General features: G+C 71.3%; 58 protein-coding genes (1 of these 58 only partly in view). 17 read left to right on the top strand and 41 right to left on the bottom strand.

Going from position 1 to position 55,347, the window contains the following annotated elements:
• Positions 1-110: 110 nt before the first annotated feature.
• The 6 genes from ACFWJ8_RS11185 to infC all read right to left on the bottom strand — a co-directional run bounded on the left by ACFWJ8_RS11185 (position 111) and on the right by infC (position 4,182).
• Entirely contained in the window at positions 111-1,028 is a 918-nt protein-coding gene (locus ACFWJ8_RS11185; protein ID WP_378811371.1) for a glutamate ABC transporter substrate-binding protein, read from the bottom strand.
• A 61-nt stretch (positions 1,029-1,089) separates the two neighbouring features.
• On the bottom strand, positions 1,090-1,893 hold the full coding sequence (locus ACFWJ8_RS11190; RefSeq protein ID WP_378811373.1) for an amino acid ABC transporter ATP-binding protein: 804 nt from the start codon (positions 1,891-1,893) through the stop codon (positions 1,090-1,092).
• Positions 1,894-1,977: 84 nt separating this feature from the next.
• A complete protein-coding gene (locus ACFWJ8_RS11195; protein WP_378811374.1) occupies positions 1,978-2,778 on the bottom strand; it encodes a TrmH family RNA methyltransferase in 801 nt (266 codons plus the stop codon).
• A 72-nt stretch (positions 2,779-2,850) separates the two neighbouring features.
• Positions 2,851-3,234, bottom strand: a complete 384-nt coding sequence (gene rplT, locus ACFWJ8_RS11200; protein ID WP_018172233.1) for a 50S ribosomal protein L20 — start codon at positions 3,232-3,234, stop codon at positions 2,851-2,853.
• A 32-nt stretch (positions 3,235-3,266) separates the two neighbouring features.
• Positions 3,267-3,461 carry a 50S ribosomal protein L35 gene (gene rpmI / locus ACFWJ8_RS11205; RefSeq protein ID WP_018172232.1) on the bottom strand — a complete coding sequence of 65 codons (195 nt, stop codon included), beginning with the start codon at positions 3,459-3,461 and terminating at the stop codon, positions 3,267-3,269.
• Between the two features lie 70 nt (positions 3,462-3,531).
• Positions 3,532-4,182: a translation initiation factor IF-3 gene (gene infC / locus ACFWJ8_RS11210; RefSeq protein WP_378811711.1), complete on the bottom strand. Its 651-nt coding sequence runs from the start codon at positions 4,180-4,182 to the stop codon at positions 3,532-3,534.
• A 208-nt stretch (positions 4,183-4,390) separates the two neighbouring features.
• Here infC and ACFWJ8_RS11215 point away from each other — a divergent pair, with 208 nt between their 5' ends.
• Positions 4,391-4,807 carry a DUF1844 domain-containing protein gene (locus ACFWJ8_RS11215; RefSeq protein WP_378811375.1) on the top strand — a complete coding sequence of 139 codons (417 nt, stop codon included), beginning with the start codon at positions 4,391-4,393 and terminating at the stop codon, positions 4,805-4,807.
• A gap of 18 nt (positions 4,808-4,825) precedes the next feature.
• On the opposite strand, the gene ACFWJ8_RS11220 is transcribed toward ACFWJ8_RS11215, so the two are convergent.
• The 7 genes from ACFWJ8_RS11220 to ACFWJ8_RS11250 form a co-directional block, all read right to left on the bottom strand.
• Positions 4,826-6,211 carry a pyridoxal phosphate-dependent decarboxylase family protein gene (locus ACFWJ8_RS11220; protein WP_378811376.1) on the bottom strand — a complete coding sequence of 462 codons (1,386 nt, stop codon included), beginning with the start codon at positions 6,209-6,211 and terminating at the stop codon, positions 4,826-4,828.
• Between the two features lie 84 nt (positions 6,212-6,295).
• A complete protein-coding gene (locus tag ACFWJ8_RS11225; protein WP_378811377.1) occupies positions 6,296-7,087 on the bottom strand; it encodes an SseB family protein in 792 nt (263 codons plus the stop codon).
• Positions 7,071-7,817: a bifunctional 1-(5-phosphoribosyl)-5-((5-phosphoribosylamino)methylideneamino)imidazole-4-carboxamide isomerase/phosphoribosylanthranilate isomerase PriA gene (priA, locus tag ACFWJ8_RS11230; RefSeq protein WP_378811378.1), complete on the bottom strand. Its 747-nt coding sequence runs from the start codon at positions 7,815-7,817 to the stop codon at positions 7,071-7,073. Before priA ends, ACFWJ8_RS11225 begins: the two co-directional genes overlap by 17 nt.
• Positions 7,818-7,894: 77 nt before the next feature.
• Positions 7,895-8,563 (bottom strand): imidazole glycerol phosphate synthase subunit HisH, encoded by a 669-nt coding sequence (gene hisH, locus ACFWJ8_RS11235; protein WP_378811379.1) that lies wholly within the window; start codon positions 8,561-8,563, stop codon positions 7,895-7,897.
• Positions 8,560-9,168, bottom strand: a complete 609-nt coding sequence (gene hisB, locus ACFWJ8_RS11240) for an imidazoleglycerol-phosphate dehydratase HisB (RefSeq protein ID WP_378811381.1) — start codon at positions 9,166-9,168, stop codon at positions 8,560-8,562. Before hisB ends, hisH begins: the two co-directional genes overlap by 4 nt.
• Positions 9,165-10,259 (bottom strand): histidinol-phosphate transaminase, encoded by a 1,095-nt coding sequence (locus ACFWJ8_RS11245; RefSeq protein ID WP_378811712.1) that lies wholly within the window; start codon positions 10,257-10,259, stop codon positions 9,165-9,167. The genes hisB and ACFWJ8_RS11245 overlap by 4 nt, the downstream gene beginning before the upstream one ends.
• A 55-nt stretch (positions 10,260-10,314) precedes the next feature.
• Positions 10,315-10,686, bottom strand: a complete 372-nt coding sequence (locus tag ACFWJ8_RS11250; RefSeq protein WP_378811383.1) for a LysM peptidoglycan-binding domain-containing protein — start codon at positions 10,684-10,686, stop codon at positions 10,315-10,317.
• A gap of 262 nt (positions 10,687-10,948) precedes the next feature.
• On the opposite strand from ACFWJ8_RS11250, the gene lexA reads away from it, so the two are divergent.
• Both lexA and ACFWJ8_RS11260 read left to right on the top strand, forming a co-directional pair.
• Positions 10,949-11,629, top strand: coding sequence for a transcriptional repressor LexA (lexA, locus tag ACFWJ8_RS11255; RefSeq protein WP_378811385.1), 681 nt, complete (start codon positions 10,949-10,951; stop codon positions 11,627-11,629).
• Between the two features lie 115 nt (positions 11,630-11,744).
• A complete protein-coding gene (locus ACFWJ8_RS11260) occupies positions 11,745-13,292 on the top strand; it encodes a hypothetical protein (RefSeq protein ID WP_378811387.1) in 1,548 nt (515 codons plus the stop codon).
• A gap of 61 nt (positions 13,293-13,353) precedes the next feature.
• Here the strand turns inward: ACFWJ8_RS11260 and metE are convergent, their stop codons facing one another.
• The gene (gene metE, locus ACFWJ8_RS11265; RefSeq protein WP_378811388.1) at positions 13,354-15,684 is read right to left on the bottom strand and encodes a 5-methyltetrahydropteroyltriglutamate--homocysteine S-methyltransferase; all 2,331 of its coding nucleotides are present in this window, start codon (positions 15,682-15,684) and stop codon (positions 13,354-13,356) included.
• A 96-nt stretch (positions 15,685-15,780) separates the two neighbouring features.
• Positions 15,781-16,740, bottom strand: coding sequence for a methylenetetrahydrofolate reductase (locus ACFWJ8_RS11270; RefSeq protein WP_378811390.1), 960 nt, complete (start codon positions 16,738-16,740; stop codon positions 15,781-15,783).
• Between the two features lie 270 nt (positions 16,741-17,010).
• On the opposite strand from ACFWJ8_RS11270, the gene ACFWJ8_RS11275 reads away from it, so the two are divergent.
• Entirely contained in the window at positions 17,011-18,921 is a 1,911-nt protein-coding gene (locus ACFWJ8_RS11275; protein ID WP_378811391.1) for a prolyl oligopeptidase family serine peptidase, read from the top strand.
• Positions 18,922-18,975: 54 nt separating this feature from the next.
• Here ACFWJ8_RS11275 and hflX read toward each other — a convergent pair whose 3' ends face one another.
• Positions 18,976-20,496, bottom strand: coding sequence for a GTPase HflX (gene hflX, locus ACFWJ8_RS11280; protein ID WP_378811393.1), 1,521 nt, complete (start codon positions 20,494-20,496; stop codon positions 18,976-18,978).
• Positions 20,497-20,616: 120 nt separating this feature from the next.
• Here hflX and ACFWJ8_RS11285 point away from each other — a divergent pair, with 120 nt between their 5' ends.
• Both ACFWJ8_RS11285 and ACFWJ8_RS11290 read left to right on the top strand, forming a co-directional pair.
• Complete coding sequence (locus ACFWJ8_RS11285) at positions 20,617-21,261, top strand: class I SAM-dependent methyltransferase (RefSeq protein WP_378811395.1); 645 nt, start codon at positions 20,617-20,619, stop codon at positions 21,259-21,261.
• A 13-nt stretch (positions 21,262-21,274) separates the two neighbouring features.
• Positions 21,275-22,228, top strand: coding sequence for a Dyp-type peroxidase (locus tag ACFWJ8_RS11290; RefSeq protein ID WP_378811397.1), 954 nt, complete (start codon positions 21,275-21,277; stop codon positions 22,226-22,228).
• 65 nt (positions 22,229-22,293) lie between these two features.
• Here ACFWJ8_RS11290 and dapF read toward each other — a convergent pair whose 3' ends face one another.
• The 18 genes from dapF to ACFWJ8_RS11380 all read right to left on the bottom strand — a co-directional run bounded on the left by dapF (position 22,294) and on the right by ACFWJ8_RS11380 (position 39,381).
• On the bottom strand, positions 22,294-23,166 hold the full coding sequence (gene dapF, locus ACFWJ8_RS11295; protein WP_378811399.1) for a diaminopimelate epimerase: 873 nt from the start codon (positions 23,164-23,166) through the stop codon (positions 22,294-22,296).
• A 35-nt stretch (positions 23,167-23,201) separates the two neighbouring features.
• Positions 23,202-23,624 (bottom strand): GNAT family acetyltransferase, encoded by a 423-nt coding sequence (locus tag ACFWJ8_RS11300; protein ID WP_378811401.1) that lies wholly within the window; start codon positions 23,622-23,624, stop codon positions 23,202-23,204.
• Complete coding sequence (miaA, locus tag ACFWJ8_RS11305) at positions 23,621-24,565, bottom strand: tRNA (adenosine(37)-N6)-dimethylallyltransferase MiaA (protein WP_378811402.1); 945 nt, start codon at positions 24,563-24,565, stop codon at positions 23,621-23,623. Before miaA ends, ACFWJ8_RS11300 begins: the two co-directional genes overlap by 4 nt.
• A gap of 22 nt (positions 24,566-24,587) precedes the next feature.
• Complete coding sequence (miaB, locus tag ACFWJ8_RS11310; RefSeq protein ID WP_378811404.1) at positions 24,588-26,138, bottom strand: tRNA (N6-isopentenyl adenosine(37)-C2)-methylthiotransferase MiaB; 1,551 nt, start codon at positions 26,136-26,138, stop codon at positions 24,588-24,590.
• Between the two features lie 64 nt (positions 26,139-26,202).
• Positions 26,203-27,195, bottom strand: a complete 993-nt coding sequence (locus ACFWJ8_RS11315; RefSeq protein ID WP_378811405.1) for a phosphotransferase family protein — start codon at positions 27,193-27,195, stop codon at positions 26,203-26,205.
• A gap of 96 nt (positions 27,196-27,291) precedes the next feature.
• The gene (locus tag ACFWJ8_RS11320) at positions 27,292-27,984 is read right to left on the bottom strand and encodes a regulatory protein RecX (RefSeq protein WP_378811406.1); all 693 of its coding nucleotides are present in this window, start codon (positions 27,982-27,984) and stop codon (positions 27,292-27,294) included.
• A gap of 34 nt (positions 27,985-28,018) precedes the next feature.
• Positions 28,019-29,077 (bottom strand): recombinase RecA, encoded by a 1,059-nt coding sequence (gene recA / locus ACFWJ8_RS11325; protein WP_378811408.1) that lies wholly within the window; start codon positions 29,075-29,077, stop codon positions 28,019-28,021.
• Positions 29,078-29,336: 259 nt separating this feature from the next.
• Positions 29,337-29,561: a DUF3046 domain-containing protein gene (locus ACFWJ8_RS11330; RefSeq protein WP_378811410.1), complete on the bottom strand. Its 225-nt coding sequence runs from the start codon at positions 29,559-29,561 to the stop codon at positions 29,337-29,339.
• 32 nt (positions 29,562-29,593) lie between these two features.
• A complete protein-coding gene (locus ACFWJ8_RS11335) occupies positions 29,594-29,902 on the bottom strand; it encodes a helix-turn-helix domain-containing protein (RefSeq protein WP_018172206.1) in 309 nt (102 codons plus the stop codon).
• A 165-nt stretch (positions 29,903-30,067) separates the two neighbouring features.
• On the bottom strand, positions 30,068-30,538 hold the full coding sequence (locus tag ACFWJ8_RS11340) for a CinA family protein (RefSeq protein ID WP_378811412.1): 471 nt from the start codon (positions 30,536-30,538) through the stop codon (positions 30,068-30,070).
• Positions 30,535-31,107 carry a CDP-diacylglycerol--glycerol-3-phosphate 3-phosphatidyltransferase gene (gene pgsA / locus ACFWJ8_RS11345; RefSeq protein WP_378811414.1) on the bottom strand — a complete coding sequence of 191 codons (573 nt, stop codon included), beginning with the start codon at positions 31,105-31,107 and terminating at the stop codon, positions 30,535-30,537. Before pgsA ends, ACFWJ8_RS11340 begins: the two co-directional genes overlap by 4 nt.
• A gap of 40 nt (positions 31,108-31,147) precedes the next feature.
• On the bottom strand, positions 31,148-33,871 hold the full coding sequence (locus ACFWJ8_RS11350) for a DNA translocase FtsK 4TM domain-containing protein (protein WP_378811415.1): 2,724 nt from the start codon (positions 33,869-33,871) through the stop codon (positions 31,148-31,150).
• Between the two features lie 55 nt (positions 33,872-33,926).
• On the bottom strand, positions 33,927-34,421 hold the full coding sequence (locus ACFWJ8_RS11355; RefSeq protein WP_378811417.1) for a GNAT family N-acetyltransferase: 495 nt from the start codon (positions 34,419-34,421) through the stop codon (positions 33,927-33,929).
• 61 nt (positions 34,422-34,482) lie between these two features.
• Positions 34,483-36,159, bottom strand: a complete 1,677-nt coding sequence (locus ACFWJ8_RS11360) for a ribonuclease J (protein ID WP_378811418.1) — start codon at positions 36,157-36,159, stop codon at positions 34,483-34,485.
• Between the two features lie 69 nt (positions 36,160-36,228).
• Complete coding sequence (gene dapA / locus ACFWJ8_RS11365; RefSeq protein WP_378811420.1) at positions 36,229-37,206, bottom strand: 4-hydroxy-tetrahydrodipicolinate synthase; 978 nt, start codon at positions 37,204-37,206, stop codon at positions 36,229-36,231.
• A gap of 61 nt (positions 37,207-37,267) precedes the next feature.
• Positions 37,268-38,032 (bottom strand): SDR family NAD(P)-dependent oxidoreductase, encoded by a 765-nt coding sequence (locus ACFWJ8_RS11370; protein WP_378811422.1) that lies wholly within the window; start codon positions 38,030-38,032, stop codon positions 37,268-37,270.
• A gap of 21 nt (positions 38,033-38,053) precedes the next feature.
• Positions 38,054-38,575 carry a dihydrofolate reductase gene (locus ACFWJ8_RS11375; protein WP_378811423.1) on the bottom strand — a complete coding sequence of 174 codons (522 nt, stop codon included), beginning with the start codon at positions 38,573-38,575 and terminating at the stop codon, positions 38,054-38,056.
• Complete coding sequence (locus tag ACFWJ8_RS11380; RefSeq protein ID WP_378811425.1) at positions 38,572-39,381, bottom strand: thymidylate synthase; 810 nt, start codon at positions 39,379-39,381, stop codon at positions 38,572-38,574. Before ACFWJ8_RS11380 ends, ACFWJ8_RS11375 begins: the two co-directional genes overlap by 4 nt.
• 126 nt (positions 39,382-39,507) lie before the next feature.
• On the opposite strand from ACFWJ8_RS11380, the gene ACFWJ8_RS11385 reads away from it, so the two are divergent.
• From ACFWJ8_RS11385 to ACFWJ8_RS11400, 4 genes are all read left to right on the top strand, one after another.
• Positions 39,508-39,945 carry a TlpA family protein disulfide reductase gene (locus ACFWJ8_RS11385; RefSeq protein WP_378811427.1) on the top strand — a complete coding sequence of 146 codons (438 nt, stop codon included), beginning with the start codon at positions 39,508-39,510 and terminating at the stop codon, positions 39,943-39,945.
• Positions 39,938-40,510 (top strand): DUF4395 domain-containing protein, encoded by a 573-nt coding sequence (locus tag ACFWJ8_RS11390; RefSeq protein WP_378811428.1) that lies wholly within the window; start codon positions 39,938-39,940, stop codon positions 40,508-40,510. The genes ACFWJ8_RS11385 and ACFWJ8_RS11390 overlap by 8 nt, the downstream gene beginning before the upstream one ends.
• 117 nt (positions 40,511-40,627) lie before the next feature.
• Positions 40,628-41,053 (top strand): OsmC family peroxiredoxin, encoded by a 426-nt coding sequence (locus tag ACFWJ8_RS11395; RefSeq protein WP_378811430.1) that lies wholly within the window; start codon positions 40,628-40,630, stop codon positions 41,051-41,053.
• Complete coding sequence (locus ACFWJ8_RS11400; RefSeq protein WP_378811432.1) at positions 41,046-41,972, top strand: TIGR01777 family oxidoreductase; 927 nt, start codon at positions 41,046-41,048, stop codon at positions 41,970-41,972. Before ACFWJ8_RS11395 ends, ACFWJ8_RS11400 begins: the two co-directional genes overlap by 8 nt.
• A gap of 5 nt (positions 41,973-41,977) precedes the next feature.
• Here ACFWJ8_RS11400 and ACFWJ8_RS11405 read toward each other — a convergent pair whose 3' ends face one another.
• Positions 41,978-42,427: a tetratricopeptide repeat protein gene (locus ACFWJ8_RS11405; RefSeq protein ID WP_378811434.1), complete on the bottom strand. Its 450-nt coding sequence runs from the start codon at positions 42,425-42,427 to the stop codon at positions 41,978-41,980.
• Positions 42,424-43,254 (bottom strand): 4-hydroxy-tetrahydrodipicolinate reductase, encoded by an 831-nt coding sequence (dapB, locus tag ACFWJ8_RS11410; RefSeq protein WP_378811435.1) that lies wholly within the window; start codon positions 43,252-43,254, stop codon positions 42,424-42,426. The genes ACFWJ8_RS11405 and dapB overlap by 4 nt, the downstream gene beginning before the upstream one ends.
• 96 nt (positions 43,255-43,350) lie before the next feature.
• Between dapB and ACFWJ8_RS11415 the strand changes: the two genes are divergently transcribed.
• Entirely contained in the window at positions 43,351-43,824 is a 474-nt protein-coding gene (locus tag ACFWJ8_RS11415) for a GNAT family N-acetyltransferase (protein ID WP_378811436.1), read from the top strand.
• A 10-nt stretch (positions 43,825-43,834) separates the two neighbouring features.
• Here the strand turns inward: ACFWJ8_RS11415 and ACFWJ8_RS11420 are convergent, their stop codons facing one another.
• From ACFWJ8_RS11420 to ACFWJ8_RS11430, 3 genes are all read right to left on the bottom strand, one after another.
• Entirely contained in the window at positions 43,835-44,437 is a 603-nt protein-coding gene (locus ACFWJ8_RS11420) for a histidine phosphatase family protein (RefSeq protein ID WP_378811437.1), read from the bottom strand.
• Between the two features lie 142 nt (positions 44,438-44,579).
• Entirely contained in the window at positions 44,580-45,638 is a 1,059-nt protein-coding gene (locus ACFWJ8_RS11425) for an aldo/keto reductase (protein ID WP_378811439.1), read from the bottom strand.
• Positions 45,639-45,920: 282 nt separating this feature from the next.
• Complete coding sequence (locus ACFWJ8_RS11430; protein WP_378811441.1) at positions 45,921-48,200, bottom strand: polyribonucleotide nucleotidyltransferase; 2,280 nt, start codon at positions 48,198-48,200, stop codon at positions 45,921-45,923.
• A gap of 309 nt (positions 48,201-48,509) precedes the next feature.
• Here ACFWJ8_RS11430 and ACFWJ8_RS11435 point away from each other — a divergent pair, with 309 nt between their 5' ends.
• Positions 48,510-48,692, top strand: coding sequence for a DUF5302 domain-containing protein (locus tag ACFWJ8_RS11435; protein ID WP_378811442.1), 183 nt, complete (start codon positions 48,510-48,512; stop codon positions 48,690-48,692).
• Between the two features lie 17 nt (positions 48,693-48,709).
• Positions 48,710-48,895, top strand: a complete 186-nt coding sequence (locus tag ACFWJ8_RS11440) for a hypothetical protein (protein ID WP_378811444.1) — start codon at positions 48,710-48,712, stop codon at positions 48,893-48,895.
• 40 nt (positions 48,896-48,935) lie between these two features.
• On the opposite strand, the gene ACFWJ8_RS11445 is transcribed toward ACFWJ8_RS11440, so the two are convergent.
• On the bottom strand, positions 48,936-50,378 hold the full coding sequence (locus ACFWJ8_RS11445; protein ID WP_378811446.1) for a cation:dicarboxylate symporter family transporter: 1,443 nt from the start codon (positions 50,376-50,378) through the stop codon (positions 48,936-48,938).
• Between the two features lie 180 nt (positions 50,379-50,558).
• Between ACFWJ8_RS11445 and ACFWJ8_RS11450 the strand changes: the two genes are divergently transcribed.
• Together ACFWJ8_RS11450 and ACFWJ8_RS11455 are read left to right on the top strand one after the other, a co-directional pair.
• Complete coding sequence (locus ACFWJ8_RS11450) at positions 50,559-51,827, top strand: ATP-binding protein (RefSeq protein ID WP_378811447.1); 1,269 nt, start codon at positions 50,559-50,561, stop codon at positions 51,825-51,827.
• Complete coding sequence (locus ACFWJ8_RS11455) at positions 51,824-52,534, top strand: response regulator (RefSeq protein WP_378811449.1); 711 nt, start codon at positions 51,824-51,826, stop codon at positions 52,532-52,534. Before ACFWJ8_RS11450 ends, ACFWJ8_RS11455 begins: the two co-directional genes overlap by 4 nt.
• Before the next feature lie 15 nt (positions 52,535-52,549).
• On the opposite strand, the gene ACFWJ8_RS11460 is transcribed toward ACFWJ8_RS11455, so the two are convergent.
• Positions 52,550-54,535 (bottom strand): glycosyltransferase, encoded by a 1,986-nt coding sequence (locus tag ACFWJ8_RS11460; protein ID WP_378811450.1) that lies wholly within the window; start codon positions 54,533-54,535, stop codon positions 52,550-52,552.
• A 139-nt stretch (positions 54,536-54,674) separates the two neighbouring features.
• On the opposite strand from ACFWJ8_RS11460, the gene ACFWJ8_RS11465 reads away from it, so the two are divergent.
• Together ACFWJ8_RS11465 and ACFWJ8_RS11470 are read left to right on the top strand one after the other, a co-directional pair.
• Positions 54,675-55,280, top strand: coding sequence for a DedA family protein (locus ACFWJ8_RS11465; protein WP_378811452.1), 606 nt, complete (start codon positions 54,675-54,677; stop codon positions 55,278-55,280).
• A 36-nt stretch (positions 55,281-55,316) separates the two neighbouring features.
• A protein-coding gene (locus tag ACFWJ8_RS11470) for a DNA/RNA non-specific endonuclease (RefSeq protein ID WP_378811453.1) crosses the window boundary here: on the top strand, positions 55,317-55,347 show its 5' portion. Its footprint extends 788 nt past the window's final position; only the first 31 of its 819 coding nucleotides appear in the window; it begins with the start codon at positions 55,317-55,319; the stop codon falls past the right edge of the window.

The raw sequence follows: 55,347 nt of genomic DNA on the forward strand, positions 1-55,347 counted from the left end.
TTAATTTTTTTTGGGGGTTGGTGGAGGGCTGTGGTTACCCCCCCGGGGGGGGGCGGGTGTGGTGGGGGGGGGGGGCCGGGGGGGCCCCGGCCCCCGCCACCGGAACCCGGTCAGTCGACCGGGTCGACCTCCGGCTGCTCGCCCTTCACGCCTGAGGCGCCGAGGTTGTTGTCGAAGATCTGCTGCCAGACGTCGCCGCCGTCGGTGAACATCGTGTTGATGAACTCCTGCAGCGCGGTGTCGCCCTTGGCGAGGCCGACGCCGTAGCGCTCCTCGCTGAAGACGTCGCCGACGACCTTGAGGTTGTCGGGGTCTTGGGCCGCGTAGCCGATGAGGATCGCCTCGTCGGTGGTGACCGCGTCCACCTGGCCGTTCTTGAGGTCCTCGACGCAGGCCGAGTAGGTGTCGTACTCCTTGGTCTGCGCGGTGCCGAGGTCCTTGATCCGCTGGATCGACGTCGACCCCGTCGCCGAGCACACCACCATGTCGGCGGTCAGCGAGTCGGGCCCGTCGATGGTGTCGTTGTCAGCCGCGACGAGAAGGCCCTGACCCGTGATGAAGTACGGCCCGGCGAAGGAGATCTGCTCCTTGCGCTTGTCGGTGATCGAGTACGTGCCGACGTAGTAGTCGATGTCGCCGTTCACGATCGCCTGCTCGCGGTTGGCCGACGCGATCGGCTGGAACTCGATCTGCTCCTCGTCGAAGCCGAGGGACGCCGCGATCCACCGTGCGACATCCACGTCGAATCCGGTGCGCTCCCCCGTGGTCGGGTCGAGGTAGCCGAGACCCGGCTGGTCCTCCTTGACACCGACCTTGACCGTGCCGCGTTCGGTGATGGCGTCGAAGGTGGGGCTGCCGTCGATGGTCACGTCGGTCGCGACCGTCCAGGGGGTGCTCGACCCGCCGTCGTCCCCGCCGCCGTCCGACGCCGAGGGCTCTGCGCCGGGCGTGCCGCTGTTGCACGCCGTCAGCGCGAGGGCTGCGATCGCGATGCCCGCGAGAGCCCCGCCGATCCTTAGGTTCCGCATGTGATCCTCCAAGTCCGTTCCGTGTATACCTTCGTTCGCCGCGCCGGTGCAGGCGCGGACGTCAGTGGGTGAGCAGCTTGGACAGGAAGTCCTTCGCCCTGCCGCTCTGCGGGTTCGTGAAGAACTCCTCGGGCGTGGCCTGCTCGACGATCTGCCCGTCGGCCATGAACACCACGCGGTCGGCCGCCTTGCGCGCGAAGCCCATCTCGTGGGTGACGACGATCATCGTCATGCCGTCCTGGGCGAGGCCGACCATGACGTCGAGCACCTCGTTGATCATCTCGGGGTCGAGCGCGCTGGTCGGCTCGTCGAACAGCATGACCTTCGGCTGCATCGCGAGCGCGCGTGCGATCGCGACACGCTGCTGCTGACCGCCGGAGAGCTGGGCCGGCAGCTTCGACGCCTGGTGCCCGACGCCGACGCGGTCGAGCAGCTGCTTGGCGAGCGCCTCGGCATCGGCCTTCTTCATCTTCTTGACCTTGATCGGCCCGAGCGTCACGTTCTCGAGGATCGTCAGGTGCGAGAAGAGGTTGAACGACTGGAACACCATGCCGACATCGGCTCGCAGGCCGGCGAGGCCCTTGCCTTCTTTCGGCAGCTCCTTGCCGTCGATCGTGATCGTCCCGCTCGTGATGGTCTCCAGGCGGTTGATCGTGCGGCACAGCGTCGACTTGCCGGAGCCGGACGGCCCGATGACGACCACGACCTCGCCGCGGTTGACCGTCAGGTCGATGTCCTTCAGGGCCTGGAAGTCGCCGTAATGCTTCTGGACATCCTTGATCTCAACAAGCGGATCCCCGCGCCGCACCGAGATGTTGCTGGTCGGTGTCGATTCACCGCGAGGCGCGCTTTCGTCGGGCGTCATATCGCCACCCTAGGGCGGGCTTCCGACCCGAGGCCAGAGCACCGCACGGGTCTTAACCGTGTTGTAACAGGACCGCGACCCGCCTCAGTCGGCCGCTCGCTGCGCGAACGCCGTCTCGTACAGGCACACGCTCGCGGCGGTCGCCAGGTTGAGCGATTCGGCGGCGCCGTAGATCGGCAGGCGCAGCGACAGGTCGGCGAGGGCCAGCGCGTCCTCCTCCAGTCCGCGCGCCTCGTTGCCGAACAGCCAGGCGGTCGGCCCGGCCAGCAGGTCGCGCGATGCGAGGAAGTCGCCGCCGCCGACATCGGCCGCGATCACCTGCACGCCGGCGGCATGGGCCTTCTCGACCGCCGTCGCGAGGTCCACGCCGACCGCGACCGGCACGTGGAACAGCGAGCCCGTCGTCGCGCGCACGACCTTGGGGTTGTAGGGGTCGACCGTCCGGCCGGTCAGGACGACGGCATCCGCCCCCGCCGCATCCGCGGCGCGGATGATCGTGCCCAGGTTGCCCGGATCGCGCACCTCTTCGCAGATCGCCACGAGCCGGGGCAACGCGGCGAACACCTCGCGCAGGGACGTCGGCGACTGGCGTGCCACCGCGACGATGCCCTGCGGCGTCACCGTGTCGGCCATCGCGTCGAGCACGGCCTCGGTCGTGTAGACGACCTCCAGGCCGGCATCCCTCGCTGCGTCGCGCACGTCGGTGTGCTTGTCCATCGCCGTCGGGGTCGCGAAGATCTCGACGAGCGTCTCAGGCTTGTAGGCCAGCGCCTCGCGCGCGGCCTGCGGCCCCTCCAGCAGGAACAGCCCGGTCTCTTGACGGGCGCTGCGCTTCGTCAGCTTCGCGACGGCGCGGACACGCGGAGAGCGGGGGTTCTCGAGCACGGCATCAGTCTAGGGACAAGAAAGGGGCGCCCTCCGTGTGGAGGACGCCCCGTTTCCGAGTGGATGCCGGTGTCAGGCGCTCTTGGGAGCGTTGACGTTCTCGGGCAGAGCCTTCTTGGCGGTCTCGACGAGCGACGCGAACGTCTTGGGCTCGTTCACCGCGAGCTCGGCGAGCATGCGGCGGTCGACCTGCACACCCGCGAGGCCGAGGCCCTGGATGAAGCGGTTGTAGGTGATGCCGTTCTGGCGGGCAGCGGCGTTGATGCGCTGGATCCACAGACGGCGGAAGTCGCCCTTGCGCTTGCGACGGTCGCGGTACGCGTAGACGAGCGAGTGGGTGACCTGCTCCTTCGCCTTGCGGTACAGGCGCGAACGCTGACCACGGTAACCCGAGGCGCGCTCGAGGATGACGCGACGCTTCTTGTGGGCGTTGACGGCCCGCTTGACTCTAGCCATTTCGTTGTATTCCTATTCGTGCGTCGGCGCGCTCAGCGACCGAGGAGCTTCTTGGCGACCTTGGCGTCACCGGGAGCGAGGACCTGCTCCTGCGACAGACGGCGGGTGCGGCGGCTGGACTTGCCCTCGAAGTTGTGGCGAAGGTTCGCCTGCTGCTTCATGAGCTTCCCGCTGCCGGTGACCTTGAAGCGCTTCTTGGCGCCCGAGTGGGTCTTCTGCTTCGGCATCTCTTCTTCCTTCGTTTCCATCCCGCGCAGGCGGGAGTCGGTATCCCGCGGTGCGGGAGTCTGTGGGGCCTTATTCGGCCGGGGCTGCCTCGGCCTCGGGGGCCGGGGTCTCGGACGCCGGTGCGCCGTTGCGGGCGGACCGTGCGGCCTCCTTGTTCGCGGCGCGCTGAGCGTTCTGCTCGGTCTTCACCTCGGACTTGTTCTTGTGCGGTGCGATGACCATCACCATGTTGCGTCCGTCGATCGTGGGGTTCGACTCCACGGTGCCGAACTCGGCCACGTCCTCGGCGAACTTGCGGAGCAGACGCACACCCTGCTCGGGACGCGACTGCTCGCGACCGCGGAACAGGATCATGGCCTTCACCTTGTCGCCGGACTGGAGGAAGCCCTCGGCGCGCTTGAGCTTGGTGATGTAGTCGTGAGCCTCGATCTTCAGACGGAACCGGACCTCCTTGAGGACGGTGTTCGCCTGGTTGCGACGCGCTTCCTTGGCCTTCTGCGCGGCCTCGTACTTGAACTTGCCGTAGTCCATGATCTTGACCACGGGCGGCTTCGAGTTGGGGGCCACCTCGACGAGATCGAGGTCGGCTTCCTGAGCCAGGCGCAGCGCCACCTCGATGCGGACGACGCCGACCTGCTCTCCGTTCGGGCCGACGAGGCGGACCTCGGGCACCCGGATGCGGTCGTTGGTGCGGGGATCGCTGATGCGGAACTCCTTCATGCGGATGGATTCGCGGAAAGAGTCACGCATTCCACCCGGCACGACGCGAGCGCCGGCTCTCGCACCCTGAACTACCCCTTCCGCAAGCGGTCGGGGCGGAGTGCATGACCCGGTAGCCTGGAACGGCAAGCGCGGGTGGGATGTGATCCACTTTCCGATCCGGTGCAGAACGCACCGGAGACCGCAGCAGTCTATCAGAGAGAACGGCGTGGACACGATTCGAGACCAGGACGGCGACCAGACGAGCACTGTGGCGGTAGACGCCGAACGTCAGGCCCGCTGGGAGGAGCAGGAACGCGCGGCGGCCTCCGCCACCCGCGACATCGCGGACGTGCCGGCCGTCGAGGTCATCACCACGGCCGCGGTGCACCTCATGAGCGCGGCCGCCGTGAAGGTCGGGCTCGCCGACGATCCGGAGACGCAGACCGACCTCGACGAAGCGCGCAAGCTCATCAACGCGCTGGCAGGACTCATCACGGCCGGGGCGCCTGAGATCAGCGACATGCACGCGCGGTCGCTGCGCGACGGCCTGCGCTCGCTGCAGCTCGCGTTCCGAGAGGCCTCCGTCATCCCCGACCCGATCGGCAAGGGTCCCGGCGAGAAGTGGACCGGCCCGGTCAACTGACCCGGCAGGCGTTCGCCGTCACACCTGTGCGAGGGCGGATGCCGCGGCGCCGAGCGTGCGCTCGGCCTGCGCGGCATCCGTCCCCCAGTTGCTGACCGAGAACCGCAGCACGGACCGCCCGTGCCAGTGCGACGACGACGCGAACGCGACGCCGTCCGCCCGCAGCGCATCGGCCCACGCGTCGGTCGCCGCGTCGTCGGCGCGGGCCACGCACACCTGCGTGAACACCACGTCGCCCAGCACCTCCACCCCCGGAAGCCGCGACAGTCCGGCGGCGAGGGCTGCGGCGGCATCCGTCAGCCGGTCCACGAGCGCGGCGACGCCGTCGCGCCCCATCGCCCGCAGCGCGGCGTACGTCGGCACGCCGCGCGCCCGCCGCGACAGTTCAGGCACGCGGTCGTGCGGATCGGCGTGGTCGGAGCTCGCGGTGCGGCTGAGGTAGGTCGCGGTCATTCCCATCGCGGCGCGCAGCGCCGCCGGGTCCGCGACGATCGCGATGCCGCAGTCGTAGGGCACGCTGAGCGTCTTGTGCGCGTCCGTGGCCCACGAATCAGCCCGTTCGACGTGGGCCACCAGCGGACGGGAGCGAGGGGATGCCGCGGCCCACAGCCCGAACGCGCCGTCGACGTGCACCCACGCGCCGGCGAGGTGCGCGGCGGCGATGGCGGGGCCGAAGTCGTCGAACGCGCCGGAGTGGAGGTTGCCGGCCTGCAGCACGACGATCGTGGGGCCGTGGTCCACCGCGAGCTCCGCCTCGAGGGCGGCCACGTCGATGCGCCCCTGGTCGTCGGCCGGCACGACGACGGGTGCGCCCAGGCCGAGCATGCGCACCGCGTGGTCGACGGTGTCGTGGCGCTCCTCACCGACGATCACGCGCACGCGCGGCCCGCCCGCGAGCCCCTGGATCGAGGCATCCCAGCCGACGTCGCGCAGTACCGCATCGCGCGCCGCCGCCAAGCACGTGAAGTTCGCCACCGTCGCACCGGTCACGAAGCCGACATCAGAGCCGGCCGGCAGCCCGAGCAGGTCGACGATCCACTCCCCCGCCAGCTCCTCCGCGGCCACCACGCCCGGCGTGACGGCACGCAGCGCCGTGTTCTGGTCCCACGCCGAGACGAGCCAGTCGGCCGCGAGGGCGGCCGGCTGCGTCCCGCCGATGACCCAGCCGTAGAAGCGCGCGCTCGGCATCCCCATGAGTCCTGGTTCCACCGCGATCGCGAGGTCGCGCACGACGGCCTCGGCGTCGGTCGCGTCGTCGGCGAGCTCGCGGCCGAGCGCGTCCTTCACGTCCTCGATGCCGGCTCTGGGCGGGATCGGACGCTCATCGAGGGCCGCGAGCCAGGAACGGGCGGAATCCGCCGCGGCGTCGAGCGCGCGCGCGAACACGTCGGGATCGGGGTGCATCGGTGCGACCTCCCTGCGACTTCTGCCGTCGCGAGACAGGAGGACTCTATGCCCGCGGGGCCTCGTCTGTCTCGGGCGCGCGCGTCAGGCGCGGACGAGCTTCACGACGAGCGAGTCCACGAGCACCGCGATGCGGTCGTCGGCGGCCCAGCGCTTGGCGAGGCGCGCGAGCACCGCGTCGAGCTCGTCCTTCTCCAGCCCCTGCATCAGCTGCAGCCGCACGACGAGCTCGGGACCGCGCAGCCGCGCCTCGGGATCCCCGGACTCGACGACGAGATCGATGACCGCGAGCTCGCCGCCGATGCTGCTGTGCAGGCCCGCCACCACCTCGGGCGAGACGAAGCTCGGCTCCCACGCCGTGCCCTGGCCGATCGCCCAGACCGCGGGCCGGCGGATGACGAACTCGGTCTCCGAACCGGGGTCCACCACGATGAGGTCGGTGTCGTCGGCCGCCGCCGCAAGCGCGGTGCGGACGCCGTCCGCCGGGACCGGCCGGGCTGCGGCATCCCATCGCCGCATCGTGTCGACCGACGTGAACACCGGCAGCACGCGCCGGCCGTCGGGAGCGGCGACCGTCACGATCGACAGCTCCTGCGTCTTGTCGACCTCGAGGCCGTGCGGGCCGATGCCGTGGTCGCCCTTGTCGGCGATCAGCGGGATCAGCAGGCGCGCCGAACGGTACGCGTCGACCACCTCGCGCTGCGTCCCCTCGCCGGCGCGGAACGCGGTCAGCGCGGCCAGCAGCGCGGGGTCGGCCGAGCCGTCGTCTGCGGCATGCGGGTTGCTGTGGAAGCTGCGACCCTCCCACGGGACGCCGGCGGAGTCGGCGCCGTGGTGGGGGTGCGCGCCGGCGCCGGGCTCAGTGTCCGGCGACATCCAGCGCCTCGGCGAGCGTGAACGCACCGGCGTACAGCGCCTTGCCCACGATCGCACCCTCGACGCCCAGCGGCACGAGGTCGCGCAGCGCTGCGATGTCGTCGAGACTCGACACGCCCCCCGAAGCCACGATCGGCTTCGGCGTGCGGGTCGTCAGTTCGCGCAGCAGGTCGAGGTTCGGGCCCTTCAGCGTGCCGTCCTTCGTGACGTCGGTGACGACGTAGCGGCTGCAGCCCGCGGCCTCCAGGCGGTCCAGGACCGTCCACAGGTCGCCGCCTTCGCGCGTCCAGCCGCGAGCGGCGAGCGTCGTGCCGCGGACGTCGAGCCCGACGGCGATCGCGTCGCCGTACCGGCTGATGACGTCGGCCGCCCACTCCGGGTTCTCCAGCGCAGCGGTGCCGAGGTTGATGCGCGACGCGCCGCTCTCGAGCGCGGCCTCCAGCGTGCGGTCGTCGCGGATGCCGCCCGACAGCTCGACCTGCACACCCTTGACCTGCTTGATCACACGGCGCAGCACGCCGGCGTTGCTGCCGCGGCCGAAGGCGGCGTCGAGGTCGACGAGGTGGATCCACTCCGCCCCCTGGCGCGCGAAGTCCAGCGCGGCGTCGACGGGGTCGCCGTAGCTCGTCTCGGTGCCCGCCTCGCCCTGGGTGAGACGGACCGCCTTGCCGTCCGCCACGTCGACGGCGGGCAGGAGGACGAGTTTGGGTGTGGACGCGAAATCGTTCATGTTTCCCTGGCTGATCAAAGTCTTGTGCGTGCGGACGGGGTCACGCGCGACGATCGCCGACGCGGACGGGCACGAGTTCAGAGGGTAGCCGCGCCGAGGCCGTCGATCCAATTCGCCAGCAGCCGGATGCCGGCATCCCCTGATTTCTCGGGGTGGAACTGGGTCGCCGACAGCGGGCCGTTCTCGACGGCCGCGAGGAACGGCGTGCCGTAGTCGCACCACGTGAGGACCGGCTGCGGGAACGGCGGCTGCACGTCGAGCAGCCACTTCTGCGCACCGAACGAGTGCACGAAGTAGAACCGCTCGTCCTCGATGCCGCGGAACAGCCGGGAGCCTTCCCCCGCCTGCACGGTGTTCCAGCCCATGTGGGGCAGCACCGGTGCGTCGAGCTCGGTGACGACGCCCGGCCATTCGCCGAGGCCCTCGGTGTCGACCGCGCGCTCCACGCCGCGCTCGAAGAAGATCTGCATGCCGACGCACACGCCGAGCACAGCACGACCGCCCGCGAGGCGTCGTTCGATGAGCTCGTCGCCGCGGCTCGCGCGCAGCGCCTCGGCCACCGCGCGGAACGCCCCGACGCCCGGGACGAACAGGCCGTCGGCATCCATCACGAGACCGCGGTCGGAGGTGAGCCGCGCGTCGGCTCCCGCCGCGATGAGCGCCTTGACCGCGGAGTGCACGTTGCCCGAGCCGTAGTCGAGCACCGCGATGACCGGCTTGCCGCCGTCGCCGGCCACGTCGGTCACAGCGCGCCCTTCGTGCTCGGGATGCCCACGACCAGCGGATCGAGCGCCTTGGCCTGGCGAAATGCGCGCGCGAACGCCTTGTATTCGGCCTCGGCGATGTGGTGCGGGTCGCGGCCCGCCAGCACGTTCACGTGGACGGTGAGCGCCGCGTTGAACGAGATGGCCTCGAACGTGTGCCGCACGAGCGAACCCGTGAAGTGCCCGCCGATGAGGTGGTGCTCGAAGCCGGCCGGCTCGCCGGTGTGCACCAGGTACGGGCGCCCGCTGATGTCGACGACCGCCTGCGCGAGCGCCTCGTCGAGCGGGACAAGGGCGTCGCCGTAGCGCGAGATGCCGGACTTGTCGCCGAGCGCCTCGCGGATCGCCTGACCGAGCACGATCGAGATGTCTTCCACGGTGTGGTGCGCATCGATGTCCGTGTCGCCCGACGCGCGCACCGTGAGGTCGGTCAGCGAGTGCTTCGCGAACGCGGTCAGCATGTGGTCGAAGAAGGGCACCGTCGAGTCGATGCGGCTGCGGCCGGTGCCGTCGAGGTCGAGCTCGAGCTCGACGGTCGACTCGCTGGTCGCGCGCCGGAGAGAGGCGGTACGGGGTGCGGCGCTCATGCGGCCGATCCTACCGAGGCGAGGGCGTCGAGGAACGCTGTCGTCTCGTCGGCGGTGCCCGCCGTGACGCGCAGGTGGTGCGGGATCCCGACGTCTCGGATCAGCACGCCCTGGTCGTACAGCGCACGCCACGTCGTGGCCGGGTCGTCGACGTCGCCGAACAGGACGAAGTTCGTCCAGGAATCGTGCGCGGTGTATCCGAGCGCCTCCACGGTGGCCGAGATGCGGTCGCGCTGGGCCACGATCTCGTCCACCATGCCCAGCATGACGGGCGCGTGCCGCAGCGCGGCGCTCGCGGCGGCCTGCGTGAGGGCGCTGAGGTGGTACGGCAGCCGCACCAGGCGCAGCGCGTCGACGAGCGCGGGATCCGCGGCGAGGTAGCCCACACGCGCTCCGGCGAAGGCGAACGCCTTGCTCATCGTGCGCGACACCACGAGGCGCTCGCGCCCCGGCAGCAACGTCAGCGCGGAGCGGGCGTCTGCCGGCGCGAACTCGAAGTACGCCTCATCGACGATCACGATGCCGTCGGTCGCGTCGTAGACCGCTTCGACGACGTCGAGCCCGAGCGGCGTGCCGGTGGGGTTGTTCGGCGCACACAGGAACACGACGTCCGGGGCGGCGTCGGCGACCTGCGCCGCGGCGTCCGACGCGCTCACGGTGTAGTCGTCGGCCCGTGTCCCCGGCACCCATCGGGCACCTGTGCCTCGCGTGAGGAGCGGGTACATCGAATAGGTCGGTGAGAACCCGAACGCTGTGCGCCCCGGACCCGCGAAGGCCTGCAGGATGTGCTGCAGCACCTCGTTCGAGCCGTTGGCCGCCCAGATCTGATCGCGCGTCAGGCCGTGGCCGAGGTAATCGGCGAAGCCCTCGCGGAGCGCCGTGAATTCGCGGTCCGGGTACCGGTTGACGTCGCGGAGCGCACGGGCGATCGCGTCGAGGATGTCGTCCGCCACGTCCTGCGGCACGGGATGGGTGTTCTCGTTGACGTTCAGGGCGACGGGCAGGGCTGCCTGCGGCGCGCCGTACGGCGTCTGGCCGCGGAGGTCGGCGCGTAAAGGGAGGTCTTCGAGACGTGCACTCACCCCTCCCATGGTAGAGCGGTGCAGCACCGGGCCTCCCCCGCGTGACGAAGCGCGACGTGGAGCGTCAGCGGCCTTCCGTGAACTGCGCAGGGATCGCGAGCTGCTGCCCCACCTGGACCGCGACGCCGTTCAGGGCGTTCAGACGGGCGATCTGATCCACGACGTCGCGCGGGTCGTGGCCGGGCGCGACCTCCTCGGCGATCGACCACAGCGAATCACCCGCCGACACGATGACCGATTCGAACGAGTCGGCCGGCGCCCCGCCCTCGAGTGAGGCGAGCGCGGCTCCGCCTCCGAGTGCCATGGCCGCCCCCAGGGCGATGAGCGCAGGCAGGGCGGCGAGCAGCGCCAGCACGCGGCGGCCGCGCACGGTCAACCGCAGGCGCGTCGTGCGGACCGGTGTCGCAACGGACGTCGGGAAGCTGATCGCAGTCATGCTCTTCTCCTCCTGCTGGGGAGAGATTCGCATTCCCCGCTCGGCCGGGAGCGGGGAATCCGAACCTCTCTTCCGAAGCTATCTTCGATTCTGAGTTGTGTCAACAGTCGATTCCGGTGCTCATCCCTCGAACGCGACACGCGGCCGGGTTGTTCCCTTCCGCGCGCGTATCCGGATACGGTTTCGATAAGAGAACCCCACCACGGGCCTCCGACATTCGAAGAAACAGCGCTCGACGACGCAGCGCAGGACGGAGCCGGACATGAGCGACGCGGCCGGGCGCGACAAGCCCCAGACCCGACGGCGCAAGAGCCTCAGCGACAAGCAGCTCGCGATCCTCGAGGTGATCCAGCGCTCGATCGCCCGTCACGGCTACCCGCCGAGCATGCGCGAGATCGGCGATGCCGTGGGCCTGAAGTCGCTGTCCAGCGTCACCCACCAGCTCAACCAGCTCGAGCTCAGCGGCTACCTGCGCCGCGACGCCGGCAAGACGCGCGCCATGGAGGTGCTGATCGATCTGCCCGGCACCTCCACCGAGAATCCGGCCGACTCGGTGCCGGCACTGGGCGATGCCGCCCTCGTGCCGCTCGTCGGGCGCATCGCGGCGGGCGTGCCGATCACAGCCGAGCAGCAGGTGGAGGAGATCTTCCCGCTCCCGCGTCAGCTCGTCGGGAAGGGCGATCTGTTCATGCTGAAGGTCGCGGGCGAATCGATGATCGACGCCGCCATCTGCGACGGCGACTGGGTGGTCGTCCGCTCGCAGGCGACGGCCGACAACGGCGACATCGTGGCCGCGATGCTCGACGGCGAGGCGACCGTCAAGACGTTCCGACAGCGCGACGGCCACACGTGGCTGCTGCCGCGCAACTCGGCGTTCGAGCCGATCCTCGGCGACGAGGCCGTCGTCCTCGGCAAGGTCGTGGCGGTCCTGCGGGCCGTGTGACCCCGGCCCGCGCGCGCCGGGGTCGGCGAGGCGCGCGACGACGCGCGACGCACGGTTCGGCCACGTGCGGAGCGGCAGGTGGCGGGATGTCACCCCCAGGCGCTATAAGGGGGGAATGACCGCCGATGCGACGACCGCAGACGACACCGCCGAGCTTCGAGCACGCCTGGAGGCGCTCGAGGCCGAGAACGCCCGGCTTCGGGCGGAGACCCCTTCGGGCGGCCCGGGCGACGAGCCCCGAGGGGCGCGCGGCTCGCGCTGGCGAGCGTTCCTGTCGGCCCTGTGCATCGTCATCGCGTCGATCCTCGTGCCGGTGTCGATCGTGTCGGCGTGGGCACGTGTCGAGCTCGTCGACGAGACCCGGTTCGTCGAGACGTTCGCCCCGCTCGCGGACGACCCGCAGGTGCAGGCGCTCGTCGTCGACCAGGTGACCACGGCCATCGAGGACTCCGTCGACATCGAAGGGATCACGAACGACCTGTTCGACGGCCTCGAGCAGCTCGACCTCCCCCCGCGGGCCCTCGCCGCCCTGAACCTGCTGCGCGAGCCGGCGATCCAGGGCGTGCAGGGCCTGATCGACACCACCGTCACGAAGCTCGTGCAGTCGGACGCCTTCGCGGACGTGTGGGAGACGGCGCTGCGCGCGAGCCACCGCTCTCTCGCGGCCGTCGCCGCCGGGGGCACGTCGGACGGCGCCGTGGTCATCGGCGACAAGGGCGAGGTCGGGATCCAGCTCGGACCGATCATCGAAGAGGTCAAGCAGCGACTCGTCGACAACGGGGTCGGGTTCGCCTCGTCCATCCCCGTCATCAACCAGACGATCGTGGTGGCCCAGAGCGACGCGCTCACGATCGTCGGCACGGTCTACAACCTCGCCGTGGCTGTCGGCTGGTGGACGCCGATCGTCGCGCTCGTTCTCTTCATCGCCGGCATCCTGATCGCCCGTCGCCGCTCGACGGCGGTGCTCGGCACCGGCGTCGGCATCGCCGCGGGTGCAGGCATCCTCGCGATCACCCTCGGGGTCGCCGGATCGGTGCTGGCCCTCAGCGCCCCGAAGCTCGGCGTCTCGGCCGGCGCGCTCACCTCGATCTACGACCAGGTGACCTCGGCCATGCGCGACACCGCCGTCGTGCTGACGCTGCTCGGCGTCGTGATCGCCGTCATCGCGTGGACCTCGGGACGTTGGCGCGGCGCGCGTGCGACCCGCAGCGGTGTCGCCTCGGTGAACGCGGGCCTGCGCCGCTCGCTCCGGGCGCATCGCGTCGACACCGGCCGCGTCGGATCGTGGCTCTTCGCACAGCGCGTGCTCGTCCGGATCGTGCTCGGCGCGCTCGCCATCGTGTGGCTGATGCTGCTGCGCCCGCTGAGCGTCGGCGAGGTGTTCCTCGTGCTCATCGTGTGGCTGCTGGTGTGGTGGCTGTTCGAGCTGCTGCAGCGCCGCCCCGGTGAAGAACCCGTCGTCCCGGCCGAAGCAGCCCCGGACGAGGATGCCGCCGCCGCGTCGTCGGCGACGAGTGAGGCCGACGGCGACGCGAACGACACGCTGCCGCTCCCCTCGCCCGATGCCGAGACCGTCCCGCTCCCCGACCTCGAGGCCTCGCCCGCCGCGAGCGCGTCGTCGGGCGCGGACGCGGATCCCCCTCGTCCGAAGAAGGGCGACTGACGCCGATACGCGAACGGGAGGGCCGGTGCAGTCGCACCGGCCCTCCCGTCATGTCCGGGCGTCAGGCGTTGAGACGCTCGCGCACATCCGTCGTTGCGGCCACGAGGTTCCGCAGCGACGCGACCGTCTCGTCATATCCACGGGTCTTGAGCCCGCAGTCCGGGTTGACCCAGACGCGGCGCAGCGACAGCTCGTCGACCGCGCGGTCCAGGAGTGCGCCGATCTCGGCCACCGCGGGCACGCGGGGCGAGTGGATGTCGTAGACGCCCGGGCCGATGCCGGCCGCGAACCCGGAGGCGGCGATGTCGCCGATCACCTCGCCGCGGCTGCGGGCCGCCTCGATCGAGGTGACGTCGGCATCGAGCGCGGCGATCGCGTCGATCACGACGTCGAACTCCGAGTAGCACAGGTGCGTGTGCACCTGCGTGGCGGGCGCCGCCCCGGCCGTCGCGAGCCGGAACGACCCGACCGACCAGTCGAGGTACGCCGGCTGGTCCGCCTGCTTGAGCGGCAGCAGCTCGCGCAGCGCGGGCTCGTCGACCTGGATCACGCGGATGCCGGCGGCCTCGAGGTCTGCGATCTCGTCGCGCAGCGCCAGGGCGACCTGGTTCGCGGTGTCGCCGAGCGGCTGGTCGTCGCGCACGAACGACCACGCGAGAATCGTGACCGGGCCCGTCAGCATGCCCTTCATGGGCTTGTCGGTGAGCGACTGGGCGAACACCGACCAGTCGACCGTGATCGGCGCCGGACGCGAGACGTCGCCCCACAGGATCGACGGACGGGTCGCACGGGAGCCGTACGACTGCACCCAGCCGTGCTGCGTCACGGCGAAGCCGTCGAGGTGCTCGGCGAAGTACTGCACCATGTCGTTGCGCTCGGGCTCGCCGTGAACCAGGACGTCCAGTCCCAGGTCCTCCTGCAGCGCGACGACGCGCGAGATCTCGTCGCGCAGGAAGCCCTCGTACTCGTCGACGGTGAGCTCGCCGCGGCCGTGACGCGCACGCGCCCGGCGGATATCGCCCGTCTGCGGGAACGAGCCGATCGTCGTCGTGGGAAGCAGCGGCAGACCGAGTTCCGCGTCCTGCGCCGCGACGCGCTCGTCGTAGTCGCCACGATCGAAGTCGCCGGCGCCCAGCCCGGCGACCCGGTTGCGCACGGCGCCGTCGCGGACGCCCGGAGCGTCGTGCCGGTCCGCCAGAGCGGTGGATGCGGCATCCAGCGCCTCCGCGATGCTGTCGCGCCCCTGCACGAGGCCGGTGGCCAGCGTGACCACCTGGGCCGTCTTCTGATCGGCGAACGCGAGCCACGACGCGAGCCGGGGGTCGAGCGCGCCCTCCTCCTCGACATCGTGCGGCACGTGCTGCAACGAGGTCGACGTACCGGCGGTCACCTGCGCCGCGCCGAGCCCCTGAAGCGCATCGAGACGCGCCCAGGCGCCGGCGAGGTCGCCGCGCCACACGTTGCGACCGTCGATGACGCCGCCGACGAGGGTCTTGCCCTCCAGCCCCGGAACCGCCGGCGGCACGGCGCCGCGGGTGAGGTCGATCGCGACGGCTTCGACGGGTGCCGCTGCGAGCGCCGTCCATGCGGCCGGCGACAGCTGGGCGTAGCCGGCGGCCACGAGGACACGCGGGCGGTCGGCGGCCGCACCGAGCACCGCGTAGGCGCAGGCGGCGGCATCCGCGAGCTCGTCCGACGACGCCGCGAGGCTCTCGCTCACGAGCGCAGGCTCCTCGAGCTGCACCCACTCGGCACCCGCGGCGCGCAGCGACGCCAGCAGCTCGGCGTACACGGGCAGCAGGTCGTCGAGCCGGTCGAGCGGCGCGAAGCCCTCGGGTGCGCCGTCGGCGGCCTTCGCCAGCGCGAGAAGCGTCACCGGCCCGACCACGACGGGGCGCGTCGTGTAGCCGTCCGCCTTCGCCTCGGCGACCTGACGGGCGAACCGGTCGCTCGACAGCGAGAACGTCGTCTCGGGGCCGATCTCGGGCACGAGGTAGTGGTAGTTCGTGTCGAACCACTTCGTCATCTCGAGCGCCGCGTCCTCGCCGGCACCGCGCGCGGCCGTGAAGTAGGCGCCGAGGCCGATGCTTCCGTCGGCGCCGCGGAGTGCGGCGAACCGCTCGGGCAGCACGCCCACGGCGACCGCGGCGTCGTGCACCTGGTCGTAGTACGAGAAGGATTCGGGGATCGACGAGTCGTCGCGGCCCAGTCCGAGCTCGGCGAGCCGGGCGCGCGCGGCACGGCGCAGCTCGGCGGCCGTGGTCTCGAGCGTCGCCTCGTCGATCGTGCCGGCCCAGTGCGCCTCGACGGCGCGCTTGAGCTCGCGCCGGCGTCCGATGCGGGGGTATCCGAGGATCGTGCCGTGCGGGAAGGGGGTGCGTGAGTCGGTCATCGTGCTCTCTCTTTCGGTGTCGATCAGTGGGCGTGGGGGTGTTCCAGGGGTCGCCGAAGAGACCCGTCGGACGCCCGACGGGATGCGGCGCCCGGTTCAGCGGACGGCGTCGGGCATTCGGACGGGGGCGACGATCCCGGCGTCGCGGAGCACCGCGAGCACCGTGTCGTGGTTGTTGAAGGCGTAGAGGTGGATGCCGGGCGCACCGCCGTCCACCACCGCCCGGGCGAGTGCGGCGGCATGGGCGACGCCGACGGCGCGCTGCCCCTCAGGCGTCTCCTCGGCCTCCAGCGCCGCGGCGAGCGCATCTGGGCGCGGGACCTCGGTGAGCTCGAGCGTGCGCCGCAGCCGCGCGGGCGACGTGATCGGCATCACGCCCGGCAGGATCGGGATCGTCACCCCGGCCTCCCGGGACGCGGCGACGAACCCCAGGTAGTCGTCGGCCTCGAAGAACAGCTGCGTGATGGCGAGGGTCGCCCCCGCCGCCTCCTTGGCCAGCAGCGCGTCGATGTGCTCGGTCGCGTGCCGCGAGCGCGGGTGGCCGTTGGGGAACGCGGCCACCGCGATGTCGACCTTCGGTCGCCGGTCGACCCGCACCGCGCCGGGAACGCCCGGGATGGGTGCCTCGGCGTACGGCTCCCGCTCGGCCTGCACGCGGTCGATGAGCTGCACGAGCTGCGCCGAGCTCTCCAGGTCGCCGAGGAACGCATCGCCCTGCGTGGCACCCACGGGCGGGTCTCCCCGCAGGGCCAGGAAGCTCGTGATGCCGGCATCCAGGAACTCCCGGATGAGGGCGTTCGCACCCGACCACGTGTTCCCGACGCACGTGAGGTGGGCGAGCGGCTCGACGTCGGTCTCGCGCAGGATGTGCGTGAGCAGTTCGAGGGAGCGCCCGCCGGTCGAGCCGCCGGCGCCGTAGGTCACCGAGATGAAGCGCGGATCGACGGATGCCAGGTGCCGGATGGTCTCGTGCAGCGCCGGCCACCCCGCCTCGGTGCGAGGGGGGTACACCTCGAACGAGATCGGCACGGGTGGCGTGCTCAGGTCGATCGGCATCGTGTGCTCTCCGGCGGGACAGTGCTATCGGTGGGACAGGGCTGGGCCGATGCGAGAAAGTCCGGTCGGCCGCGGCACCGCTCTCTCGCCGCCTGCACGGGGCACGGGCGGAGGGGTGTCATCGCGGGCGGGTGCCGGGCTCGGCTGTCGCTCCTGCCCGGTCACGACCGGGCGACGATGCGTCCACCGTAGCGGATGCGGCACGGGCCTCGACGCCTGTGACGTTCTGTTTCGCCGCGCGCGACGCCGGGACGTCGTAGCGTGGGGAGCGTGACGTCACCCGCCCCCACCCCCTACGGCAGCTGGATCTCCCCCCTCACCGCGGCGGAGGTGTCCGCCACGTCCGCCCGCATCGAGGGCGCCCGGTTCGTCGGCGAGGACGCGTGGTGGGGCGAGTCGATCGCCGAGGAGGCGGGTCGCTCCGGCGTACGGCGGGCCGAGGCCGGCGCCGTCGTCGACGTTCTGCCCGCGCCCTGGAGCGCCCGTTCGCGCGTGCACGAGTACGGCGGTGCCTCGTGGACGGCAGACGACGACGGCACGCTGTACTTCGTCGAGAAGGCCGACCAGCGTGTGTGGCGTCTCGACGCGGGCGCGGCCGCGCCGGTCGCGCTCACGCCCGAGGCCGGCGACGTCCGCTACGGCGGACTGTCGCTGCAGCATGGCCGCCTGCTGGCCGTGCGCGAGGACCACACGGCCGGCGGAGCGGTGCCCGCCCGCGACATCGTCGAGATCGCCCGGGACGGTTCGGGCCCGACCTCGCTCGTCGCCGGGAGCGACTTCGTGGCGCATCCGGCGCTGTCGCCCGACGGCGCCCACCTCGCGTGGATCGCGTGGGACCACCCGTACATGGCGTGGGACAGCGCCGAGCTGCGGGTCGGCGCGCTCGACGGCGGACGCGTCGTCGTCTGGCGAACGGCCGCAGGCGGGGCGTCGTCGCCGCTGCAGCCGGAATGGGCGGACGCCGATGCCCTCGTGTTCGCCGACGACCCGACGGGCCGGTGGAACCTGTGGCGCACCGACCTCGCCGGCGCGGCGCCGACGCCCGTCGCCCCGGCCGATGCCGACACCGGCGGCGCGCTGTGGGTGCTCGGCACCCGCTGGTACGGTCTGCTGGCCGACGGCCGCATCGTCGCGGTGCGGACGAACGGGTCCGACGCGCTCGTCGTCGTGGAGCCCGACGGCAGCGTCCGCGACCTCGCGGTCGAACCCGTCACGCAGCTGTCCCTCGAAGATGTCCGCGGCACACGCGTGCTGCTGTCGGGCGCGGGCCCGCGCGGCGCCGGCCTGTGGCTCGTCGACGTCGACGCGTCCGACGACGCGCGCCTGATCGCGGGCGGCTCCTCCCCGTGGGGAGACGAATGGATGCCGCTCCCCCGCGCCGTGACCGCCTCCGGGCCGCACGGCCCGGTGCACGCGTTCGACTACCCGCCCACCAATCCGGACGCGACCGCGCCCGAGGGGGAACGGCCGCCGTACGTCGTGTTCGTCCACGGAGGCCCGACGAGCCACGTCGGCGGCGCGGCATCCGGCAAGATCGCGTACCTCACCAGCCGCGGCATCGGCGTGCTCGACGTCAACTACGGCGGATCGACCGGATACGGCCGCCCGTACCGGGAACGCCTGCTCGGGCAGTGGGGCGTGGTCGACGTCGACGACGTGATCGCCGCCGCGCGCGGTCTCGCCGAACAGGGCGCGGCCGACCCGGAGCGGCTGGCGATCGCCGGAGGCTCGGCCGGCGGGTGGACCGTGCTGTGCGCACTGGCCGGCTCCGACACCTTCGGGGCGGGCATCAGCCGGTACGGTGTCGCCGACCTGCCCCTGCTCGCCGCCGACACGCACGACTTCGAGACGCGCTACCTCGACGGTCTGGTCGGACCGCTGCCCGAGGCCGAGGAGCTCTACATCGAGCGGTCCCCGCTCTCGCACCTCGACCTGCTGCGCACCCCGCTGCTCATCGAGCAGGGGCTCGACGACCGGGTCGTGCCGCCGTCGCAGTCCGAGGCCGTGCGCGACGCCCTCGCCGCCAACGGCGTCGCGCACGCCTACCTCGCGTTCGAGGGCGAGGCCCACGGCTTCCGCCGTGCCGACACGCTCGTGACGACGCTGGAGGCCGAGCTGGCCTTCCTCGGCCGCGTGTTCGGGTTCGAGACGCCGGGTGTGCCCGACATCGACCTGGACTGAGGCGGTCGGACCGTAGGCTGACCGTCCAGGTGGTCCTGGACGGTCCAGCCTCCGTCAGGCTCGGGCGAACGGCGCGAGTCGCGCCGCCAGGTGCTCGCCGACACGGGCGTGCACCAGGGTGCCGCCCTCCTCGTGCCGCTGCGACAGGATCATGCCGTGCTCGTGAATCGCCGACACGAGGTCGCCGCGGTCGTACGGCACCAGCACGTGCAGCTCGACGGCCGGGAGCGGCAGCGCGGCCTCGATCGCCGCACGCAGCTCCTCGATGCCCTCACCGGTGCGCGACGACGCGAAGATCGCCTTCGGCTCCAGCCCGCGCAGCACGAGTCGCGTGTCGTCGTCGACGAGGTCGGCCTTGTTGAAGACCACGAGCTCGGGGATGTCGCGCGCACCCACGTCGCCGATCACGTCGCGCACCGTCGCCAGCTGGGCGGCGGGGTCGGGGTGCGACCCGTCCACGACGTGCAGGATGACGTCGGACCCGCCGACCTCCTCCAGCGTCGAACGGAACGCCTCCACGAGCTGGTGCGGCAGGTTGCGCACGAAGCCGACCGTGTCGGTCAGCGTGTACACGCGGCCGTCGGTCGTCTCGGAGCGGCGGACCGTCGCATCCAGCGTCGCGAACAGCGCGTTCTCCACGAGCACGCCGGCGCTGGTCAGCCGGTTCAGCAGCGAAGACTTGCCGGCGTTGGTGTAGCCCGCGATCGCCACGGACGGGATCGTGTTGCGCTTGCGCTCGGCACGCTTGGCGTCGCGCGCGGGCGTGAAGTCGCGGATCTGCTTGCGCAGCTGCGCCATCTTGGTGCGGATGCGCCGGCGGTCGAGCTCGATCTTCGTCTCACCGGGACCACGCGAGCCCATGCCCGCGCCACCGGCGCCGACCTGGCCACCGGCCTGGCGGCTCATCGACTCGCCCCAGCCGCGCAGACGTGGGAGCAGGTACTCCAGCTGCGCGAGCTCGACCTGCGCCTTGCCCTCGCGGCTCTTGGCGTGCTGGCTGAAGATGTCGAGGATCACCGTGGTGCGGTCGATGACCTTGACCTTGACCACGTCCTCCAGCGCGCGCCGCTGGCTGGGCGCGAGCTCAGTGTCGGCGATCACGGTGTCCGCGCCGACGGCTGCCACGATGTCACGCAGCTCCTCCGCCTTGCCGCGGCCGATGTACGTCGCCGGGTCGGGGTGCGGGCGCCGCTGCAGCACGGCGTCGAGCACGACCGCGCCGGCGGTCTCGGCGAGCGCGGCGAGTTCGCGCAGCGAGTTCTCCGCCTCGTCGGCCTGTCCCTGCGGGTGGACCCCCACGAGCACGACGTTCTCCAGCCGCAGCTGTCGATACTCGACCTCGGTGACGTCTTCGAGCTCGGTGGAGAGCCCGGGCACGCGGCGCAGCGCGGCGCGCTCCTCGCGGTCCCACTGCTCGCCGTCGGTGTCGGCGCGTCCGATCGTGGCCTCGTCCTGCAGCGCCTGTGCGGCGCCGAAGACGTGCACCCCGGACCGCGCTTCGGCGCGCGACAGCACCCGATCCACCGGGTCCACCGGCGTCTCGTCCGTGCTGCGGGGTGTCGTCGTGTCGGTCATGTGTTCCTTACGTCTGTCGATGGATGCCTTTTCGACCGTGACCGGCCGGTTGAGGCATCCGTGAATTCTAGTCCTGCGCTTGTGGGCATGCGCGTTGGTCCTCCGCTAGGCTCGTCAGCCATGGGCGGCGATCACTACTTCAGTGCGACCCCCGCCAGTCCCGAGAACCTCCGGCGCATCCGCGTCAGCCTCGCAGGTCGTGATCTCGACGTCACCACCGCGGGCGGCGTCTTCAGCCCTGAGCATGTCGACTCGGGTACGGGGGTGCTGCTGGCGAACACCCCGCCCCCGCCTGCCGGGGGCGATTTCCTCGATCTCGGCTGCGGCTGGGGGCCCATTGCGCTGAGCCTCGCACTGGACGCGCCGCACGCGACCGTGTGGGCGGTCGACGTCAACGAGCGTGCCCTCGACCTCGTGCGCCGCAACGCGGAGGCCCTGGGGCTCAGCAATGTCAACGCCTCGCTGCCCGACGATGTTCCCGACGACGTGGTGTTCCGCACGATCCGCTCGAACCCGCCGATCCGCGTGGGCAAGAACGAGCTGCACGGACTGCTCGAGCGGTGGATCCCCCGGCTGGACGAGCGATCGGATGCCTGGCTCGTGGTACAGCGGAACCTCGGGTCCGACTCGTTGCAGCGCTGGCTGGCGGCAACGTTCGCTCACGGCTACAGCGTCCACCGCTCGGCGACGGCGCGTGGCTTCCGCGTGCTGAAGGTGCGTCGCCACGGGACGCCGCCCACCGAGGACATCGCCATCATCGACTGACCCGAGGAGCCGCATGTCGGATGCCCGCCGAGTCCCCCTGGAGCCCCAGCGCGTCGACGCGCCCCTCACCCGCTCCGCCGTGTTCCTGGTGCTGACCGTGCGCGACACGCCGGAGGCGGTCGCCACCGTCCGCAGCGTGCTCGGCGATCTCGCCGACGTCACCAAGAACGTCGCGTTCCGCGATCTCGCGGCGTCGCTCTCCTGCACGGTCGGGGTGGGAGCGGCGCTCTGGCCGAAGGTGATCGGGCCGGACCTGCCACGGGAGCTCCACGAGTTCCGCACGATCCAGGGCGCCGCGCACACCGCTGTCAGCACTCCTGGCGACCTGCTGTTCCATATCCGCGCCGACCGCCGCGACCTGTGCTTCGAGCTGGAGCGCCAGCTCGTCGACCTGCTCGGCGACGCCGTGTCCGTCGCCGACGAGACCGAGGGGTTCCGGTACTTCGATGCACGCGACCTGCTCGGGTTCGTGGACGGCACCGCCAACCCGGTGGGAGCGGCGCTTCCGGAGGCGACCCTCGTCGGCCATGAGGACCCCGCGTTCGCGGGCGGCAGCTACGTCGTCGTGCAGAAGTACGTGCACCCGCTCGACGCATGGCGCGCGCTCACGGCGGAGCAGCAGGAGGCGGTGATGGGCCGCACGAAGCCCGACAGCATCGAGCTCGACGACGCGGCTCCTGCGGACCAGAAGTCGCACAAGACGCTCGCCACGATCGTGGACGACGCCGGCGTCGAGCACGACATCCTGCGCGACAACATGCCGTTCGGCGCCCCGGCACACGGCGAGTTCGGCACGTACTTCATCGGCTACGCACGACGCCTGTGGGTGATCGAGCGGATGCTGGAGCGCATGTTCATCGGCGACCCGCCGGGTCTGCACGATCGCCTGCTGGACTTCTCCACGCCGCTCACCGGCGCGGCATTCTTCGCCCCGTCCGCGACGCTGCTGGAGTCGCTGGCAGACTGAGCGTCGCGAAGGCGCCCGACGACGCGAATCGACGCCCTGTCAGGCGAGCGCCCGCGGCCAGGAGGTCAAGCCAGCGTGACCTCGCCCGTGTAGACCAGCGTCGCAGGGCCGGACAGCAGCACGTGACGCTCGCCGTCGACCTCCGGCATCCGCACGCCCAGCGTTCCGCCGGGGACGTCGACGACCCAGCGGTCGGGGGCGGCAGGACCCGCCCAGTGACGCACCGCGAGGGCGGCCGCGGCGACGCCGGTGCCGCAGCTCAGCGTCTCGCCCACACCCCGCTCGAAGACGCGCATGCGGATGGCGCCGACGCCCTCGTGCACCAGCGGGTCGCTGGGCACGACGAACTCGATGTTGGCGCCGTGCGGCGGCTCGGGGCTGAGCAGCGGCTGCACCGCCAGATCGAGTGCTTCGAGCTCGGACTCGTCGGGCAGCGCCACGACCACGTGCGGATTGCCGACGTCGATCCCCACACCGGGACGCGGAGCCCCGCCGCCGCGCGTGCGCACGAGGACCTCGGACTCGTCGACCTGCCACGCGCCCAGGTCGACCTCGTAGCCGCGCTCGTTGCGGGTGACGGTCTTGACACCCGCGCGCGTACCGACCGCGAGGGGGCCGGCATCCAGGTCTGCCCAGCCGACGTCGACGAGGTACCGGACGAAGACGCGCACGCCGTTGCCGCACATCTCTGCCTTCGAGCCATCGGCGTTGCGGTAGTCCATGAACCACTCCGCGCCCGCTGCGGCCGCCTCCGCGCCCTCGGCGATCGCGGCCGCGCGCACGACGCGCAGGATGCCGTCGCCGCCGATGCCGAAGCGCCGGTCGCACAGCACGGCGACCTGGTCGTCGGACAGGTCCAGGGCGCCGTCGGGATCGGGGACGATCACGAAGTCGTTGCCGGTGCCGTGGCCCTTGGTGAACGCGATCGTCTGCGGCATCGTCCCAGTCTACGGGCGGCCCCGACGCCCCCGGCTCAGTCCGCGATGAGGCGCTTGCCGGTGGCCCAGACGTCGAACGCCTCGTAGCCGAGCTCGTCGTAGAACCCGCGGGCGATGCCGTTGTCGGGCCGCACCATGAGCTGGACCTTCGGGCATCCCATGTCGAGCAGCAGCTCCTCGGCTCGCTCGACCAGCTGCCGGCCGATCCCCTGACCCCGGCGGTGCGGGGCGCTCGCGAGGTAGTAGAGCCACCCCCGATGCCCGTCGTAGCCCGCCATCACCGTGCCCACGACGACGCCGCCCTCGACGGCGACGAGGAACAGCTCCGGCTGCACGCTCAGCTTGCGGTTGATGTCCTGGTACGGGTTGTTCCACGGCCTCGTCAGCCCGGCAGCCTGCCAGAGCGACACGACGGCCTCGGTGTCGGCGAGTTCGAAGGGACGGATCTCGGGGGTCATGTCCCCGAGTCTGCCAGGGCCGCGGCATCCGCCCCCGACGTCACCCAGCGTGCGGCGTCGTACCGCTTGAACCACGACACCTGACGACGGGCGTACCGACGCGTGAGCGCCTGCGTCTCGGCGATCGCCTCGGCCTCGGTGAGCTCGCCGGCGAGCTGGGCCAGCGCCTGCGCATAGCCGATCGCGCGCCGCGCGGTGATGCCGGCCTCGAGCCCGCGGCTCTTCAGGCTCTGCACCTCGTCGACCAGACCGTCGCGCCACATGCCCTCGACCCGGTCGTCGAGCCGCGTCACGAGTTCGTCCCGCGGTACGCCGACCGCGACGATGCGGGTATCGGGATGCCACAGCACGGGCGCCTCCGGCAGCGCCGCGCCGTGCGTCCGCTCCCCCAGCTCCAGCACTTCCAGCGCCCGCACGATGCGTCGCCCGTTGCGGGGGTCGACCTTCTCGGCCGTCGCCGGGTCGAGCTCGCGCAGGCGCGCGAACAGCCCGCCCGGCCCGCTCTCCTCCAGTTCCGCCTCCAGGCGCGCCCGCACCGCCTCGTCGCGCGGCGGGAAGCGGAAGTCGAACAGCACGCTCGACACGTACAGCCCCGAGCCGCCCACGAGGATCGCGTCCGCTCCGCGGGAGTGGATGCCGCGCACCGCCGCGCGCGCGGCATCCTGATACCAGGCCACCGCCGCTTCGTCGGTCACCTCGAGCGCGTCGAACAGGTGGTGCGGGATGCCGCGCCGCTCGTCCACCGGGAGCTTGGCTGTCCCGATGTCCATGCCGCGGTACAGCTGCATCGCGTCGGCATTGACGATCTCGGCCGACCGGCTACGGGCCGCGAGCGCCTCGGCGAGGTCGAGCGACAGCGCCGTCTTGCCCGTGCCGGTCGCGCCGACGACCGCCCAGATCCGGGAGGCGGCACGACCTGCGGGCGTCCCGGGCTCGGTCACCGTGCGCTCGGACTTCGCGGGATCACACCCCGACACGCAGCGTCGGGAGTCCGAGCGACACCGCACGCGGCGCCCCCGACTCCCCCGCCGGCGCCGGGATCGCGCACGATTCCGCCTGCGCACGGTCCCACGCGTCGCCGGAGCGCGTGCGGCGGATGCGCAGCGGCGCACCGTCGGACGAGTCGGCGAGGAGATGGAACGGAGCCGCGTGCGTGACGACGACCGAGACGACGTCACCGGGGCGCGGCGTCTGGGAGCCCTCCGGAACCTCGAAGTGCACGAGACGGTTGTCTTCTGCACGGCCCGTCAGACGGTGCGTCTCGGCATCCTTCTTGCCCTCGCCGGTCGACACGAGCACCTGCACCTCGCGGCCCACCTGCTTCTGGTTCTCTTCGAGCGAGATGCGCTCCTGCAGCGCGATCAGGCGCTCGTAGCGCTGCTGCACGATCTCCTTCGGCACCTGGTCGGCCATGGTCGCGGCCGGCGTGCCCTCACGGATCGAGTACTGGAACGTGAACGCGCTCGCGAAGCGCGCCTGCTCGACGACCCGCATGGTGTCTTCGAAGTCCTCGTCCGTCTCGCCGGGGAAGCCGACGATGATGTCGGTCGAGATCGCGGCGTCGGGCATCTTGGCGCGCACGCGGTCGAGGATCCCGAGGAATCGCTCGCTGCGGTACGACCGGCGCATCGCCTTGAGGATGCGGTCGCTGCCGGACTGCAGCGGCATGTGCAGCTGCGGCATGACGGCCGGCGTCTCGGCCATGGCGTCGATCACGTCGTCGGTGAAGGCGGCCGGGTGCGGGCTCGTGAAGCGGATCCGCTCGAGCCCGTCGATCTCGCCGGCGGCGCGCAGCAGCTTGCCGAACGCCTGCCGGTCGCCGAACTCGACGCCGTACGAGTTGACGTTCTGGCCGAGGAGGGTGACCTCCATCGCGCCGTCGTCGACGAGCAGGCGGATCTCGTTGAGGATGTCGCCGGGGCGACGGTCCTTCTCCTTGCCGCGCAGGCTCGGCACGATGCAGAACGTGCACGTGTTGTTGCAGCCCACCGAGATCGACACCCAGCCGCTGTAGACGCTGTCGCGCTTGGTGGGCAGCGTCGACGGGAAGATCTCGAGGGACTCCAGGATCTCCAGCTCGGCCTCGCCGTTGTGGCGTGCGCGCTCGAGCAGGCTGGGGAGCGAGCCCATGTTGTGCGTGCCGAACACGACGTCGACCCACGGCGCCTTCTGCTGCACGACGTCCTTGTCCATCTGCGCGAGGCAGCCGCCGACGGCGATCTGCATGCCTTCGTGCTTGTCCTTGCGGGACTTCAGGTGGCCCAGCGTGCCGTAGAGCTTGCCGGCCGCGTTGTCGCGCACGGCGCACGTGTTGATGACGACGACATCGGCCTCTTCGCCGGCGTCGGCGCGGACGTAGCCGGCGCTTTCGAGCGAGCCTGAGAGGCGCTCGGAGTCGTGCACGTTCATCTGGCAGCCGAACGTGCGCACCTCGTACGTGCGGGCGCGCCCTTCGGCGTCGTGCGACGCCGCCGATGGCGCGATGAGAGTCGGAGTGGCGGAAGGGGAAGACATGATCCCGCCATTGTACGAGCCGTGACCGGTCGCGAGTCCGGAACGGCGGATGCCACCACCGCTGTCAGCGCCGCGGCAGGGCATCCTCCAGTGCAGCCAGCGCGCGCTCGATGTTGTCGCGGGCGGTCTGCTCGTACCCCGCGACCCAGTCGCCCTCGTAGCCGCGGATCACCGGCTCGCTGGAGAGGATGAGCGAGAAGTACAGCCTCGACAGCTGCAGCCGGGCCCACCCGGACGGGGAGGCGAGTTGGTCCGCAAGGATGCCACCGGCCGCGGTGTTGCCGGCGAGCAGGTCGGTGTCGGGATCCCCGTGGCCGAGCTGGTCGGCGCCCGCGAGCTCGTGGAGCGGATCGCCCCAGAGCGTCCGCTCGGTGTCGATGATGCCGACGATGTCGAGCGTCTCGGGGTCGACGAAGATGTTGCCGGCCCACAGGTCGGTGTGGACGACGACGGGACGGATCACGGCGTCGAGCGTCCGACCGTGCGCCGCCACCGCGGCGCGCACCCGCGCGGCGGGCAGCTCGACGTCCCAGCGCTCGGCGTCGACGAGGACCGCGTCGATCATGGCGCCGAACGCCTCGCGCCACGTCGGGCCCGACAGATCGGCGTCGGGTGCCGGATAGCCGAACGTCGGCGCCGGTACGCGGTGGAGGTCTGCCATCACGGCGCCCAGCCCGCGGCGGACGCCGGCGTTCTGCGCGTCGTCCAGCTGCAGCTCGAGCCAGGGTACGCCCGGCAGGTGCTCGGCCACGACGACGTCGGCATCGACCGCGGAACGGCTGAAGTCGGTGTGGAGGACCAGCGGGACGGGCACGCCGCTGCCGCTCAGCATGCGGTAGGTGAGCGCCTCCGTGCCGAGCAGGCCGAGCTCGTACCGGTACAGGCGCGACGTGTCGGCGCCGACGATCTTCGCGACCGCGCGGCGACCGTCGTCGAACTGCACGCGATAGGCGGTCGCGAACATCCCGCCCGACAGCGGCTCGGCGGTGGCGAGCCGCCCCACGGGGGCGACGAGGTCGGCGAGCTGCTCGTCTTCGAGCACGAACTTCGTGAGCATCCGCTCACCCTAATGGCGCGACGCGGCCCGTGCGCGGTGTGTGTCCGCCTCGCTCCGCCCTCACTGTCACCCATGCACGGCGGTCGACGGGCGGCGTCACTCGAAGCGGACGCGGCCCACGGGACGGCTCAGCTCGTCCAGCGCCTGCCGGGTGGCGTTCATCGCCACCGGTCCGCCGTAACCGCGCCGGGCGAGCTGCCCCGCGAGACGGCGGACGGCCACGTCGCGCTCCAGGCCGCGCATGGACGAGGCCTTCGTCCGCGCGAACTCGAGGGCCCGCTCGAAGTCGTCGTCGGGCAGCTCTTCGAGCGCCGCGTCGGCGACGTCCCTGGCGACGCCGCGCTTCGCCAGAGTCTGGGCGATCGCCTTGCGTCCCTGGCCCTTGCGGTCGGAACCGGAATGGACCAGCTGCTCCGCGAGCTTCGCATCGTCGAGGTAGCCAAGGCGTTCGAACGAGGCGATCAGCTCGTCGATCGCCTCGTCGTCGAGGTCGTGCTCGCGCAACACGCCTCGTGCCTCGCGCACCGACAGCGAACGCGCGCGGAGCTTCTTCAAGAGGCTCTTCTCGGCGCTGTCTCTGGCGTCGGCGGCCGCGTCGGCGGCATCCGGGGTGCGCAGGTGCGAGGTGTCGTTGCCGAACCGGTCGTACTCGTCGTCGTCCGCAGGCTCCGGGTCGTCGGCCCACGTCGCATTCCATGCGGGCTCGGACGGCGCGACCGGAGCCGGCCCACCGAACAGTGGGATGACGGGGGCGAGCGTCTCGGGCTCGCCCCCGTTCTCATTCGTCATACGGGTGTCCCCGGTCGCTGAGCCTGCCGGAGCATCAGGCCGGGCGGCGGGCAGCCAGTTCGTCAGCCGTCGAGTCTTCGGCGGCCGCGCCACGCGGCTGGCCGATGCCGAGCTTGACCTTGATCTTCGACTCGATGTCGGCGGCGACGTCCTCGTTCTTGAGGAGGAAGTTGCGGGCGTTCTCCTTGCCCTGGCCGAGCTGCTCGCCGTCGTACGTGTACCACGCGCCCGACTTCTTGACGATGCCGTGCTCGACGCCGAAGTCGATGAGGCTGCCCTCGCGGGAGATGCCCACGCCGTACAGGATGTCGAACTCCGCCTGCTTGAACGGCGGCGCCATCTTGTTCTTGACGACCTTGACGCGCGTGCGGTTACCGACCGCCTCAGCGCCGTCCTTGAGCGTCTCGATACGACGGATGTCGAGACGCACCGACGCGTAGAACTTCAGCGCCTTACCACCGGCGGTGGTCTCGGGCGAGCCGAAGAAGACGCCGATCTTCTCGCGCAGCTGGTTGATGAAGATCATCGTGGTGTTGGTCTGGTTGAGACCACCGGTGAGCTTGCGGAGCGCCTGCGACATGAGGCGTGCCTGCAGACCCACGTGCGAGTCGCCCATCTCGCCCTCGATCTCGGCCTTGGGCACGAGGGCCGCCACCGAGTCGATGACGATCAGGTCGATCGCCCCCGAACGCACCAGCATGTCGGCGATCTCGAGCGCCTGCTCACCGGTGTCGGGCTGCGACACGAGCAGGGCGTCGATGTCGACGCCGAGCTTCTGGGCGTAGTCCGGGTCGAGCGCGTGCTCGGCGTCGATGAACGCCGCGATGCCGCCCGCACGCTGCGCGTTGGCGATCGCGTGGAGCGTCAGCGTCGTCTTACCCGACGACTCCGGACCGTAGATCTCGATGATGCGGCCACGCGGGAGCCCGCCGATGCCGAGGGCGACATCCAGGGCGATCGAGCCGGTGGGGACGACCTCGACGGGAGCGCGCTCGTCGCTGCCGAGGCGCATCACCGAGCCCTTCCCGAACTGCCGGTCGATCTGAGCGAGGGCCGATTCGAGGGCCTTCTCGCGGTCTGCGGGTGAGGGCATGTCGTGCTCCTTAGTGCTGGCGTTCCGTCGCCTGTAGGCTGTCGCGCTCCGTCCCGGTGGGAGGGATGCTGCGACAAGGCGTGTGGTGTCGTTCGACGTGGATCACGTTAGGGGTGGGTTCCGACATCGGCCTTCGCCCGGCCCCGTCCCGTGGAAAACACGTCCTCGACACCTTCTGTGGAGGACACTACGCGGATCTCGAACAGATATTCGACGACACGCCGCGCCGCGAAGCGGATTCCCCGGAGCGGTCTCCGCGTCAATGACGACGGGGTTCGAGGCGGCCGACGCCGTACCGGCGGTCCGCGGGAACATCGAGCTCCTCGCACAGCGCGAGCCACACCTCGCGCGGATCGACACCCGCCGCGATCGCCTCGGCCGCCGTGCGGCCGCCGACGCGTGACAGCACCAGATCGGTCACGACGGCGCTCGCACGCCCGCCGAACTCATCGCCGACGGCGCGATGGAACTCACTGCGTCGCATGGATCAAGCAGTCCCGGAGCTTCGCCGCAGGCTCAGCGCAACGACAGCTCGGCGTCGACCGAGGCCACCAGATCGTCGGGCACCACGTCGGGGAACGTCTGAAGCCCCTCGAGCACGGAGATGCGGTCGCCGACCTCGCGCATGATGATCGAGATCGGGACGTCGAGCGCCTCGGCCACCGATGCGAGGATCTCGCTCGAGGCCTCCTTCTGGCCGCGCTCGACCTCGCTCAGGTAGCCCAGAGCCACGCTGGCGCGGCTGGCCACCTGCCGGAGGGTGCGCCCCTTCTGCTGGCGGAAATCACGAAGCACTTCGCCGATCTCTTGACGTACCAGGATCATCAGGGCCCCTCCTCACTTCTGATTCCACCGTCGTCCGGGTGGCCAACAGTACAGCACCGGATAATCAAATCTAATCCCGAGAACTGGGCAATGGGTGGGAATCACCGAATGTAACCCAGACGCAATACGGTCTGTTCCCGCCCGACACGAAGAGCCGGGGATGCCTCACAGCACGTCGAGTGCGAGCTCGAGCACCTTGCGCACCGACGCCGTGCGGATCTCGTCGCGCGTCCCGGACAGCGCCAGTTCCGCGGTCACCGCCGTCTCGGGTGTCACCACCGCGATGTGGACGGTGCCCACGGGCTTGCCGTCCTGCGGATCGGGACCGGCCACTCCGGTCGTCGCGAGACCGACGTCGGCACCCAGCACCCGGCGCACTCCCCCGGCCATCGCCAGTGCCACCTCGCCGTCGACCGGTCCGCGCTCGGCCAGCACGTCGGGATCGACCCCGAGCACGCGTGCCTTGAGATCGGTCGCGTAGGCGACGATGCCGCCGCGCACGTGCGCCGACGCCCCCGGGACGTCCACGAGGGTCGCAGTCACGCGCCCGCCGGTCAGCGACTCCGCCGCGGCGATCGACCACGCACGGGCGTCGAGCGCCCGCAGGACGGCGGCCGCGGCATCCACGTCTGTCACGACGAGGACCGCTTCGCGCGGGCGGCACGCACCTCGCTCACGATGTAGTCGACGCCGCTGGCGATCGTGAGGATCACCGCGATCGTCATCATGACGCCGTTGACCCAGAAGATCCACTCGCCGACGAGGGTCCACAGCGGCAGCAGCGCGAGCGAGAGAGCCAGAGCCTGGGCGACCGTCTTGAGCTTGCCCATCCAGGCCGCGGCGAGCACGTGGTCGCTGACCACCATGAAGCGGTACACCGTGATGCCGATCTCGCGGATCAGGACGACGATCGTCACCCACCAGGGCAGTTCGGCCAGGATCGACAACCCGATGAAGGCGAAGCCGGTGAGCACCTTGTCGGCGATCGGATCGAGCAGCTTGCCGAGATCCGTGACGATCTCGTGCTTGCGCGCCAGGTATCCATCGATCCCGTCGGTCGCGATCGCCACGATGAACAGCGCCGCCGCCCACCACCGCAGGGCACCGTCGGCGCCGGCGTCCGCGAGGAGCAGCCACAGGAAGACCGGTGCGCACAGGATGCGCACGATCGTGATCGTGTTCGGCAGCTGCCGCGGGATCGCCATGGGCCGAGCCTATCCGTCGGTGCGGGTCTGTCGGTGCCGGTCAGTCACGGCCGGTGAGGCCCCACGCGTCCTCGGCGCCCTCGTCGCCGTCCACCACCGGGATGCCGTCGAACTGCGACGCGACAGCATCCTGGCCGTACTGATCGGATGCCGCGGACGCGGGCGCCGCGGCGGGCACATCCTCCCCCCGCAGGCGGGCGAGCACGGAGGGCAGCTGGTCGGGCGTCACCAGGACGTCGCGCGCCTTGGACCCCTCGGACGGGCCGACGATCTCACGCGACTCGAGGAGGTCCATCAGGCGGCCGGCCTTCGCGAAGCCGACGCGCAGCTTGCGCTGCAGCATCGATGTCGAGCCGAACTGGGTCGAGATGATCTGCTCCGCGGCCGCCAGCAGCAGGTCGAGATCGTCACCGATGTCGGCGTCGATCTCCTTCTTCTCGGCCACCGCCGCGACGTCGGCGCGGTACTCCGGTCGCGCCTGGTGCGTGACGTGCTTGACGACCTGCTCGATCTCCTTCTCGCTGACCCACGCGCCCTGGACGCGGAGCGCCTTGGACGCGCCCATCGGCAGGAACAGGCCGTCCCCCTGACCGATCAGGCGGTCGGCTCCCGGCTGGTCCAGGATGACGCGGGAGTCGGTGACGCTCGTCACCGCGAACGCGAGTCGCGACGGCACGTTGGCCTTGATGAGACCCGTCACGACGTCCACCGACGGGCGCTGCGTGGCGAGCACCAGGTGGATGCCGGACGCGCGCGCGAGCTGCGTGATGCGGACGATCGAGTCCTCCACGTCGCGCGGTGCGACCATCATCAGGTCGGCCAGCTCGTCGACGACCACGAGCAGGTACGGGTAGGGCTTGAGGACGCGCTCGCTCCCGGGCGGGAGCGTGATCTCTCCCGCGACGACGGCCTTGTTGAAGTCGTCGATGTGACGGAAGCCGAAGGACGCGAGGTCGTCGTACCGCATGTCCATCTCCTTCACGACCCACTGCAGCGCCTCGGCGGCCTTCTTGGGGTTCGTGATGATGGGCGTGATGAGGTGCGGCACACCGGCGTACGACGTGAGCTCGACCCGCTTCGGGTCGATCAGCACCATGCGGACGTCCGCGGGCTTGGCGCGCATCAGGAGGCTCGTGATCATCGAGTTCACGAAGCTCGACTTGCCCGAGCCGGTGGAGCCGGCCACGAGCAGGTGGGGCATCTTCGCGAGGTTCGCGACGACGTACCCGCCGCCCACATCCTTGCCGACGCCGATCGTCATCGGGTGCGTCTGGGTGGTGGCGGTCTGCGAGCGCAGCACATCGCCGAGCGTCACGATCTCTCGGTCCGTGTTGGGGATCTCGACGCCGATCGCGCTCTTGCCGGGGATCGGGGCGAGGATGCGCACCTCGTTCGACGCGACCGCGTACGCGATGTTGTTCGTGAGGGCGGTGATGCGCTCGACCTTGACGCCGGGGCCGAGCTCGATCTCGTACTGCGTGACCGTCGGGCCGCGCGAGAAGCCGGTGACGCGGGCGTCGACCGAGAACTGGTCCAGCACGCTCGTGATCGCGCGCACGGTGTCGTCGTTGGCCTGCGACCGTGCGACGTGCGGCGACCCCGCGGCCAGCGCGTTGACCGAAGGCAGGCGGTAGGGGGCGGCCGGTGCCCCGGACGCCGGTGCACTGCCGATGCCGTCGAGCCCGGGCAGCAGCCCGTCGTCCTCGATGACCTCGGCGTCGTCGCGGAGCGACGTGCGGGAGGACGTGGCCGCCTTCGCGGCCGACAGCACGGCCGGGTCGATGACCTCGGTGAGAGCGTCGGTCGCCGGCGCAGGAGGCGGCGTGACCGGCGGTGCGATCGCCTGGTCGAAGCCGCCCTGCGACGACCCTGCCGGCAGCAGCTCGGTGAGGTCCTGCGATCCGAGACCGCCCTCGGGGTCCTTCTCGCGTCCGGTCTTGTTGCGGCGCCAGAACGGCAGCGACGAGTCGCCCTCGTCGTCGGTCGCGGCGGCGGCCGCGGCATCCACCGGCTTCTCTTCGCGCGGCTCGGCGCCGAACATCCACGCGTACAGCTCGCCGAGGCGGCGGCCGATGCGGTTCGGCGGGGTCTTGGTGATGATCAGGATGCTCAGCACCGACAGCAGCGACAGCGCGATGTACGCGCCCACATCGGTGAGCACGAAGGCGAGCGGCTCGCCGAGCATCCAGCCGAACAGTCCGCCGGCCTCGCTCAGCGCCGGGAGCCCCTCGCTCGGCTGCGGCCGCCCGCCGGCCACGTGGCAGAACCCGGCGATCGTCACGATCAGCAGGCCGAAGCCGATTCCGACGCGCCCGTTGTCGTGGACGGACGAGGGATGCCGGAACATCCAGCCCGCCAGCATCAGCAGCAGCACCGGCAGGACGAACGCCTCACGGCCGATCAGGCCGCCCACCGTGTAGGCGCTGATGGTCTTGGCGACCTCGTTGCCGATGAAGAACCACTCGTTGACGGCACCGGCGATCGCCAGCAGCACGAGCAGGAACGGGAAGCCGTCGCGACGCTGCTCCTTCTCGAGCGCCTCGGGTCCGAATGCGCGGAACAGCCCGCCGGTGGCGTGCGCGAGGCCCATCCAGGCACGAACGACGACGGGCGGCCGATCGGGCTCGCCCACATAGCGCTTCGGCGCCGGCGCGGGCTTGGCCGCGGCCGGCTTCCGCGCGCTCGAAGTCGTCGTCGAGCGACTGCTCGACGACGCGTTCGAAGACGCGCGCGACCCCTTGGTCGGGCTGCTGCTCCTGGCCATCCCCCCACGGTAGGCGCGACGCCCGACATTTCCGCGGAACCACGCCGCTGGAGGCCTATCGCAGGCGCTTGACCATCGTGTCGCGCCCGACTCCGCTGCGCACGACCGCGAAGCCCTCGCTGCGGTACAGCGTCGCCGCGAAGTTGCCGCGCTCGACGCTGAGGCTCAGCCGTGCGAACCCGTCGGCGCGCGCCTTGTCGCACAGGCGCTGCAGCAGCGCCCGCCCGACGCCGTGCGCGCGCCACACCGGTCGCACGCCGATGATGAGCTCCGGCACCCCCGTGCCGATGTACCCGAATCCCGGGTCGGTGCGGGGCAGCATCCGATACCACGCGGCGCCCACCGGACCTCCCGTGGCGTCCTCGGCCACGAAGCCCGCGTCGCCCGGCCTCATCCAGCCGGCGACGTACCGCCGATGGTCGTCGCCGCCGATGATCTCGTGCCGCGGCCGACCCGCGCCCTGCCGCCAGTTCGCCGCCTCGACGACCATGTCGCCCAGGAACGACCCGTCGGCCGGGACGGCCGCCCTGATGCGGAACGATGAGACCACGAGCGCGATCGTACGACCCGCGTGTTACAGCGGGATGACGGCGATCGGATTCCGCGCGCTCCTACGCCTCGATCACCAGCGGCACGATCATCGGCCGGCGGCGCAGCGACTGGTTGACCCAGCGGCCGATCGTGCGGCGGACCACCTGCGACAGCGCGTGCGAATCGCGCACGCCCGACTGGGCGGCCTCGGCCAGCGCCGCGGCGATCTTCGGCTTGACGTCCTCGAACACGGCGTCGTCCTCGGCGAAGCCGCGGGCGTGCACCTCGGGCCCCGAGATGACCTTGCCCGTCTTCGCGTCGACGACCACGATGACCGAGATGAAGCCCTCCTCACCGAGGATCCGGCGGTCCTTGAGGTCGGCGTCGGTGATCTCGCCGACGGTCGAGCCGTCGACGTACACGAAGCCGAGGTCGAGCTGGCCGACGACCTCGGCGATCCCGTCGCGCAGGTCGATCACCGTGCCGTTCTCGGCCAGCAGCGTGCGCTCGGCCGGGATGCCGGTGTCCTGCGCGAGGCGGGCGTTGGCCATCAGGTGGCGGTACTCGCCGTGGACGGGCAGCACGTTGCGCGGCTTCAGGATGTTGTAGCAGTAGAGCAGCTCGCCGGCGGCCGCGTGGCCCGACACGTGCACCTTGGCGTTGCCCTTGTGCACGACGTTCGCGCCGAGCTTGGTGAGCCCGTCGATCACGCGATAGACCGCGTTCTCGTTGCCCGGGATGAGGCTCGAGGCCAGGATCACGGTGTCGCCGGGACCGGGCTCGATGGCGTGGTCGAGGTTCGCCATGCGGCTGAGCACCGCCATGGGCTCGCCCTGCGAACCCGTCGACATGAAGACGATCTGGTCGTCGGGGAGGTCGCGCGCCTTCTTGTAGTCGATGAGGACGCCCTCGGGCACCTTGAGGTACCCGAGGTCCTCGGCGATCGTCATGTTGCGCACCATGCTGCGGCCGAGGAACGCCACGCGACGGCCGTGGGCGGCTGCGGCATCCAGCACCTGCTGAACGCGGTGGACGTGGCTGGAGAAGCTCGCGACGACGACGCGCCGGGGCGCCTTGCCGATGACCTGGTCGAGCACCGGGCCGATCGAGCGCTCGGTGGGTGTGAAGCCCGGGACGTCGGCGTTGGTGGAGTCGACCAGGAACAGGTCGACGCCCTCTTCGCCCAGACGCGCGAACGAGCGCAGGTCGGTGATGCGGCCGTCGAGCGGCAGCTGGTCCATCTTGAAGTCGCCGGTGGCGAGCACCATTCCGGCGGGCGTGCGGATGGCGACGGCGAGCGCGTCGGGGATGGAGTGGTTGACGGCGACGAACTCGAGGTCGAACGGACCGAGGTTCTCGCGCTGACCCTCGGCGACGGTCAGCGTGAACGGCTTGATGCGATGCTCCTTGAGCTTCGCCTCGACGAGCGCGAGCGTCAGGCCCGACCCGATGAGCGGGATGTCGCCCTTGAGTTTCAGGAGGTAGGGCACCGCGCCGATGTGATCCTCGTGGCCGTGCGTCAGCACGACGCCGACGATGTCGTCGAGCCGCTGCTTGATCGGCTCGAAGTCCGGCAGGATCAGGTCGACGCCGGGCTGGTGCTCCTCGGGGAACAGCACGCCGCAGTCGACGACCAGCAGCTTGCCGCCGTACTCGAACACGGTCATGTTGCGGCCGACCTCGCCGAGGCCGCCGAGCGGGATGATCCGCAAGGTGCCCGCAGCGAGCTCAGGCGGGTCGTAGAGGGTGGTGGGCATGTGAAGCCTCCTCCGGATGCCGCGGCATCCGTTCATCTGTCATGCGTCGTGGAGCAACCGCTCCATCGGTCATCTCGTGGTGCCCGAGACCTTCGGCAGCGCACCTCCGGCGGCGGCGTTGCGGTCGGGGCGGAAGTTCGAGAAATCAGCGCCGGGCACGTCGGTGACGAGGGCGAGCTCGTCCTCGATCATCGCGGCCTCCCACTCCTCGGGGCCGACCAGCGGCAGGCGCACGCGGGGGCTTCCGATCCGGCCCAGACCGTGCAGCACGTACTTCGTCGACACGGTGCCGGGCACGTGCGTCATGAGCGCGCGCACGAGCGGCTCGAGCCGCTTGTGCTCGGCGGTCGCTGCGGCGAGATCGCCGCGGTTGACGGCATCCACGATGACGCGGTACGGCTGCGCGGCGACGTTGGCCGTCACGCCGATGAGTCCGGTCGCACCGATCGCGAGGTGCGGCAGCACATTGGAGTCATCGCCCGAGAAGTACATGAGGTCGGTCTGGTTGAGCACGCGGCTGACCTCGCTGAAGTCCCCCTTGGCGTCCTTGATCGCGAGGATGTTGGGGTGCTTGGCCAGGCGCAGGATCGTCTCGTACTTGATCGGGACGCCGGTGCGGCCCGGGATGTCGTACAGGATCACCGGCAGGTCGGTCGCGTCGGCGACCAGGCGGAAATGCGTCAGGATGCCGGCCTGGGTGGGCTTGTTGTAGTACGGCGTGACGATCATGATGCCGTCGGCGCCGGCCTTCTCGCTGGCCTTGTAGAGCTCGATCGCGTGCGCGGTCTCGTTGGAGCCGCCGCCCGTGATGATCTTCGCCCGACCGGCCGAGACATCCTTGCCCACCTCGACCAGGCGGAGCTTCTCCGCGTCGGTGAGGGTCGACGTCTCACCCGTGGTGCCCGTGACGACGATGCCGTCGGCGCCCGCGGTGATGACGTCGTCGATGTGCTTCTCGACAGCGGGCCAGTCGACTTCGCCGTCGGCCGTCATGGGAGTGACGAGCGCGACGAGAACCTGTCCGAAAGGGTTGCCCGTATGCGTCATGACTTCAGGTTATCGGGATGCCGCACCCGCCGCGTACGGCCGGTCGCCGATCCGCAGGGCTTCAGCGCCCGCGTTCGCCGATGCGTGCGGCCAGCGACGGCGGCGCGAACCGCGCCAGCGTGACGAGAGCCTTGTAGCGCAGCGACGGGATCGACACCGCGACCCCGCGTGCGACGTCGCGCAGCGACTCGGCGACGACGTCGCTCGCCTGCAGCCACATGACGTCGGGCACGCCCTCCTGGCCGGGGCCGAGGCCCATGCGCTCGTGGAAGTTCGTGTGCGTGTAGCCGGGGCACACGGCGGTCACGGTGACGCCCCGAGACCGGTACCGGCCGTTGGCCCAGCGACTGAAGCTCACGAGCCAGCCCTTGCACGCGCCGTAGGTCGACCGTGGGATGAACGCGGCCACCGAGGCGACGTTGACGATGCGGCCGTGGCCGCGCTCGAGCATGGCCCGCAGCGCCGCGTGCGTCAGGCGCATCGGCACCTCGATGTGCAGTTGCAGGTGCTGCACCTCGTCCTCGATGTCGTTGCGCTCGAACGCGAGCGGCAGCCCGAACCCGGCGTTGTTGACGAGGATCTCGACGGGCCGGTCGCGGTCGGCGACGCGCGCCACGACCTTGTCGCGCTGACGGGGCTTCAGGAGATCGGCGGCGAGCACCTCGACCTCGACGCCGTACGTCCGGCGCAGACGGCCGGCGAGCTCGTCGAGCGCGCCGCGGTCGCGTGCGACGAGGACGAGGTCGGCGCCCTTGGCCGCCAGCTGCCGCGCGTACTCCGCGCCCAGCCCGGAGCTCGCGCCGGTGATCAGTGCCGTCTTGCCCATGCGCGCCAGCCTATTGCCGCGCTAGGACGCGCGCACGAGGGAGAGGAACCGATACCGGATGCCGGAGGCCGAGGTCGCCCACTCCCCCGTGCCGTCGGCCGCCGCGCCCCCGCGCACGGGCGTCCACGCGGAGCGATCCGGCGCGCGCGTGTCGCCGGCGACGTCGAGGTCGAGCTCGGTGACCTCGAGGCGATCGGCGTACGGCATGGCCTCGCGGTACAGCTGGCCGCCGCCGATGACCCAGATCCACTCCGGATCGTCCGCGCCGGCAAGAGCCAGCGCGTCCTCCAGCGACGCGGCGCGCTCGGCGCCGGCATCCGCCCAGTCCTCCTGGCGGGTGACCACGATGTTGCGACGCCCCGGCAGCGGGCGGAAGCGCGCCGGGAAGGACTCCCACGTGCGACGTCCCATCACGACGGGCGCGCCGAGGGTGGTCGCCTTGAAATGCGCCAGGTCTTCGGGGACGTGCCAGGGCATGCCGCCCTGCGCCCCGATCACGCCGTCGCGCGCCTCGGCCCAGATCAGGCCGATGCGCGAGGTCATACGGCGACCGCGGCCCGGATCGCGGGGTGGTGCTGGTAGTCCTCGACCACGAAGTCCTCGTAGTGATAGTCGAAGATCGACTCGGGCCGGCGGGCGATCCGGAGCGTCGGGTACGGGTAGGGGTCGCGCGAGAGCTGCTCGCGGACCTGCTCGACGTGGTTGTCGTAGATGTGGCAGTCGCCGCCCGTCCACACGAAGTCGCCGGGCTCGAGTCCCGTCTGCTGCGCAACCATGAGGGTCAGCAGCGCGTACGACGCGATGTTGAAGGGAACACCGAGGAAGAGGTCGGCGCTGCGCTGGTAGAGCTGGCACGAGAGTCTGCCGTCGGCGACGTAGAACTGGAACAGCGCGTGGCACGGCGCCAGCGCCATGTCGGGGATGTCGGCGGGATTCCACGCCGAGACGATGAGCCGCCGCGAGTCCGGGTTCGACCTGATCTGCTCGATGACCTGCGAGATCTGGTCGATGCTCTCCCCCGTCGCGGTCGGCCACGACCGCCACTGCACGCCGTAGACGGGGCCGAGCTCGCCGGCGGCATCCGCCCACTCGTCCCAGATCGTGACGCCGTTCTCCTGCAGCCACGAGACGTTCGACTCGCCGCGCAGGAACCACAGCAGCTCGTAGGCGATCGACTTGAAGTGCACACGCTTCGTGGTGATGAGCGGGAAGCCCTGCGACAGGTCGAAGCGGATCTGCCGCCCGAACGCGCTCGTGGTGCCCGTTCCGGTGCGGTCGTCCTTGTGCGTGCCGTTGTCCAGCACGTCGCGCAGAAGGTCCTCGTAGGGGGTGGGGATCGGCGTCGTCACGGCTGCCACGATACCCGCGCCACCGCGCCACCGGGCGGTCACCCGCCGCACCCGAGTGTTACGCGCGACGCGTCATATTCGCGCATCCGAGCCTCGCCCGGCAGAAAGGGGTTAGCCTGATCTGCTGTGACCCTCGTCGGTGCCGTCATCGCGCTCGTGCTGCTGCTCGCAGGCAGCGCGGCGCTCGGCGTCTTCCTCAACTGGCGCGCGACGCGTCCGCGCCATCATGTCGCGCACGAGGTGATCGAACCCCACCGGCTGGGCGCCGACGGCCTGGGCGAGGTCGCGACGCTCCTGCAGTTCAGCACCGAGATGTGCGCCCGCTGCCCCGGAGTGCACCGCGTGCTCTCGTCGATCGCCGACGACCATGACGGCGTGCGCCACCTCGACGTCGACCTGACCCATCGTCCCGACATCGCCAAGCACTTCCACGTGCTGCAGACGCCCACGACGCTCGTGCTCGACCGTCACGGCATCGTGCAGACGCGCTTCGGCGGCACGCCAGGGCGCGACGTCCTCGAACTCGAGCTGAACCGGCTGATCGCGGAGGACGCGAATGTCTGACCACCGGGATGCCGCCGCCCCGGGCACGCGCGCCCCCCGCGGCACGGTCGACCCCCGCGCCCCGCGCTTCGCCGCCGCCATCACGTCGGTGCTGCTGCTCATCACGGTGTTCTTCGGACTCACCGGTCTGTCGACGGCGCAGACCGACGGCGAGACCGGCAGCTCTTGGCTGATCACCGACGCCACGCTCGCCCAGCGGATCCTCGACCCCGCCTTCCTGCTGCTGCTCCTCGCCGCGATCCTGTTCCTGTGGGGCGCCGCGTGGCCGCGCACGGCGCCGTGGGGCGTCCTGTACCGCAAGGCGATCGCGCCGCGCCTGGCTCCCCCGACCGAGTGGGAGGACGCCCGCCCGCCGCGCTTCGCGCAGGGCGTCGGCCTGTTCGTCTCGGTGATCGGCCTCGTGCTGCAGCTGGCCGCCGTGCCGTGGGCGCTGCCGATCGCGGCCGCCATGGCCTTCATCGCGGCCTTCCTGAACGCCGTGTTCGGCCTGTGCCTCGGCTGCCAGCTCTACCTGCTGCTGCAGCGCGCCGGCATCGTCGGGCGCGCGCGCCCCGCCTCGGCCTGATCTGCATCGCCGCCCGCCGCGCCCGGCCGTCCCGCACCATCGCGCGGCGGCATCCCTCGCGGTTAGGCTGACGCGTGACGTCCGGGACGCGGACGCGCCACGAGCGAGGAGGCCCACATGACCGTCACCAGCGAAGCCAAGAGCACCTGGAAGGGCAGCCTGTTCGAAGGCGCGGGCGAGGTCTCGCTCGCGTCGTCGGGGTCGGGCACGTTCGCCGTCAACTGGAAGGCCCGCAGCGAAGGATCCACGAGCGTCACGACGCCGGAGGAGCTCATCGCCGCCGCGCACGCGTCGTGCTTCAACATGGCGCTGTCGAACGCCCTCGCCGAGAACGGCACGCCGCCCGAGCAGGTCGACACGACCGCGTCGGTGACGTTCAAGCCCGGCACCGGCATCACCGGCAGCCACCTCAACGTCAACGCCGTCGTGCCTGGCCTGTCGGCCGAGGACTTCGAGCGCATCGCCCAGGACGCCAAGGCAGGCTGCCCGGTGTCGCAGGCGCTCGCGGGCGTCGAGATCACCCTCGAGGCCACGCTTGCCTGATTCCTCTCGTCGCGCCGGCGGCCGCCGTCTGGTCGTCGCCGGCGCGTCGGGGCTGATCGGCCGTGCGCTCGTCGAGAGCCTGCGTGCCGACGGCATCGACGTGACGACGCTCGTGCGTCGTCCCGCCGAGACGTCCGACGAGGTCGAGTGGCTCACCACGGAAGAGCCCCTCGACCCCGCTGTGCTCGACGGCGCCGACGCCGTCGTCGGGCTGAACGGCGCGAGCATCGGCCGATTCCCCTGGACGCCGGCGTACAAGAGCAGGCTGCTGTGGTCGCGCATCACCCCGACCCGGGCCCTCGCTCGCGCGGTCCGCGAGCTCGGAACGGATGCCCCGCATCTCGTCTCGGCGTCCGCCGTCGGCTACTACGGCTCAGTCCCGGGTGCACGGTTGTCGGAAGACGCTCCGCGGGGCGAGACGTTCCTCGCGGACCTGTGCGGCGAATGGGAGGCCGCGGCCCTCGGCGCGGGCCCGGACGGCGCCGTCTCGATCGTGCGCACGGCACCGGTCGTCCACGCCGAAGGCGTGCTCAAACCGCTCCTCCTGCTCACGAGGCTCGGCGTGTCGGGGCCCATCGGGCGCGGCACCCAGGTGTGGCCGTGGATCTCGCTCGCCGACGAGGTGCGCGCGATCCGCTACGTCGTGGACGCGCGCCTGACCGGCCCGGTCAACCTCACCGGACCCACGCGCGCCACCGCGAACGACCTCGGCTTCGCACTGGCGGTGCGCATGAACCGGCCGTACCTGCTGCGCGCGCCCGTGTGGGGCATGCAGCTCGTGCTCGGTCCCGACGCCACGGAGGCCCTGCTCACGACCGATGCGCACGTGACGCCCGACGCGCTGGAGACCTCGGGCTTCTCGTTCACCCACCGCACCGTCGAAGAAGCCGTGGCCGCGGCGGTCCCGCCCGCCGCCTGACCCGGTCAGCGCGAGCGGTCGGTCTTCTCCAGCCGGATCGCCGTACGGACCGCCTCGCGCGCACGCCGCCGATCGCCCGCCGCGTCGTACGCGACGCCGAGGCGATACCAGACCCGCCAGTCCTCGGGGTTCGCCTCGGCGGCGGCCCGGTACGCCGGGAAGACGGCATCCGCGTCCTCGCGCATCACGCGTCCGCTGGGACGCACCGACACGGCCTCCTCGGGCAGCGCGCCCTCGGACTCGAGCCGACGGCCGAGCTGCTCGGCGCGGACGCCGAACCACAGCTCACGGCCGAGCGCCCACGTGGCGATCAGCGGCAGCACGACGAGCGCCACGCCCATCGCGACGCCGACCGGGTCGCCGCTGACCAGCAGCATCCACGCGCGCTGACCCACCAGCACGATGTACAGCGCGAGCAGCGCCGCCACCACGGCGACGCCGATGCGTGCGCTCATCGCCCGTTCGCGAAGGACTCGGTGGCCCGCGCGACCTGACCGGGAACGCCGCCCTCGTCGACCGGCGCGTCCTCGGCCGGAGCCGCCGGGCGGCCGATGCCGATGTCGATCAGGCTGTCGAGGCCGACCGTGACGCCCTTCGCGTCCCGGGCCGCGGCGAGGGCGAGCCGGATGCCGGAGGCATAGGCCTGGGCCGGCTCCACCGTGTCGTGCACGATCGTGAGCGATTCCCCCGCACCGGAGAGGATCGTCTCCTGGCGGGCGACGACGCCCGGCCGGCGGAGGGAGTGGATCGGGACGCTGGCGACCTGCTGGCCGCGGGCGCGCTGGTCGACGTGCGGCGATTCGACGGGGCCGACGCCGTCGCGGGCGGCGGCGATCAGCTCGGCCGTGCGCACGGCCGTTCCGCTGGGCGAGTCGATCTTGGTCTCACGGTGGGACTCGACGATCTCGATCGACGGGAAGAACGGTGCCGCGGCAGCCGCGAGCGCAGAGCCCAGCACCGAGCCGAGCGAGAAGTTCGGGATGAAGACGGCGCCGGTGCCGGCGGCCTCGACGAGAGGACGCACGAGCGCGATGCGCTCGGCGGACCAGCCCGAGGTGCCGATCAGCACGTTGATCCCCCGCTCGATCGCCGCCCGTACGACGTCGATCGACACGGCGGGCGTCGACGCGTCGACCACGAGGTCGGCGCCGTCGAGCTCCGACAGCTCGGAGCGCGAGGTCAGCACGGCCGCGACCTCGAAGCCCGGCTCGGCCTCGACCACGTCGCGGATGATGCCGCCCAGCTTTCCGGTTCCGCCGACGATGGCCACGCGTGTCGTCATGCCCTCCATCCTAGGCTGGGCGCCGTGACGCCGGACGTGTGAGACGACGGTCGCGGCCGGGACGAGACCACCCGCGCCAGCGCCTACGCTGGATCCGTGGTGACACTGCGCTCCTCCCCCGCCGACGCCCCCGACGCGCACGAGCTGCTCGACGAGTACTTCCGCTCGCGCACCGTCGGCTTCGCCGAGCAGGGCGTCGCCTACCGCACGACGTTCCCCGATCCCGCCGCCTTCGTGCCGCCCGCGGGCGTCTTCGTCGTGCTGGACGACGACGAGGGCACGCCCATGGGGTGCGGCGGCATCCGGCTGATCGCGCCCGGACCCGACGGCGTGCGGTACGAGCTCAAGCACCTGTACCTGCGGCCCGAGACGCGCGGCCGCGGCTGGGGACGCCTCCTCGTCGAGGACCTCGTCGAACGGGCACGGGCATTCGGCGCCGCGGAGCTCGTGCTCGACACGCACCACTCGCTCGAAGCGGCAGGCGCCCTCTATGCGCGCACCGGCTTCGTCGCGATCGAGCCCTACAACGACAACCCGAACGCGTCGCGCTGGTACGGCAAGCGGCTCTGACGCGGCGGGATCACACCGGGTACAGCTCGGGAAGGCCCGTGCGCAGCTCGACCGGCAGGTGCGCCATGTCGTTGTGCGAAAGCAGCGTCCACGGCCGTCCCTGCTTCTGAGCGATCACCGTCAGGCCGCAGTGCGCCTGGTTGAGCGTCATCCACCGCCACTCCGGCGTCTGCAGCACCTCGCGCACGAACCACGAGATGACGAAGTTGTGCGTGATGAGCAGTTCGTGCACCTCGCCGCGCTTGCGCACCAGGAACTCGCTCGTCGCGTCCGACATCTGAGCGCGGCCGGCCTCGACCTCGGCCTCGGTGACCGAGCCGAAGAACGGCTCGAAGGCCGCGGGCGTCTCATCGGTCATGCCGGTGGGCACGCAGTCGAAGAGCAGCGAGGACGGCTCGGGCTGCAGCGACGGCATCCGCTCCGCCACGGCGCGCGCCGTCTGGCTCGCGCGCTCCAGCGGCGAGTGCCACACCGCATCGAACGGCACTCCCGACAGCCGGTCGGCGAGGAGCGCCGCCTGGCGCCGGCCACGCGGCGACAGGGGTCCGTCGGCCAGTCCGTGCTCGGCATCCTGGTGCTCGCCATGCCGCACGAGGTAGATGTAGTGCGTCACGCCGCTCACTTCGCCATCGAGGTACTGTCGGGGGTTCGCCGGCCCGGTCGGGCGGGCGCGCATTCCACACTACGTCACCCCTCGGCGAGGAGGGATGCCGCCACTCGGCGACTGTGGAGAACCACTGCCGACAGGCGGCCGGTCACTCCGAAGCGCGTGCGATGTCGGCCAGCTGGCTGCGGCTGAGCCGCACTCCGACGCCCTGCACGAGCTCTTCGACGTGCGCCGGCGCATAGGCGTTGACGATGGGTGCGGTGACGAGCTTCTGGGCGAGCAGCCACGCGACCGCCACCGCGGCATCGGGCACGCCGAGCTCGGCGCCCACGGCGTCGAGGGCACGCAGCGTGCGTCCGCCCCGGCGGTTGAGGTTGGCCGCCAGCTGCGCTCCGCGCACCGAGAGGGCGCCGCGCAGCTTGGACCGCTGGCGACCCGCCAGGAACCCGTGCTCGAGCGCGTGCGACGGCGTCACCGCCATTCCCTGCGCACCGGCGACCAGCCGAAGGTCGGCGTCGAACTCGTGCCGGCGCAGCACGTTGAACGGCACGTCCAGCACGGTGATGCGCGGGTAGCCGGCCGACGCGAAGATGCGCGCCTCGACCAGCTGGGCCGCCGTGTAGCCGATCGCGCCGAGCGCGCGGGCCTTGCCGGCCTCGACGAGCCATTCCGCCGTGGCCAGCGTGTCTTCCAGCGACGCGGTGCTCCCGTTCGTCGCATCCAGGTAGAGCACGTCGATGCGGTCGGTGCGCAGCCGCGTGAGCGACGCCTCGACGGCGCGGACGAGGTTCACCGGGTCGAGACCCGGGTTGTCGGCGTGACCGCCGACGCGCACGCCCAGCACGATGTCGTCGCGGAGCCCGCGCGAGTGGAGCCACTGGCCGATGATGTGTTCGCTGCGGCCGCTCGCGAAGCTGTCGGACGTGTGCACGGCGTTGCCGCCGAGCTCGACGTAGGCGTCGAGGATCGCGTGGCTGGATTCGAGGTCGACGTTCCAGCCGAACTCCGCCCCGCCCAGGATGAGCGGGAAGACCTGGGGTCCGCCGTCGCCGAGGGCGACGCGGATGCTGCTGCCGACGGCCGGGCCCTGCACCGGGATGGGTGCCGACGGGTGCGGGCCGCGGACGGTGGTGCCGTCGGGCGCAGCAGAGGCGGCGGCATCCGGACTCGTCGTACCGAGTGCCGAGTCAACGCCGAAATAAGCCATGTGCCACCCCCTCACGACGCCCCGCGCCTGTCGGCTCGGAGCTCTTCGTGATCACTTGTTCGCACCCCCCGGCGCGTACTAAGAGGGTAGGCCAGTCCGGACAGCGCACCGTGCACTGAGGCGAACTGTCGATAAACATTACATAACGCTTTGGTCACGAAGCCCTGATATCCGGCGATTTGTCCCCCATATGGAGGACAGCCGGCGACGAATCGCGACCGGACGACGGATGCCCGCCCCCACCATGAAGGAGGGAGCGGGCATCCGGGTGATACGACGGGATCAGCCTTCGGCCGGGCCCTCCGGGCCCTCGCTGGCCGCGGCGCGACCCTCCTGGTCGGCCGGCTCCTCGAGCACGGGCTCGAGCGACAGCTTGCCGCGGTCGTCGATCTTGGTGATCTTGACCAGCAGCTTCTGGCCGACCGAGAGGACGTCCTCGACGTTCTCGACGCGCTTGCCGCCGGCGAGCTTGCGGACCTCGCTGACGTGCAGCAGGCCGTCCTTGCCGGGCAGGAGCGAGATGAACGCGCCGAACGTCGCGATCTTGACGACGGTTCCGAGGAACTGCTCGCCGACCTCCGGGTTGGTGGGGTTGGCGATCGCGTTCACCTGGGCGCGGGCGGCCTCGGCCGAGGGGCCGTCGGTCGCGCCGATGTAGACGGTGCCGTCCTCCTCGATGGAGATCTGCGCGCCGGTCTCGTCCTGGATCGCGTTGATCGTCTTGCCCTTCGGGCCGATCAGCTCGCCGATCTTGTCGACCGGGATCTGCACGCTGATGACGCGCGGCGCCGTCGGCGCCATCTCGTCCGGACCGTCGATCGCGGCGTTGAGCACGCCGAGGATCGTCAGACGCGCGTCCTTGGCCTGCGTGAGCGCCGCCGACAGCACCGACGACGGGATGCCGTCGAGCTTGGTGTCGAGCTGGATCGCGGTGACGAACTCGCTGGTGCCGGCGACCTTGAAGTCCATGTCGCCGAGGGCGTCCTCGGCACCGAGGATGTCGGTCAGCGCGGCGTAGCGCGTCTGGCCGTCGACCTCGTCCGACACGAGACCCATCGCGATGCCGGCGACCGGCGCGCGCAGCGGCACACCGGCGTTGAGCAACGACAGGGTCGAGGCGCACACCGAGCCCATCGACGTCGAGCCGTTGGAGCCGAGCGCCTCGGACACCTGACGGATCGCGTAGGGGAACTCCTCGCGGCTCGGCAGCACCGGCACGAGCGCGCGCTCGGCCAGGAAGCCGTGCCCGATCTCGCGACGCTTCGGGCTGCCGACACGGCCGGTCTCACCGGTCGAGTAGGGCGGGAAGTTGTAGTGGTGCATGTAGCGCTTGCTCGTGACGGGCGACAGCGAGTCGATCTGCTGCTCCATCTTGAGCATGTTCAGCGTGGTGACGCCGAGGATCTGCGTCTCGCCGCGCTGGAAGATCGCCGAGCCGTGGACGCGCGGGATGACCTGCACCTCGGCGTCGAGCGGGCGGATGTCGGCCAGGCCGCGGCCGTCGATGCGGACGCCCTCGGCGAGGATGCGGCCGCGCACGATCTTCTTGGTCACCGACTTGTAGGCGGCCGAGAACTCGAGCGTCGCCACGGCGGGCAGCTCGTTCGCCTCGACGGCGGCGATCAGCTCGGCCTTGACGCGGTCCTTGATCGCGTCGTCGGCGTTCTGGCGCTCGATCTTGTCGGCGATCTGGTAGACGCCGACGAGCTCGTCGTAGGAGCGGCCGGCGACGAAGTCGTAGACCTCCTGGCTGTACGCGGGGAAGACCGGGTACGGCTGGATCTCCTTGGCGGCGGTGTTCGCCACGACGTTCTGCGCCGCGACGAGCTCCTTGATGAAGGGCTTCGATGCCTCGAGGCCCTGCGCGACGATCTCCTCGCTCGGCTTCGTGGCGCCGGCCTTGATGAGGTTCCACGAGTGCTCGGTGGCCTCGGCCTCGACCATCATGATCGCGACGTCGCCGTCGGGCAGCACGCGGCCGGCGACGATCAGGTCGAAGACGGCGTCCTCGAGCTGCGTCACGGTCGGGAACGCGACCCACTGGTCGGCGTGCTCGCCGTGGCCCGGGATGAGCGCAAGGCGCACACCGGCGATCGGACCCGAGAACGGCAGGCCCGAGATCTGGGTCGACAGCGAGGCGGCGTTGATGGCCAGCGCGTCGTAGAACTCGCCCGGAGCGATCGAGAGCACGGTGACGACGATCTGGACCTCGTTGCGCAGGCCGTCGACGAACGACGGACGCAGCGGGCGGTCGATCAGACGGCAGACCAGGATCGCCTCGGTCGAGGGGCGGCCCTCGCGGCGGAAGAACGAGCCGGGGATCTTTCCGGCGGCGTACGAGCGCTCTTCGACGTCGACGGTCAGCGGGAAGAAGTCGAAGCCTTCACGCGGGTGCTTTCCGGCGCTGGTGGCCGAGAGGAGCATCGTCTCCTCGTCGAGGTACGCGGCGACGGCACCCTGTGCCTGCTGCGCGAGTCGCCCGGTCTCGAACCGGACGGTGCGGGTGCCGAAGCGGCCGTTGTCGAGGACAGCTTCGGCGAAAGTGATTTCCGGACCTTCCAAGAGGTCCCTCCTTCTTTGTTTAGGCTCGCACGCGCGTTTCGCGCACGAGCTTGTGCGAAGGAGCAGGAACAGGCAGATCTCGGCGCGCGGCACTGCCGCGGGACTCGCCAGCGCTGGTCACCAGTAGAAGACCACCCGACACTTCCGCGTCGGGGAACCCACCAATGGGGACCAGCTTCCTGCCGGCCTGCTCCGTAAGCTCATATGTAGTTGAGCGGATGCCACAGGGCAACCCGCACAAGCCTATCAGCGAGCACCGCGATCCCCGTCACCCTGGCGAGCACCCGATGCCGCGCCTAGGGTGGGGGCATGAGCACCGACGAGAAGCCGGCGTCTTCGGCATCCGATGAGATGAAGCGCAAGTTCAAAGAAGCGCTCGACAAGAAGAACGCTCAGCACCGCGAGGGCGAGTCGCACCTGGACGGCGACTCCGCCGTCCACGGGACGCACGGGGCAGTGACCAAGCGCGAGTTCCGCCGCAAGAGCGGGTAGGAGTCCCGAGGTGTGACATGAGCGACTTCCGCGAGAGCATCCCCGACGACGATCGGGACGTGCCGCTCGACGACGACACCGAGTTCGAACTCCCGCCGGCGACGATCGATCCCCTCGAGGCCATCGAGGACGAGGTCGACGAGCAGGAGTTCGAGGAGCACGAGTCGGCGATCGAGGCGGGAGAGATCGAACCCGGCGCCTGAGCGTCGACGGGCGCGGGAGTCATCCCGCGCCCGTCGTGTCTCACCGGGTGAGCGCCTGCTCGCGCTCGCGGGCGCGGAGCTCCTTGGCGGCGGCTTCGGCGACGGCGGCCTCCTCGAGCCCCTGGACTCCGACTGCGCCCGTGTCGGCCGACATTCCGTCACCCGACAGCGTCGTCTCGTCGAACGGCAGCTCCCCCGCCAGCACGCGGCGTGCGCGAGCCGGGTCGAACTGCTTCGTCCAGGTGCCGATGAGCACGGTCGCCACGGCGTTGCCCGTGAAGTTCGTGAGCGCGCGGCCCTCCGACATGAACCGGTCGATCCCGACGATCACGCCCACGCCGTTGACGAGGTCGGGCCGGTAGGCCTGGAGCCCGCCGGCGAGGGTGGCGAGCCCTGCACCCGTGACGCCCGCCGCGCCCTTGGACGCGATGATCATGAAGACCAGCAGGCCGATCTGCTCGCCGATCGACATCGGCGCCCCCATGCCGCTGGCGATGAACAGCGACGCCATCGTCAGGTAGATGGCGGTGCCGTCGAGGTTGAACGAGTACCCGGTGGGGACCGTGATCCCCACCACCGGCTTCGAGACGCCGAGGTGCTCCATCTTCGCGATCAGGCGCGGCAGCGCGGACTCCGACGACGACGTGCCGACGATCAGCAGGTACTCGCGGGCGAGGTACTTCACGAGGCGGAAGATGCTCACGCGGGTCACGGCCCACAGCAGCGTGCCGAGCACGCCCACGATGAACACGATGCACGTGATGTAGAAGGCGACCATGAGTGTGCCCAGCGCCCAGATCGCGGCGACGCCGGTGTTGCCGACGACGGCCGCGATGGCGCCGAACGCGCCGATGGGCGCGAGCCAGAGGATCATTCCGAGGATCCGGAACACGAGCGCCTGGAGGTGCTTGACGGCGTTCATGATCGGCGCGCCCTTGTCGCCCATCTGCTGCAGGGCGAATCCGACGAGCAGTGCGATGAAGAGCACCTGCAGCACGCTCTCGCCGGTGAACGCGGAGAAGAACGTCGTGGGGATGATCCCGAGGACGAACTCCTGCGTCGTCTTCGCCTCGCTCGTCGCCTCATACGTCGAGTTCGCCATGTTCAGGCCCTCGCCGGGGTGCAGCAGGTTGCCGACGACGAGGCCGATGGCCAGCGCGAACGTCGACATCACCATGAAGTACAGCAGCGCCAGGCCGCCGATCTTGCCGACGGTGGCGGCCTTGGCGATGGAGCCGACGCCGACCACGATCGTGCAGAAGATGATCGGCGCGATCATCATCTTGATGAGGGCGACGAAGCCCTCGCCGAGCGGCTTGAGCGCGACGCCGACGTCGGGCCAGACGAGTCCGACGATCGCGCCGAGCGCCACGGCGACGATCACGGCCAGATAGAGCCAGGTGTGCTTGTCCCACGCTTGCTTGCCGCGCCTCCAGTTGAAGCCGGGGAGCGTGAACGACGTGGTGCGGGTCGAGAGAGCCATCATTGCCTCCTGCGGTGGGAACTTCGGTGTGTCCGGGGCGCCGCCTCCGGTGCGACGCGTCCACAGCGTGCTCCGCGTGGCTGCGCCGGCGCGATTTGCGGTCTTATTGGTCGCGCTCCGAAGCTCGCCCCGCGGCCTGCGGACGGGGAGGATGGATGCCGGGCATCGACGAGGAGGGCCATGTCATCGCGGACGCAGCAGGGCGGGAGCGCGGCATCCCGCGTGTTCCTCGTCGTCTCGCTGTCGGCGGCCGTCATCGTCGCGGTGCTGGCGATCGCACTCGTGGTCGACGCGGAGCGGTCGGAGCGGAGCGAGGCGGAGGAGGTGACCCACGCGGTCGCGGAGTCGCTGGCCGCGCTCCCCGAGGTGGGCGGAGCGCTCGGCGCCGCCGACGCCTCGACGCGGCTGCAGCCGGTGGCCGAGGAGGTCATGAGCCGCGCCGGTGTCGACTTCGTCACGATCATGACGCCGGACGGGATCCGGGTGACGCACCGCGACCCCACGCAGATCGGACGCCATTACCTGGGCACGATCCCTGAGACGGCGTCGGCCCACACCGAGGAGTTCACCGGCACGCTCGGCCCCTCGGTGCGCACCATCGTGCCGGTGACGGTCGACGGGGCCGTCGTCGGCTGGGTGTCGGTCGGGGTCACGATCGGGAGCATCTGGTCGAAGATCGTCCCGCGCCTGCCGTTCGTCGTGTCGATCGTGTTCGCGCTGCTCGCGGCCGGCCTCGTCGGCGCGTGGCTCGCCCGCCGCACCACGCGGCGCGTGGCCGGCGACCTGCCGGCCGGCACGATCCGCGACGCCGTCGCGTCGTACGAGTCGGTGCGGACGCTCGGCGAGGCACTGCGCGCGCAGACGCACGAGCACGGCAATCGCATGCACACCGCCGTGTCGCTGCTGGAGCTCGGACGCACGTCCGAGGCCATCGAGATCCTCACCGAGACGTCGCGGCAGAGCCAGGACCTGGTCGACCAGGTGGCGGCGCGCCGGGGCGGCGATCCGACGGTGGGCGCGCTGCTGCTCGGCAAGGCGGCGCAGGCACGCGAACGCGGGATCGAATGGTCTGCCGAGATCGACCCGGACGCGCCCCGCAGCGTGCTGTCGCCCGTCGACGCGGTGTCGGTGGTGGGCAACCTCATCGACAACGCGATGGATGCCGCCGCCGCAGGCGTGCCGCCGCGCTGGGTCCGCGTCGTGTTCTCGTCGACCTCGTCAGAGCCGGCGGGTCTGCGCCTGGAGGTGTCCGACAGCGGAGCCGGCGTGCGCCCCCAGGACCGGGAGCACATCTACGAGCACGGGTTCTCGACGAAGGCGACGGGGCCCGAGGGGCGGGGCGTGGGTCTCGCTCTCGTCCGGTCAGTCGTCGAGGACGCCGGCGGCGGACTGGAACTGCGCGACGATCCGACGACATTCGTCGTCACGCTGCCGGCGAGGTCGTCGTGATCCGCGTGCTGCTCGTCGACGACGACGCGCTGACGCTCGAGCTGCACCGCGACTACGTGGACCGGCTGGACGGGTTCCGTGCGGTCGCGGAGTGCTCGAGCGCGCACGCCGCGATCGACGCCGTCCTCGATCGCGGCGACGAGATCGACCTCGTGCTGCTGGACGTGACGATGCCCGACGGGACGGGGCTCGATGTCCTGCGGCATGTGCGGGCACGAGGTTCGGCGGTCGACGTGATCGCGATCACGGGCGTCCGCGACGCCGACGTGGTGCGGCAGATGGTGTCGCTCGGCGTGGTCCAGTACCTCGTGAAGCCCTTCACGTTCGCGACCTTCCGCGAGCGCCTGGAGCAGTACCGCGAGTACCGGCGGCGGGCGGTGCAGGCCGCCGGAGCACCGACGCAGGCCGAGATCGACGCGCTCCTCGGAGCGCTCCGGCCCGCTGTCCCGGTGCCGCTGCCTAAGGGCCTCGCGGCCGACACGCTCGCCCGGGTCAGCGACGAGGTGCGGCTGCGCGGCCCGGTCTCTGCGGTGGAGGCCGCCGACCGCCTCGGCATGTCCCGCGTCGCGGTGCGGCGCTACCTGGAGCACCTGGTCGCGCAGGGGCGCGTGCGACGCGCCGCGCGATACGGCACGCGCGGCCGGCCGGAGTCGGAGTACGCGTGGGTGCTGTCAGCGCTCGCCGACGGCACTCCCCACGGCGGATGACGCGCCGCGGCGGTCTCAGCCGACCTGCGTGCGCGAGCGCACGTCGCCGCGCCCGCCGATGAGCACGTAGCGGTCATGCTTCGCCACGCGGCCGTCCCCGGCGGTGCGGCCGCGCAGTCGCCGCCACACCCACGGCAGCGCGTCACGGCGCAGCCACGTGCCGTGCGCGACGGGATCGTCGTCGGCGTGGAGCGCGGCATCCAGATCGCCGAGCGCCTCGGCGTCGGGGACGCCCAGCGCCTCGGCGGCGCGGTAGGCCAGGAACCGGTGCCCGCGCGAACGCAGGTGCACCTTGTCGTCGGCCCACAGGTCGAGGTCGCCGATCGCCGCCGCACCGTCGGCATCGAGGAAGACGGCGGTGTCGAGCAGGGTCGCGCCGGTCTCGAAGGCGATCCGCCGCAGCTCCGACGCGAACACGGCGAAGCGCCGCGCGAAGATCGCGGCGGCCCGGCGGCCGGGGAGGAAGGGCGTCACGAGCAGCACGTCGATGCCGGCATCCCTCAGCCGTCGCACCGCGCCGGCGACCTCGGCGGCGACGGCGACCGGGTCGACGCGGCGGGCGACGAGGTCGTTCGCGCCGATGAGCACCGACACCAGATCAGGGCGCAGCGCGAGCGCCTGCGGCACCTGCTCGTCGACGAGCCGACGCACCGTGCGACTGCGCACGGCGAGATTGGCGTAGCGGAACGGCTCGTCGCCCCTGCGCGCATGCGCGAGCAGCTGAGCGAGCCGATCGGCCCAGCCGCGGTGCTCCCCCGCCGGCATGCGCGACGTGTCGCCCAGGCCTTCGGTGATCGAGTCGCCGAGCGCGACGTAGCGCGACCACGCGCGGGGTTCGGACGGCGCGGGCGCCGACGGCCGGGTCGCACCGCCGCGTGGCAGCGCGTCGTCGATGGGCCGGAGCGCCCGCGCCTCGTCGTAGTACGCCACGAGGCGACGGCACACGGCGTCCCACGTGCGATCGCGCACCGACTCCCCCGCCGCGACGGCGAATGCCCGGCGCTTGCCCTCGTCGCCCACGAGGTCGGCGACCCGAGCTCGCAGGTCGGCGAGGTCGCCGGGTCGGTACAGCCAGCCGTCGACGCTCGACCGCACGAGGTCGACCGGTCCCCCGACGCCCGTCGCGACGACCGGGACGCCGCTGGCGAGAGCCTCCTGGATGGTCTGGCCGAAGGTCTCGCTCTCACCGGGGTGGACGAACACGTCGAAGCTCGCGAGCGCCTCGGCGAGCGCGTCGCCGGTGAGGTGCCCGGTGAAGACGGCTCCCGGCAGGGTGCGCTCCAGGGCCGGGCGTGCCGGGCCGTCGCCGACGATCACGAGCCGCACGCCGGCGAGACCGGCGAGCGCCGCGAGGTCGCCGACCTGCTTCTCGGGGGCGAGCCGCCCGACGTACCCGACGATCAGCTCGCCGGGGGCGATGCGCGCGCGCCACGCATCGCTCCGACGCTGCGGGCCGAACCGTGCCGTGTCGACACCGCGGCCCCAGCGACGCAGCCGGTCGACGCCCAGGTCCTCCAGCTGCCGCAGCGACGCCGTCGACGGCGCGAGGGTGAGCGTGGCGCGCCGGTGGAGGCGCGCGATGTGGCGGCCGACGAGGGCGGAGGCCTGCGGCATCCCGTACTTCTCGGCATACGCGACGACATCGGTCTGGTAGACGGCGACGGTCGGCACACGCAGCGCGTCTGCGGCCGCGACCCCCTGCCAGCCGAGTACGAACGGCGACGCGAGGTGCACGACGTCGGGCCGGAACTCCCGCAGGATCGCGGAGAGGCGGGCGGCGCGTGCGAACACCACGCGAACGTCGGGGTACGACGGCAACGGCACCGAGCGCAGCAGCTCGGTGCGCGCGCCGTGCAGATCGGTGGTGATCTCGCCGGCGCGCGGCGCGATCACGAGGGTCTCGTGGCCCTCGGCGGCGAGGTGGCGCAGGACGTGGAGGACCGACCCCGTCACCCCGTTCATGTGGGGCAGGAACGATTCGGCGAGGAGTGCGACTCTCACGATCCCAGCGTGACGGCCCGCGGAGGACGGGATGCCGCGAACCGGCGCGCACGCGGAAGTGTTCACCCGATGCACCGCGGCAGGTCACCGGACGTGCCCCGTTCGGTCGCCGTTCACCGCGTGCGCGTACCAAGGAGGGGTGGTCGAGGACCTGCTGACCGAGGTCGCGCGCAGCGCGTGGGCGCTGCCGCTGCTGTTCGTGCTGGTGCTGGGCGACGCGTTCGTGGTGGTGATCCCCGGCGAGGCGGCCGTGACCGCGCTGGGCGCGCTCGCGGTGTCGCAGGGCGAGCCGGCGCTGGCGGCGATCGTGCTGGTCGCGGCGGCCGCCGCCCTCGCCGGCGACGCGGTCTGCTACCTCGTGGGGCGCACCATCGGCCTGCAGCGGTGGCGGTGGATGCGGGCTCCGCGGGCGCAGGCCGCCTTCGCGTGGGCGCGCGTGCGGCTGGAGCGGCGCGCGGCGCTCGTGCTGTTCACCGCGCGGTTCATCCCGTTCGCCCGCCTCGCCGTCAACCTGACGGCAGGTGCGACGCGGCTCCCCGCCCCGCGCTACCTCGCCGTGGCAGGGCTCGCCGCGCTCGCGTGGGCGCTCTACCAGGCGCTCGTCGGCGCCGCCGTCGCCGCGCTCGTACCCGGCGGCCCGGTCGTGGCGGTCGTCGTCTCGGTCGTCTTCGCGGTGGGACTCGGGCTGGCGATCGACGCCGTGCTCGCGCGGCGCCTCGGCGCGGCGCGCCCGCCGCAGGGGTGACGGCCGGATGTCGCCGGCGCACGACAGGATGAGGGCATGGCGGACACGGGTGCGGGGTACGACGACG

The sequence above is a fragment of the Microbacterium sp. NPDC058389 genome (assembly GCF_042722305.1).
In the GTDB taxonomy this organism is placed as follows: domain Bacteria; phylum Actinomycetota; class Actinomycetes; order Actinomycetales; family Microbacteriaceae; genus Microbacterium.

Coding starts and splice junctions, on each gene's coding strand:
- ACFWJ8_RS11185 (WP_378811371.1), bottom strand. CDS start 1,028: ATGCGGAACCTAAGGATCGGCGGGGCTCTCGCGGGCATCGCGATCGCA.
- ACFWJ8_RS11190 (WP_378811373.1), bottom strand. CDS start 1,893: ATGACGCCCGACGAAAGCGCGCCTCGCGGTGAATCGACACCGACCAGC.
- rplT (WP_018172233.1), bottom strand. CDS start 3,234: ATGGCTAGAGTCAAGCGGGCCGTCAACGCCCACAAGAAGCGTCGCGTC.
- rpmI (WP_018172232.1), bottom strand. CDS start 3,461: ATGCCGAAGCAGAAGACCCACTCGGGCGCCAAGAAGCGCTTCAAGGTC.
- infC (WP_378811711.1), bottom strand. CDS start 4,182: ATGAAGGAGTTCCGCATCAGCGATCCCCGCACCAACGACCGCATCCGG.
- ACFWJ8_RS11220 (WP_378811376.1), bottom strand. CDS start 6,211: ATGCACCCCGATCCCGACGTGTTCGCGCGCGCGCTCGACGCCGCGGCG.
- ACFWJ8_RS11225 (WP_378811377.1), bottom strand. CDS start 7,087: ATGTCGCCGGACACTGAGCCCGGCGCCGGCGCGCACCCCCACCACGGC.
- priA (WP_378811378.1), bottom strand. CDS start 7,817: ATGAACGATTTCGCGTCCACACCCAAACTCGTCCTCCTGCCCGCCGTC.
- hisB (WP_378811381.1), bottom strand. CDS start 9,168: ATGAGCGCCGCACCCCGTACCGCCTCTCTCCGGCGCGCGACCAGCGAG.
- ACFWJ8_RS11245 (WP_378811712.1), bottom strand. CDS start 10,259: ATGGGAGGGGTGAGTGCACGTCTCGAAGACCTCCCTTTACGCGCCGAC.
- ACFWJ8_RS11250 (WP_378811383.1), bottom strand. CDS start 10,686: ATGACTGCGATCAGCTTCCCGACGTCCGTTGCGACACCGGTCCGCACG.
- lexA (WP_378811385.1), top strand. CDS start 10,949: ATGAGCGACGCGGCCGGGCGCGACAAGCCCCAGACCCGACGGCGCAAG.
- ACFWJ8_RS11260 (WP_378811387.1), top strand. CDS start 11,745: ATGACCGCCGATGCGACGACCGCAGACGACACCGCCGAGCTTCGAGCA.
- metE (WP_378811388.1), bottom strand. CDS start 15,684: ATGACCGACTCACGCACCCCCTTCCCGCACGGCACGATCCTCGGATAC.
- ACFWJ8_RS11270 (WP_378811390.1), bottom strand. CDS start 16,740: ATGCCGATCGACCTGAGCACGCCACCCGTGCCGATCTCGTTCGAGGTG.
- hflX (WP_378811393.1), bottom strand. CDS start 20,496: ATGACCGACACGACGACACCCCGCAGCACGGACGAGACGCCGGTGGAC.
- ACFWJ8_RS11285 (WP_378811395.1), top strand. CDS start 20,617: ATGGGCGGCGATCACTACTTCAGTGCGACCCCCGCCAGTCCCGAGAAC.
- ACFWJ8_RS11290 (WP_378811397.1), top strand. CDS start 21,275: ATGTCGGATGCCCGCCGAGTCCCCCTGGAGCCCCAGCGCGTCGACGCG.
- dapF (WP_378811399.1), bottom strand. CDS start 23,166: ATGCCGCAGACGATCGCGTTCACCAAGGGCCACGGCACCGGCAACGAC.
- ACFWJ8_RS11300 (WP_378811401.1), bottom strand. CDS start 23,624: ATGACCCCCGAGATCCGTCCCTTCGAACTCGCCGACACCGAGGCCGTC.
- miaB (WP_378811404.1), bottom strand. CDS start 26,138: ATGTCTTCCCCTTCCGCCACTCCGACTCTCATCGCGCCATCGGCGGCG.
- ACFWJ8_RS11315 (WP_378811405.1), bottom strand. CDS start 27,195: ATGCTCACGAAGTTCGTGCTCGAAGACGAGCAGCTCGCCGACCTCGTC.
- ACFWJ8_RS11320 (WP_378811406.1), bottom strand. CDS start 27,984: ATGACGAATGAGAACGGGGGCGAGCCCGAGACGCTCGCCCCCGTCATC.
- recA (WP_378811408.1), bottom strand. CDS start 29,077: ATGCCCTCACCCGCAGACCGCGAGAAGGCCCTCGAATCGGCCCTCGCT.
- ACFWJ8_RS11330 (WP_378811410.1), bottom strand. CDS start 29,561: ATGCGACGCAGTGAGTTCCATCGCGCCGTCGGCGATGAGTTCGGCGGG.
- ACFWJ8_RS11335 (WP_018172206.1), bottom strand. CDS start 29,902: ATGATCCTGGTACGTCAAGAGATCGGCGAAGTGCTTCGTGATTTCCGC.
- pgsA (WP_378811414.1), bottom strand. CDS start 31,107: ATGGCGATCCCGCGGCAGCTGCCGAACACGATCACGATCGTGCGCATC.
- ACFWJ8_RS11350 (WP_378811415.1), bottom strand. CDS start 33,871: ATGGCCAGGAGCAGCAGCCCGACCAAGGGGTCGCGCGCGTCTTCGAAC.
- ACFWJ8_RS11360 (WP_378811418.1), bottom strand. CDS start 36,159: ATGCCCACCACCCTCTACGACCCGCCTGAGCTCGCTGCGGGCACCTTG.
- dapA (WP_378811420.1), bottom strand. CDS start 37,206: ATGACGCATACGGGCAACCCTTTCGGACAGGTTCTCGTCGCGCTCGTC.
- ACFWJ8_RS11370 (WP_378811422.1), bottom strand. CDS start 38,032: ATGGGCAAGACGGCACTGATCACCGGCGCGAGCTCCGGGCTGGGCGCG.
- ACFWJ8_RS11375 (WP_378811423.1), bottom strand. CDS start 38,575: ATGACCTCGCGCATCGGCCTGATCTGGGCCGAGGCGCGCGACGGCGTG.
- ACFWJ8_RS11390 (WP_378811428.1), top strand. CDS start 39,938: ATGTCTGACCACCGGGATGCCGCCGCCCCGGGCACGCGCGCCCCCCGC.
- ACFWJ8_RS11395 (WP_378811430.1), top strand. CDS start 40,628: ATGACCGTCACCAGCGAAGCCAAGAGCACCTGGAAGGGCAGCCTGTTC.
- ACFWJ8_RS11405 (WP_378811434.1), bottom strand. CDS start 42,427: ATGAGCGCACGCATCGGCGTCGCCGTGGTGGCGGCGCTGCTCGCGCTG.
- dapB (WP_378811435.1), bottom strand. CDS start 43,254: ATGACGACACGCGTGGCCATCGTCGGCGGAACCGGAAAGCTGGGCGGC.
- ACFWJ8_RS11425 (WP_378811439.1), bottom strand. CDS start 45,638: ATGGCTTATTTCGGCGTTGACTCGGCACTCGGTACGACGAGTCCGGAT.
- ACFWJ8_RS11435 (WP_378811442.1), top strand. CDS start 48,510: ATGAGCACCGACGAGAAGCCGGCGTCTTCGGCATCCGATGAGATGAAG.
- ACFWJ8_RS11440 (WP_378811444.1), top strand. CDS start 48,710: ATGAGCGACTTCCGCGAGAGCATCCCCGACGACGATCGGGACGTGCCG.
- ACFWJ8_RS11445 (WP_378811446.1), bottom strand. CDS start 50,378: ATGGCTCTCTCGACCCGCACCACGTCGTTCACGCTCCCCGGCTTCAAC.
- ACFWJ8_RS11450 (WP_378811447.1), top strand. CDS start 50,559: ATGTCATCGCGGACGCAGCAGGGCGGGAGCGCGGCATCCCGCGTGTTC.